This is a genomic window from Desulfitobacterium dehalogenans ATCC 51507, from assembly GCF_000243155.2.
GTDB lineage: Bacteria > Bacillota > Desulfitobacteriia > Desulfitobacteriales > Desulfitobacteriaceae > Desulfitobacterium > Desulfitobacterium dehalogenans.
The window spans coordinates 3,976,119-4,033,789 of record NC_018017.1 but is presented as its reverse complement, the minus strand read 5'-3'; the positions used below and the strand labels follow the sequence as shown (position 1 = coordinate 4,033,789).

Genomic DNA, 57,671 nt, shown 5'->3' with positions numbered 1-57,671 from the left:
TGGTACTCTACCTCAGTATGATATTAACTACTTCCCGGAAAACGCGAATATCATTCAAGTAGATATTAATCCTCGCCATATTGCTCGAACTCATCCAGTGGAAATAGGAATTATTGCTGATGCGAAAGAGGCAGCTAAAGAGATTCTTAAGCGTCTGGAAGCAAAAATTCCTACCCCTAAAGTCAACGAAAGTCGCCTAGCTACAATCAAGGCACGGCAAAAGGATTGGGAGGATGAGATTGTAAGTTTAGCAATGGTTGATGGCAATCCTATCAATCCACGTCGCGGCCTTTACGAAGTTCAAAAGGCACTTCCTGAAAATGCTATTGTTGCAACTGATATCGGTAATGTATCGTCCACTGCTAATAGCTATCTGAAATTTACAGGTAAGGGAATGCACATAGCGGCATTAACTTTTGGTAATACTGGTTTTGCTTATCCTGCAGCCCTTGGTGCACAACTAGCTGATCGCTATGCACCTGTAGTTGCCATAATAGGGGATGGAGCATGGGGAATGAGTCTCCACGAAGTCAGCACGGCTGTTGAGCAAAATCTACCGGTCGTAGCAATTGTTTTCCGCAATGGTGGTTGGTGTGCGGAGAAGAAGAATCAAGTTGACTTCTATAACAATCGTTTTGTTGGAGCAGACATTCCAAATCCGGAAAGTTTCGTACCTGTTGCCATAGCAATGGGAGCAGAAGGCATTAGAGTTGATAAAGCTGAAGAAGTTGGTCCGGCACTAGAAAGAGCCTTAGCATCACGTAAACCAACCGTCATAGAGATAGTTTGCGATGGAACCCAATTAGCGCCCCCTTTCAGAAAAGATGCACTAAAGCTTCCTGTGCGTTTATTGCCAAAATATCAAAAACTGGATTATCGGAATTGGGATAAAAACTAATAAAAAACTCTTATAATAAGAGATAGAGTGGAGCATCACGTTAGCACCGGGGCTGATACAGAATGGTTGAATGACTTAATGTATGGGCCCCGTGATGCATATGCCAATATTAAGCTTGATTGCGATAGAGGGAACCTTCACTAAGCAAATTCCCAAAATAAATGTGGAAAAAGTGCACAAGAGTACTATAATGACTAATAAGTGAAAAATTTATTTTGTAAAACTATGAAATTTCATAAAGTCTAAAAAATTCAAACGTGCACAATTTAAAGGAGGTACAGATATGAGTAATGAAATGGCCAATAATGAAATGGTTAATGAAATAAACGACGATGAACCTTTGGCTTCACTGCCAAAGAAAAAGCGAACCATATTCTTCCTTATTTTGTATGCATTATTTGTCATCGATTTTATCGCTCGTGTTGGGATTAATGCTATTTTTCCTATAATTCAGGGGGATTTGCAATTATCTGACGGTCAAATGGGGAGTTTAGCTAGTATTGTGCTACTTGCTATGGCAGTCTTTGTATTTCCGGTTGCTTTTTTAGGAGAAAAGTATTCCACTAAAAAAGTAATCAGCATATCAGCTTTTGTATGGGGTATAGGCTCATTCTTTTCCGGTATTGCTAACAGCTTTATGCTTTTATTCGTCTCCAGGTTTATGGTGGGTATTGGAAATTCAGCCTATGCACCCTTATCAACCTCTATGGTTACCAGCATGTACAAGAAAAGTGACTGGGGAAAAAAGATTGGTATTTATAACACAGCCATTGGCCTCGGAACGGCTGCTGGAGCTTTAGTTTTTGCTAATATCGCGAATACATTCGGCTGGCGGTATGCCTTTTATGGAGTGGGCGCAGTGACATTGATATTAACAGTTGCGAGCCTTTACCTCACGGATGTGACCAAAGAATTAGGTAAAGGGAAAACTACTGCTAAATCCAAAAATAATGTGACAATCAAAAAAGCCCTTGCAATAGTAGGTAAAAAAAGGTCCTTGCTGGGACTGTGTCTCGGTGCTGGTCTTGGAGCTTTAGGATTACAGGCAGTATTGGCGTTTTTATCAATATACTTGGTGCGTATTATGAATATGGAGATAACCAAGGCCGCCGGAATCATAAGTATCGTTTCACTGATAGCTGTGGTATGTTACCCATTAGGTGGCATGATAACAGACAAATGGTATAAAAAAGATAAACGTTGCAGAGCTTGGTTGCCGGCAGTTTGTTATGCAACAAGTGCAATATGTCTTATGGCAGGTTTTTACTCTCGAACTTTGTTGCTTATCGCAGTAGGTATACTCTGTTATACCTTGTGTACTACCGCGATCCATGCTGCAACACAAGAATTAGTGCCGGCATCTTTTAAGGCTATTTCCTATAGTGTATGGGTACTCTGTGTCCAATTATTAGGTTCTCTGGGACCCGTATCGGCCGGATATCTATCAGAGGCCATAGGCTTGGTGAATGCTTTGGTCAGTATCCAAATTGTATTTGTTGTGGGGACGGTAGTTTTTCTATTGTCAGGTAGGAGGTATTTAAAAGACTATGAGCGGGCTAGAGAAGAAGAAGAGCTAGAGGTGTCCAGCGCTTGTGCGGAATAGTTACAATGTTAATATACTCCAAATACAGAGAGGGAGAATAGGTCATGTTAAATAAGGAGTTACTACTGAGAAAACTGAATAAATTAAGCGCAGATCAAGTTGTTATTAATGCCAATGTGATGACTATGAATCCTAAACAACCTCAGGCTGAAGCAATAGCTATTAAAAATGGTAAAATCATCGGAGTAGGGAGTAATGCTGAAATTAACCAATTTTGCAGTTTGCAAACAGAGATACTTGACCTTAAAGGGAAAACATTGCTTCCCGGTTTTATTGAATCCCATACCCATATGTCGATGTATGCATCAACCCTTTCATTAGTCGATTTATTTTATTTAAACACTCACTCTATTGAAGACATACAAACCAGAATTAAACAATGTGCTGAAAACACTCCGGAAGGAACATGGATTGTTGGCTGGGGTTATGATTGTGCCAGGTTAGCTGAAAAAAGACATCCCAATCGTTGGGATTTAGATAAGGTTGCCCCAAACCATCCGGTATTTGTTCACTGTTTTTCCGCCGGTCACTTTGGCACTGCTAATAGTTTGGCTTTAGAGATGGCGGGTATTACCAGAGATACTCCATCACCTGTAGGGGGTGAAATAATACATGATGCCAATGGAGAACCTACGGGTAATTTAGCTAAAGTTCCGGCCACAGCCATGGTTATGAAGAAAATACCCCCCAGAACACTGGCTGACTTAGTCAATGGTTTACGAAAGTGTAACGAGATCTATCTGAAGGCAGGAGTTACCTCTATTCAGGAAGCATGTCTTGGTGGCTTAGATCCTAACGAATTAATAGCGTATAATCAAGTCATATCAGACAATGAACTGTCAGTTAGGGTAACGGCAATGACCTACTACGAACTATTTGAAATGCTATTGAGCAAAGGGGCAGACCTTTCTGAACTGGGAGTATGCAGCGGTTGTGGCGATGATCGGCTAAAAATTGGACCGGTTAAAATCATTGCAGGAGGTTCCCTGCCTACCCAAACAGCTGCGCTGTTTGAACCTTACCTAGGCGATCCTTCGAATAAAGGAAACTTACTTTTTCCCCAGGAAAAACTTAATGAAGTAATATTTAAATACCATAAAGCTGGTTTCCAAATTGCTGTTCATGCTATTGGGGATCGGGAAATTGAATCAGTGATTGAAGCGTTTGAATCAGCCTTAACTAGACTGCCTCGAGCTAATCACCGGCACCGTATTGAACATTGTAAACTGGCCACTGAAGATCAGCTAGATCGTATCGCCAAATTAGGGCTTAATGTTACGTTCTATCCGGCCCATACCTATTATTTCGGGGACCAGTACCGTGATATATATCTTGGACCAAAAAGGGCTGCCCGGCTTAATCCCATGAAATCTGCACTAAATCGTGGAATTACCTTTGGGTTACACGGTGATAGTCCTCTAACACCGGTATCTCCTTTAGGACTAGTCTGTACATCAGTAGTCCGGGAAACCATGAGTGGTGATACTCAAGGGCCGGAGCAAGCCATTAGTTTAACAGAAGCATTAAAAGCTGTAACGATAAATGGAGCTTATCTTGTTTTTGAAGAGAATATTAAGGGTTCTATAGAAATCGGTAAATTAGCCGACTTTGTGGTTCTTTCTGAAGATCCTTACAAAATTGCTCCACGAGATATTAAAGACATACAAGTTGATTTAACCATAATTGGCGGAGAGATTGTTTATCAGCGTTTTTAATGTGCAAGTAATTACGGAGGAATTAAGACAATGCAAAATTTAAAGATTATAAAAATGATGACATGGGTTGAAGAAACCTATTGGGAAGGTATTTTGTTGGAAAAGCCGGCTAGAAAAGCAGTAGCGATGGCAGTAATCAAGAATCCAGTGGCAGGTCAATATAAAGATGATCTGAGTGAATTAACCGAAATTGGTGATTGTTTGGGTGCTGTACTTGCTGCTAAAGCAAGAAATGCTTTGGGAATCAAACCGGAGGAAGTTGAAGGCATCGGTAAAGGATGCTTGGTCGGTGAAGACGGGGAAGCAGAACATGCAGCGGCAGTATTGCACGTTAGATATCCGGATAAAGGCTTTGGCAAATCGTTCCGGGACGAAACTAATGGTGGGTTGGCCATTATGATGAGCAATGCCAAAGTTGGCGTCATGAATGATACACTGGATATTCCAATCGGCTATAAAGATGCAGCTTTTGTTTGTACCCATTGGGATACGATTTCGGTTAATGTTCCTGGAGCACCGAGGCGAGATGAAATGGTGGTTATTGGTGTCGTGACGGATACTCCCAGACCCAATGCGAGAATTCCAGGTTTAAGAATTAAAGATGTTGCTTTATTTGACGGCCAGAGATGAGTAAGGTCTTGATTCAAGCCCCTTCCGGCCCAGCTTCTAACCGACGGCCGCTGCCCGCATGCCGATAAAGTCGGCATACAGCCCTCCCTCGGCCATGAGCTGTTCATGACTGCCCCACTGGACGATCTTTCCCTTATCCAATACCAAAATATGATCAGCGCCGCGTACGGTTTTCAAGCGGTGGGCGATCATGATGATGGTTTTGTTTTTAGTCATCTGTAGCGATGGCCTCATGCAACCGGCTTTCATTTTCCGGGTCCACATTGGCGGTCGCTTCATCGAGAATGACGATGGGGGCGTCCTTTAAAATAGCGCGGGCGATGGAAATCCGTTGACTCGCCCCTCCCGAAAGGGTGGCGTCACCCTCACCTACCGTGGTGTCATATCCTTCCGGAAGCATCATAATAAAGTCGTCGCAGCGGGCCTTTTTTCGCTGCCTCCCGCACTTCCTCCAGAGTGGCATCCGGTTTTCCGAAACGAATATTGTTAAGAATCGTATCGTTGAACAAATAGACATTTTGATATGCCTTATGGCAGGTTTTTACTCTCGAACTTTGTTCCTTATCGCAGCAGTATTTTAGGTTTAAGAATCAAAGATGTTGCTTTATTTGACGGCTAGATAAGTTAAGGTAAGTTTCGAAGTTTAGGGAAGAAAGCAGGCTTCTTTGAGATAGAGCGAACCTTCACTAAATGAATTCCAAAATGAATGGGGGGAAGACACTATAATGATTTAGTAAATGCAAATTTTAACAAAACCTAAAACTCCATAAAATCTGAAAGAACAAAAAAATGAAACATTTTAAGGAGGGACTATAATGCAAAAAGGTATATTTTTAAGGAAACTAGTTGTTGTCGCGTTAGTTGCTGGACTTTCATTAGTTGGTTGTGGTGCTAAAGCATCCAGTGATAATGCAGGATCCGGAAACGAGCAAAAAGCAATGAAAATGCGTTTGACACAAACCAAATCAGATAATCATCCTGTTTCCCAAGGGTATGTTAAATTTGCGGAATTGGTTAAGGAAAAAACAAATGGACAAATTGTAGTTGATGTATTTAATAATGGTGTTCTTGGCAATGACCGCGAAGGGGTCGAAGCCGCACAGCAAGGAACCATTGAATTTGGCGGTTCATCCACCCCAAACATGTCGAGCTTCACCAACATTTTTACAGCTTGGGATTTGCCCTATATTTTCCAAACTAAAGAAGATGTTTACAAAGCCGTAGACGGTGAGCCAGGTCAATTAGCATCTTTGGAACTCGAAAAATCCGGTTTTAAGGTTGTAATGTATCCGGATTATGGCTTCCGTCAATTTGTTAATAATGAAAGAGAAGTTAAATTACCTGGAGATATGAAAAGTCTTAAGGTAAGAACCACGAACTCCCCGGTTGAGCAAGCCGATTATAAGGCATGGGGTGCTAATCCTACTCCTATAGGATGGACTGAAGTTTATACTGCACTTCAGCAAAAAACCGTTGACGGTGAGGGGAACTCCTATGGTTTGCTTTGGGAAACAAAGCACCAGGAGGTTTTGAAGTTTGCGAGCGAAATAAATTATAATTACAGCTCTGACATTCTGGTCATGAACAAAAAGATTTTTGACGGGTTAAGCCCAGAATTGCAAAAGGCAATATTAGATGCAGGTAAAGAAGCGGTTCAATGGCAAAGAGAGCTGGCTAATGTTAAGGAGGAAGAAGCCAAAGAGAACTTCAAGAATTTTGGTATAAAGATTTATGAGCCTACTTCTGACGAGATGAAGCAATGGAAAGAGAGCGTTAAACCGGTCTGGGACGAATTTGTAGTTAAAGGTAAAGCGGATCCGGAATATGTCGACCTTGTTCTAAAAACAATTGGCAAAACCAAGGAAGACATTTTTCAATAAATTGTCATAATGGATTGATTCAATGGAGGATCCCTTCTACCTTTATTAATGAAGGAATCCTCCAAAATTATCTCCGAATTATACTATATTGACCTTCAAATGGAATGATAAATGGAGGACTGTATCATTATGATCAAAGAAGAAGCTCAACAAAGTAAAACCTTTTCGGGATTTTTAAAAGTACTTGATCAAAGATTTGAAGAAGTTGCCATAGTCGCCGGTTTTTTATTCTTTACAATGTTGATTACCTTACAGGTTATTAATCGTTACGTATTGACATTTGCCGATATTGCCAATATTGGTGTATGGTCGGAAGAGTTAGCAAGGTATACTTTTATTTGGGTCTCCTATATTGGAGCTGCTCTGGTTATTAAAAAAAGAGCCAATATTAACGTGGATGCTGTTATTAGGAATTTACCTGCTTCTCTGAATCAAGTTTTGAATTTAGTTAGTTCATTATTAACTTTTGTTTTATTTTATATTCTGATTAAAGGCGGAATAGCCACTATAACTATGCAAGTTACAAATCATCAGGTTACTCCGGCAATGGGAATTCCTATGTACATACCCTATTTGGCCGTTCCCTTAGGAATTAGCCTAATGTTTTTTAGAACCCTGCAAAACGTTATTGAAGATATCAAACGAATGAGTTTTAAATCGATTTTACTCAGTATAGCTATTACTATTATACTGTTTTTACCTATTTTTTTGATTGAGAATATCAATGCTACTCTTTTGTTATTCGTTTACTTTATATTACTGATAATAATGGGCGTACCTATTGCATTTAGTTTGGGAATTGCCACTTTAGTCACAACAATAAACACTCAAGCTATACCTTTAGATTATTTTTCCCAGGCAGCGTTTAACGGTATTGACAGTTTTCCTATTATGGCCATACCGTTTTTTGTAGCTGCGGGAGTTATCATGGGAAGCGGAGGCTTGTTAAGAAGGCTGCTAAATCTAGGGAATGAATTAGTAGGTTTCTTCCCGGGAGGATTAGCTTTAGTAACGGTTATTACCTGTATGTTCTTTGCCGCAATAAGTGGCTCCGGGCCGGCGACGGTTGCTGCAGTAGGAACTATGATGATACCTGAAATGAAAAGGCAGGGATATAGTGTTGCTTTTAGTGCCGCAATAGTAGCTGCAGCCGGATCGATTGGTGTTATTATTCCGCCAAGTAATCCCTTTGTTATTTACGGCGTTGTCGGCCAACAATCGGTTGGAAAACTGTTTATTGCGGGTATTATTCCTGGAATTCTCATCGGTATCGTTTTAATGATCTTGGCTTATAGGACCTCAAAGAAAAATGGTTGGAAAGGCAATAAAGATCGGATCGATATCAAGGCAGTATTTCGAGCCGCCTGGGATGCCAAATTAGCCTTAGTCGTACCTGTTATTATTTTGGGCGGCATTTATGGAGGATATATGACTCCTACGGAAGCTGCAGCTGTTTCTGTAACTTACGGTTTGATCATTGGGCTGTGTGTTTACCGTGATTTAAAATTCAAGGATATATACAATTGTCTTGTTGAATCAGGTTCTACCACCGCAGTGATCATCATTCTTATGGCTATGGCTACAATCTTTGGACGATTTATCACTATAGAGAGAGTCGCCGAGGCCGTTGCAGCTATAGTTCTGGGCATCAGTACGAATAAATTTGTCGTATTGTTATTGATTAACATATTCCTTCTCTTTGTAGGAATGGTTATGGAGGCACTTGCGGCGATCATCATTTTAACCCCGATTTTATTGCCCATGGTCCTGCAGCTCGGTGTAGATCCTATACAATTTGGAGTGATCATGGTTGTCAATTTAGCGATTGGTTTCATAACACCGCCGGTTGGAGTTAACCTGTTCGTTGCTTCCGGAATATCAAAAGTAAGGATAGAAGAAATTGTTCGCCCAGCTATTCCTCTTATCTTGGGCATGATAGTTATCCTTTTACTGGTTACCTATATACCAGAGATTTCTTTATGGCTTCCCTCATTAATGAATTAAAGAGTGCAAAAGGAGGGGATACATTTGAAGCGGGTTTTATCTCTGGACATTGTAAATACCATAACTCACCAGATAGTGCAAATAGCTCTATCAGATGGCAAACCTCCTATAAGCATAGCTGTTTACGATAACCATGGTTTTTTAATGTTTTTTTCAAAGATGGACGGTGCGCCATTGCGCAGTATAGAGTTGGCAAAGAATAAGGCCTATACTGCCGCCAGAATGGGAACGACAACTGAAGCTTTTGATAAACGTCTTTTCGAAGAACAGCTGAATATTAATTATTTTTGTGATTCATGTCTCACGGCTATGCCAGGGGGCACTCCGATTGTCTTAATCAATGAATTGATTGGAGCAGTGGGGATTAGTGGACGGCATCCGAAGGACGATCAAGAATTAGCGGATAAAGCAGTCAGCTTCATTATTCAAGAAATATTAGAATAAATGGTTTCAAGACGCCTCAAACAGCCGGTCCAAGCCCTCCTTCGGTCATAAGCTGTTCATGGTTGCCCCGCCGGATGATCATGATGATGGTTTGATTTTTGGTCATTTCGACGATGGCCTCCTGCAATCGACTTTTGTTTCTGGATCCACATTGGCGGTAGCCTCATCGGGAATGACGGTGGGGGCGTCCTTTAAAGTGGCGCGGGCGATGGAAATCCGTTGACGCTCCCCTCTCGAAAGAGGCACCACCCTCACCTACCACGATGTAAGGAGGAAAAATGGAACATTCTTTAGGAACGTTATTACCATTATATTCAGTCATTCCTTTTGTCGGTATGTTGTTGTCCATTGCCCTCGGACCTGTTCTGTTTCCGAAATTTTGGCATCATCATTTTGGGAAAGTGTCAGCTGCCTGGGCAGCATTACTTGCTGTTCCACTGATCGTAGTTAATGGGAAACAAGGTGTTGATGAGTTGCTCCATTTACTGATAGCCGATTACGTTCCCTTTATCATTCTCATCGGGTCTTTATTTACGGTCGGTGGTGGAATTTTAGTTCGCACATCCTTAAAGGGAACAACTTGGGTCAATGCCGGGTTCCTGAGTATCGGGGCTATAGTTGCCTCATGGATGGGAACCACAGGAGCGGCTATGCTATTGATCCGCCCATTCTTGCGTGTGAATAAGGATCGTAAGTATAAGGCTTTTATGGTGGTGTTCTTTATTTTTATGGTTGCCAACGTAGGAGGAGCATTGACCCCATTAGGGGATCCGCCGCTTTTCCTGGGCTTTTTACATGGAGTCCCCTTCTTTTGGACTTTACGTCTCATTGCACCCATGTTTGTCGTGCTGGCCGGGCTATTACTCATTTATATTGCTTTTGATAAATACTATCTGGCTAAAGAACAAAAAGAAGGAAGCTTAGCCTTTGCTTCATCCTCTGATGATGGGATTGTAACCCGAGACATCTCCAGTGGAGGTTCAACGTCAGGAAAAAAGTTAGAAATACTAGGTGCTCAAAACTTTATTCTATTAGCCGCAATTATTGGTGTTATTCTTTTCAGTGGTTATGTTAAGATGAGCGAAGTATCTATTTTAGGGGTTCATCTTGGCTGGCAGGATGTCATTCGTAATCTGGTTCTTGTGGCTATTATGGTTATCTCTATGAAAATCACATCTAAAGCAGTTCGTGAGGAAAACGAATACTCTTGGGGACCCATCCTGGAGATTGTTTATCTCTTCTTCGGAATCTTTGTCACCATGGCTCCTGCTTTAGCGATTCTGAAGGCTGGAGAATCCGGAGCTTTGTCGTTTATTACCGCAGCAGTAAAAGAGCCGGCACAATATTTCTGGATTACCGGAGCATTATCCAGCTTTCTTGACAATGCTCCAACGTATCTGACCTTCTTTAGTACCGCTTTAGGTCAATTCTATCCCGGTATGGCTGAAGCGCCTGCAGTGGCTCAGTTCTTAGTCGACAAGCCCTTATATCTTCTGGCGATTTCTGCCGGATCAGTGTTCTTCGGAGCGGTCACCTATATCGGCAATGCACCTAACTTCATGGTCCGTTCTATTGCTGAAGAATCCGGAGTAAAAATGCCCAGCTTTTTTGGCTATATGGTGTATAGTTTCTGCATTCTGCTTCCCCTCTTTGGGATAGTAACCTGGCTTTTCTTTCTCTAACATTCGGAGGGGGGTGAATCCCCTTCTCAATGAAGTCCCGTTCAATAAGCGAATGATACCAAATAGAAACTCCCATGGAAACGGTCTATGTGAATTACAAGACCATCTCCCCGGGAGTTTTTAATGAACTCTATCCCTCCTTTGGAGTTTTCGAGTTCACTTGAAAGAATTAAAGGTGTTACTTTATTTGACGGCCAGAGATGAGTAAGGTCTTGATTCAAGTCCCTTCCGGCCCAGCTTCTAACCGACGGCCGCTGCCCGCATGCCGATAAAGTCGGCATACAGCCCTCCCTCGGCCATGAGCTGTTCATGACTGCCCCACTGGACGATCTTTCCCTTATCCAGCACTAAAATCTGATGAGCATTGCGCACGGTTTTCAGCCGGTGGGCGATCATGATGATGGTTTTGTTTTTGGTCATTTTGGTGATGGCTTCCTGTAACCGGCTTTCGTTTTCCGTATCCACATTGGCGGTAGCTTCATCGAGAATGACGATGGGGGCGTCCTTTAAAATGGCGCGGGTGCCCATAGGAGCCTGGGTCAGTTTTTGGCGATACGTCGCCACACTTCGGAAATCACTGGAGCTTTGCTGATTACTTTTTAAGATGATAGGGTACGGTTGCAACAACAACATTCTTTCGATGGAGCAAAACAGTGCGAATCAAGAAGCTGGATTGATTATGAAGAATATGATGCCATCCTTTTTTAGGGATAAATTCCGGAATGAGTACGGTTACCTGATAATTAGATCCCGTCGTCCTACGTTCAATGGAATCAATAAACTTAGTCAGGGGTTGAATAATGCTTCTATGGAGAGAATGCAAAGAGACCAACCGAACGCCTGTCTGCCATTGTCCCCATTTTTCCTCCAATTTTTTTTGTTCTTCTTTATCAAAAGATATATGGACGGCGATAATCTGCTGCGGGGATAAAGATTTAGCATAGTTCAGGGAGTTTTCAACAACCCGGGTGATTCCTGCAATAGGTATGATGATGATATTTCCCTGAATCGGTGTCGCCTCTTCACAGGTTGAAATGCGAAGTTGTTCGGCAATTTCATCGTAATGTTTGCGAATTTTTTTAAACAGAGTAATCATGATTGGAATGAAGATTAAAACGGGCCAAACTTGGTTGAACTTCGTTAAGAAGAAGATCAAAGTCACACTAAAACTGATGAGAGCACCTGTAGAATTGATCAGCAACTTGGGCAGCCAACCTTTGGGCCTTTCTCTAAACCATTTAACCATCATTCCCGTTTGAGACAAAGTAAAAGGAATGAATACACCGACCGCGTAAAGAGGGATGAGCTGCTCAGTACGTCCTTTAAAAGCAATGATCAGAAGAATGGATAAAAACCCAAGGATAATGATTCCGTTGGAGTAGCCGAGACGGTCTCCACGAATGGTGAACATTCTCGGTATAAATTTATCTTTGGCAAGATTAACCGCCAAAAGAGGGAAGGCTGAGTAGCCGGTATTGGCGGCAAGAATCAAGATAAGGGCTGTTGTTCCTTGAATAAAATAATAGACGTAATTTCGCCCGAATACTCCTTCAGCAATCTGAGAGACGACGGTTACCTCTTCGCTTGGGGCAATTCCGTAAAAATACGCTAAGAGTATAATCCCGGAAAAGAGGATGCCAAGCAAGCTCCCCATGGCAATCAGTGTTTTGGCGGCATTATTCGGAGCGGGTTCCTTAAAATTCGGTATGGCATTGGAGATCGCCTCTACTCCGGTTAAGGCCGAACTTCCTGAGGCGAAGGCTCTCAGCAACAAAAAAAGGCTTAATCCTGTCACAGTCGTCCCCATCGGTGTATGCAGTTCAGGTGAGACCTGACCCGTCAGAATAGTGTATCCCCCTACTCCAATCAAGATAAATAAGGCAACTACAAATAAATAGACCGGATAGGCTAAAATAGTAGCTGATTCCGTTAACCCCCTTAAATTGAGGAGTGTAATGAAAAGAACAAAGAAAACGGCGATCATCACATTATGAGCATGTAAGGCAGGAAAAGCGGATGTGATAGCATCCGTTCCTGCAGATACACTTACAGCCACTGTCAAAATATAATCGACCAATAAAGAACCTCCAGATATTAACCCCGGAGTGATACCTAAGTTATTTTTAGAAACCATATAAGCTCCGCCGCCGTGAGGATAAGCAAAAATAATTTGCCTATAGGATAAAATCAAAGCGATCAAAAGAATCAAAACTCCTAGTGCGATAGGAAGAGAATACCAGAAAGCGGCTGCTCCCACTGTGGCCAGAACAATCAGTATTTGCTCCGGACCATAGGCGACAGAGGATAAAGCATCTGAAGAAAGAATCGCCAAGGCTTTCTTTTTGTTTAGTCTTTGCTCTCCCAGCTCTGTTGACTTTAAGGGACGTCCGATTAAGAACCGTTTAAGGGAAGAGATCATTGTTATTTTCAGCTCCTTTTATACACGAAGCAAACAACCCATGATTTTGCTCCTGATGCTACCTTTATAGCACCTATGATATAAAGACAGTATTAAGGTTTTTATCCATCGTATAAAGATTTCATAAAAAAACGACTGAAGCTGTCATTACCCTTTAATTAAAGGATAATGACAGCTTCAACCGCTCAATGTATTGAATGCTTATTCTTCTATCATGCGATAGCCGACGCCGACTTCTGTAACAATATACCTGGGTTCTCCCGGGTTTTTTTCGATCTTTCTTCGAATATTGGCCATATTGACCCGCAATGCCTGGATTTCATTGGTATAGGGGCCCCATACTTCTTTCATGATAAAATCATGAGTAAGGACCTTGCCCATATTTTTAGAAAGCAAAACGATAATTTTATACTCGATGGGTGTAAAATGGACTTCTTTTCCCTCAAGTGAAATGCGTCTCTTCCTGTAATCAATCTCAAGATTTCCCACCGTCATCTTTTCGTTCTCTGCAGGACTCATCATGAAGTTCTTTTGACTATGCCGGATTTCTGTTCTGATTCGGGCGAGGAGTTCCAAGGTTCCGAAAGGCTTTGTGATATAGTCATCTGCTCCTAAATCAAGGGCTTCGACTTTTTCTTGTTCATTTCCACGTGCTGAGACGACGACAATGGGTATCTCTGTCCACTGGCGAAGTAATTTTAAGACCTCCGTGCCATCCATATCCGGCAAGCCCAAATCGAGCAGAATCAAGTCCGGACAATAGGAAGAAGTCATGGAAACGGCTTCCTTGCCTTTCGTTGCTCTGACTACCTTATAATCATTGGATGTTAACGCCGCTGAAATAAAGTTGCTGATTCTTTCATCATCCTCAACAACCAATATTAAAGGTTTATTGTTCAACGTCTGTCCCCTCCAGAGGTAGTGTAAACCGAAGAATTGCACCACCAGTTTTTTTATTGGCGGCCTCCATTTTTCCATGGTGTGCTTTGACTATAGACATGCAAATAGATAAGCCGATGCCCATTCCTCTTGCCGAATCAGCACTTCGTTTTTCATTGGGAACGCCACTTTCAAAGAGATAAGGAAGATTTCGCTCCTCTATTCCTGTTCCATAATCGATGACTTCAAACATTGCCTCTCGTTCGAGTTTTTTGACTTTAATCTCAATTGCTGTGTTTTCCGGTGAATGTTTGATTGCATTTTCGATGAGATTGATCATAACTTGCTTAATTAAGGTTCCATCCATAGGAACCAGCAGCAGCTCATCCGGTACGTCAACCCGTATTTTTTGTTGAGGAAACCGCTTGCGAATGCGGCTGACGGCTTCAGCTATAATTTCTTCCGCAGCCTCGGATGTTTTTGCGACATTCAGCGTCCCTTCCTTTATTCTCGTAACGGACAGAAGGTTTTCTACCATTCTTATAAGCCATTGTGAATCTTCTTTGATATTAGAAAGCAGTTGATATTGAGTCCGTTCATCCAAGGATTCACGGTTTTCGAGAATAGCCGAGCTTGCTCCTAAAATGGCTGTAAGAGGGGTGCGGAGGTCGTGAGAAATAGCCCGCAGCAGGTTGCTTCTCATTTTCTCTTTTTCCGATTCCACAAGTATTTTTCTCTGTTCATCCGATAAATGCTGTCTTTCCAGTGCTAACGCTACCTGTGAGGTGATGACTTGCAGCAAGGAGCGGCTATTGGAACTAAGCTCCCCCTTTGCACAGGATAAGCCGATCACGCCAAGAACTTTGCCTTGTGAGATAACAGGCATATAAAAAGCTTTTGAACCCATTGAGGTATTTGTACCTACTCCTGCGTCGGCTTTATGCAGGAATACCCATTGGGCCACTGTCCGTTCATTCTCTGATAACATAAAGGAAGCATCGCAATCCACTGGTGATTGCTTCAAGGTACCTTCTGAAATTTCAGGATTTTGCGTATAAAAAATTGCTGATCGCTCAAAAAGTTTTATCATGTATTGATTAATTAAATGGATAATACTTTCCAGTTTCCTGGTTACAAGAAGCTCTTTGCTGATTTCATACAAGAGCTCTGTGCGGTGCTCTCTTTCCAGAACAAGCAGGGCTTGGGATTGAGCACGGATTGTCAACGCACTGGTGAGAGAAGCCACAATCAGCATAATCAGAAAGGTTACTGGGTAATCCGCCTGCATAACATGAAAAGTGTAGTAAGGAGAAGTAAAAAAGAAATTGAATAGGAGTACACTTAATGCTGAACCCACAATGCCATAAACATATCCCCTGGTAATTCTTGAAATAATGAATACAGATAATATATACACCATGATAATATTTTGCTCACCAATATCCAGAGTACGCAGCCCCATTGAAAATAAGGTTGCGGCGGAGAGTAGTCCGATAGTTTTAAAGGTATCGGACCAGGACAAATAGATGTTTTTAGTGATCTGAGATGGATCGAAAGGGTTGTTTCTCATAATTTCACCACCATAAATTGAATATACTATACTCTTATTTTAATGTCTAAGCAAGATGAATCAGTAAGATTTCAACTGGCTCTTCAGCCGAGCCGGGGCAGAAAAAACTGCTGCCCCAACCAACGGAAAAACAACCCGAAGGCAGGGTGTGAGGGATAAAAATCGCTTTTCTTGCGCCCTGAAACGAATTTTGTGTGCAAGAGAAGGAGTTATAGGTAGTTTGTTGAATTGTTGAAATGTAAATAATAGCGAAAAAGGTAAGTTACGCTATAGATTGGCTTGAAAAATAGCTAACTTATGCATGAATTATTTTGTATAAAAAAGGATGTGAACCAATGAAAATTACTGAAAAAGATGTAGAGCAGTTGGCGCTCACGAGTCGCCTGGAGCTGACCGCTGAGGAAATAACCGCCTACACTAAATCTCTTCATGAAAGCTTAGACTATATGGAGGTATTGAAACAATGTGATACCGGTGCTATAGATCCGGCGGCCCTGGTACTCCCGATTATAAACGTGTTTCGAGAAGACAAAGTCCAAGCTGGTATGGACAAGGAACTTGTCTTTGCTAATGCACCTGAGGAAGAGGATGGAGCTTTTAAAGTACCCCGTATACTATAGACAGGAGGTTTTTCATGCAACTCGATACATTAACGGTTCATCGGCTTAGCGAACTCCTTGAGAAAAAGGAGATCAGCAGTCTGGAATTAACACAGAATTATTTAGAGCGGATCCATCAAATCGACAATGACCTTCAAGCCTTTGTGACGGTTACAAAGGATGAAGCTTTAGCCCAGGCCAGGCTTATGGATGAGAAGCGGCTGCGGGGAGAGGAGCTCTCTCCTCTGGCGGGTATTCCTATGACCATTCAAGACACTATTTGTACAGCAGGAGTTAAGACAACCTGTGCATCGAAGATGCTTCATCATTATATTCCTCCGGCAGATGCTACGGTTGTGGACAGATTAAAGAAAGCAGGCTCTGTATTAATAGGGAAATCCAATCTGGATGAGTTTGGCATGGGTTCTTCAACCGAGAATTCAGCATTCCAGAACACGAAGAATCCCTTTGATTTTGCGCGGGTACCTGGGGGCTCCGGTGGGGGAGCGGCTGCCGCAGTAGCTGCTGGGGAAGCTGCTTTTGCCCTGGGTTCTGACACGGGAGGGGATATCCGTCAGCCGGCGGCTTTTTGTGGAGTCATAGGATTTAAGCCTACTTACGGTTATGTGCCAAGAACCGGTCTGATCTCTTATGCTTCTTCTCTTGATCAGATCGGACCGTTTGCACAGGATATGACAGATGCGGCCCTGATCTTAAATACGATCTGCGGTCATGATGCCTGGGATTCAACATCGGCTTCGGTGGATGTTCCCGATTTCAGGAAGAGCCTGATCAATGATATTAAAGGTCTGAAAATAGGGTTGCCTAAAGAATATTTTGAAGCAGGAATGGTCCCCGAGGTGGCCGCCAAGATTCAGGAAGCGGTCCGTAAACTGGAGGAGTTGGGAGCCAGCTGTGTTGAAGTTTCTCTGCCTCATACGGAATACGCCGTCATAGCCCATTACGCCATTTCCTGTGCCGAAGCCAGCTCTAATTTAGCCCGTTATGATGGGGTGCGGTATGGTTTGAGGGTGGAAGGCGAAGATGTGTTGAACATGTTTATGAAGACCCGCAGCCAGGGATTTGGCACCGAAGTGAAAAGAAGAATCATGCTGGGCACTCATGTGCTGAGTTCTGCTCATTATGATGAATATTATACCGAGGCTCTCAAGATTAGGACTTTGAACAAACAGGATTTTGCTCGGGTTTTTGAACAAGTGGATTGTCTTTTAACCCCTGCCACTCTTACAACGGCTTTTAAAAAGGGTGAACTGACAGGAGATCCCTTGGCTATGGTTCGGTCAAAGAGTTGTACCCTACCGGCTAATCTGGCCGGCCTGCCGGCGATGTCCCTGCCCTATGGAGTAATCGATGGGATGCCCGTAGGCCTGCAACTGATCGCCCGCCATTTTGATGAAAAAACGTTGCTGAGGGTAGGTTATACCTTGGAGCAAACTACGGACCAAACTCGTCCGAAACCTAATCTAACCCGTCAATAAGTATTAATAGGGGGTCAAAATGAGTACATATGAAGCAGTTATCGGTTTAGAGGTTCATGTAGAGCTAAAAACCCAGTCCAAGTTGTTTTGCGGTTGTTCTACTGAATTCGGGAAAGAGCCAAATACTCAAGTGTGTCCGGTTTGCCTGGGACTGCCCGGTAGTACAGGGGTTTTAAATAAGAAAGTTGTTGAGTTGGCTACGAAGGCGGGGCTTGCTTTAAATTGCGAAATAGGTACCACTACTTGGTTTGACAGGAAAAACTACTATTATCCTGACTTACCTAAAGGTTTTCAGATTTCCCAGGTGTTTCGGCCCATAGCCTATAAAGGATATCTGGATATCGAGGCGGATGGACAGAATAAACGAATCAACATTACCAGAGCTCATATGGAAGAAGATCCTGGTAAGCTTGTGCACTCCGGCGGATCCATAACCACCTCTCATTCTTCTTGTGTGGACTATAACCGATCGGGTATCCCCCTTATCGAGATCGTATCGGAACCGGAAATCCGCTCAGGGGCAGAGGCTAAAGCGTATCTTGAGAAGCTTAAGGCCATCCTGGAATACACCGGTGTTTCAGATGTCAAGATGGAGCAGGGCTCCTTGCGCTGTGATGCCAATGTCTCAATTCGTCCGGTGGGGACCACCGCCCTGGGCACAAAGACAGAGATTAAGAATATGAATTCCTTCCGGGCTGTGCAGCGGGCTATTGAGTATGAAGTAGAAAGGCAGGTTGCAGTTCTGGAAGACGGGGATTCCGTTATTCAGGAAACACGGGGATGGGATGAAAACAAAGGTATCACCCTATCCATGCGTAATAAGGAAAACCCGGATTACAGATGCTTCATCGATCATGAACTCACTCATATCGAGCTGACACCTGAGTGGATAGAAGAGGTCAGAGCCACACTCCCCGAATTACCCGATGCTCGTAGGAAACGGCTTGTTGAGGAGCATGGGCTGCCGGTTTATGATGCGGGAATCATGACAAGTTCGCTGGATTTGGCCGATTTCTTTGATGCTGCGCTGAGGAAATTTCCAGATGCTAAAGTAATCAGCAACTGGATTATGGGCGAGCTTTTACGACTATTGAATGCCCACACTATGGAACTGAGTGAGGCTAAGGTTACCCCTGGCGGGTTGGCAAAGCTCCTTGAGCTGATTAAGAAGGGCACCATCAGCAACAAAATCGGCAAAGAGGTTTTTGAGCTGATGTTTAGCGAAGGTAAAGATCCGGAGCAAATCGTTAAAGAGAAAGGTTTGGTTCAGATATCTGACGAAGGACAGTTAACTCAGATTCTTACGGATATTATCGCCAAGAATCCCAAGTCGGTAGAGGATTTTCAATCCGGTAAGGAACAGGCTATTGGTTTCTTAGTAGGCCAAGTCATGAAGGCCACCAAGGGTCAGGCCAATCCAGGTGTGGTCAATACCATGCTTAGGGAAATACTAACTAAGAATTAATGAAGATTTTTTATAGCATCTGCTCGAAAGGCAGATGCTTTTTTATATGGCAAAAAGGCTATTCTGAATCGGATTACAGTATTTCTTAGATTGTGGATTAAGTTGCAAAGTGTTTTCAAAATATTAGACTATTTTAGAAGTTTAAGAAGGAAATAAAAGAAAAATGTTGAATTTTGTATAGATAAATCACTGAAACCTCATTAGTTGCTAGTTCTAACACCCTAATTTGAAAGGAGCATCAAGAATAACTTAAGGCTACTTGTTAAAAATAGAAGGCAAAACCTTGCAAATATAAGTGAAACTTTACACTATTAAAAGAAAGTTCTTAATTTTATTTAATAATGATGGACTACAATTATTGAAGATGCAATTAAATCATAGTTTCAGTCAAGATTTTAGCAGTCATATGCAGACATACTAAAAAGGTGGTAATAGACATGGCAAGCAAAGTTGGAAAAGGAAAGAATTTATCCAGACGCTCTTTCCTTAAATTTGCCGGAGGGGCTAGTATAGCCGGTGTCTCCCTAAGCTTAACGGGTTGTGGCCAACCCCTGACACCTGCCAGTGCGGTTGGCGGAGGCGGTTGGATGCCAACACAATACAATGAACCGGGGGGCTGGCCGACCAACGTTCGCGGTCGCGTCCCCATTGATCCGGAAAATCCTTCTATTATTAGAGACGACCAGAAGTGTATTCTTTGTGGTCAATGTATTGAAGTATGTAAAACGATTCAATCCGTATATGGAAATTATGAACTGCCTATTAAAAACGACATTGTTTGTATACATTGTGGACAGTGCATTCATTGGTGTCCCTCCGGAGCAATCTCGGAACGGGAGGATAGTGATAAAGTACTAAAAGCCCTCTCAGATCCCAATATCACGGTGGTAGTGCAAACTGCACCGGCAACGCGTATTGGTCTGGGGGAAGAATTTGGGATGCCTGTAGGGACAAATGTCCAGGGTAAACAAGTCGCCGCCTTGAGAGAATTAGGGTTCGACGTGATTTTTGATACCAACTTCACAGCTGATCTGACCATTATGGAAGAAGGGTCAGAGCTTGTTAAGCGTATTACAGGCGAATTGCATCACCCTCTTCCACAGCTCACATCATGTTGCCCAGGTTGGGTTAAGTTTGTCGAGTATTTTTATCCTGATCTCATTCCCAATTTATCCTCAGCCAAATCTCCCCAACAGATGGAAGGAGCTTTAGTTAAGACTTATTTTGCTGAAAAGAACACTATAGACCCTAAAACCGTCTTTTCAGTAGCCATCATGCCTTGTACAGCAAAGAAATTTGAATGTCAGCGCCCCGAAATGATTTCAGCCCAAACCTATTTGAAGGATAAACATGTTTCTCCTGATGTGGATGTGGTGCTCACCACAAGAGAGCTGGCCAGAATGATCAAGAGAGCGGGTATCGATTTCCCATCTCTTCCCGATGAAGAGTATGATCAACTGATGGGGATCGGAACCGGGGCTGGGGCGATTTTTGGCACCACCGGCGGTGTTATGGAAGCAGCAGTTCGTTCTGCCTATTACCTTATTACAGGACAACAGCCACCTTCCGCACTTTGGCAGTTAGCACCTGTACGAGGAATGGAGGGGGTTAAAGAAGCTTCTGTCCCTATCCCCGGCGCCGGTGATGTAAAAATTGCAGTTATTTCCGGTTTGGATAATGCCAGAAAGATTATGGAGCAAGTGAGAGCAGGTAACTCTCCCTGGGCTTTCATCGAAGTCATGGCCTGTCCCGGAGGGTGCCAATACGGCGGCGGACAACCCCGGTCATCGGCTCCCCCCTCAGATGGCGTTCGTAACACACGTGCCGCATCCTTATATAAGATTGATGCTAATGCAAAACTGCGCAACAGTCATGATAATCCTCAAATCAAGCAAGTTTATGAAGATTTCTTAACCTCACCGTTGAGCGAGAAAGCCGAAGAACTTTTGCATACCCATTATATTTCCAGGGCTGAAGAGTTTGATGCTAAAAAACCCGCAAGCCATTTATATGAAGTTTAGGAGGTGGAAACGATGGCAAAAGGAGTCCTTGTCGATATACCGAAGTGTATCGGTTGTGAAGGGTGTTCAGTAGCTTGTAAATTGTGGAATGAACTTGAATGGGATCAACAGGAAAAAAACAAGACGGCTTCGGACCGGGCAGCGGAACCTAACAATGGTCTATGGCCTGAAGAATGGACATCCATCAATCGTTATGATTTACAGAAGAACAGCTCTTCTGTTCGTAGATATGTCAAAACTCAATGTTTTCATTGTGAGGAGCCTGCATGTGTTTCAGCATGCTTCTCCAAAGCAATACAGAAGCTTCCCGAGGGACCGGTCATTTATGATCAGAAGCTATGTGTCGGTTGCCGCTACTGTATGATGGCATGCCCTTTTGACATGTTGAGATATGAATGGAAGAAGGCTGTTCCTGGAATCAGAAAGTGCCAGATGTGCCCAACGAGAGTTGCCAATAATATGGAACCGGCCTGTTCCTCAGTGTGCCCCACAGGAGCTCTTACGTTTGGGGATAGGGACGAATTGTTGGCAGAAGCAAAAAAGCGAATTAAAGAAAAGGGTTATATAGACAGAGTATTTGGAGAGAACGAAGCAGGAGGAACCTCCTGGCTTTATATTTCCGATACGCCGCTGGAAGAGATGAGATTCAGAACGGATGTAACACCCAACCCGCTGCCTTCTTACACAGAAGGATATATGAAAGCGACACCCATGATTGGGGTCAGCTGGGCTGCTATTTTAGCCGGGTTATTTGTCATTAATAACAAAAACAAGGATCCCCTGGATTGATACAGGAAAAGAGAGTGGAGGGAAGAACAGGCTATGGAAGTGATTACGACGTTCAAAAATAAGGCAGGGGAGAAATTAAACAGTACCCGATGGAAATTTAGAATGACCCCTATGAGATGGGTGTTTATGGCTATAGCAGCTGCAGCCCTGGCAGTCATCATCGTGAGGTTTATTTTGGGTCTGGGAGCTACGACCAACCTGAATGACCAGTGGCCATGGGGACTATGGATTTCCTTTGACGTCCTGTTAGGAGTAGCCTTGGCAGGAGGCGGTTATGGAACCGCCCTCATAGTATATGTGCTGCGTCGGGATAAATTTTATCCCATCGCCAGAAGTGCCATGGTGACCTCATTATTAGGGTATATCGTTGTCGTTCTCGGTTTATTGATTGAAGTAGGCCAATGGTTCTTTTTCTGGAGGCCTTATGTATCATGGGGGCATGCCAGTGTATTATTTGAAGTCTTCTGGTGTATTTCCTGTTATACCGTAATTCAGATCTTGGAGTTCAGTGAAGTTGCAACAGAGAAAGTGTTTAAAGGGGCACACAAATACCTTAAGAAAGCCATGCCTGTCCTGCTCATCGTCGGTATTACCCTGCCCACACTGCACCAATCATCACTAGGTCAGCTGTTTTATATCATGGTGGGCAAAGTGAATGTGCTTTGGTGGTCGCCCCTTCTCCCGGTGTTCTTCCTGTTATCCTCATTTTTTGTGGGGGCAGGGATGATTATTATCGAAAGCAGTCTGGCCGGGAAGGCGCTTAATCATCAAGTGGATACCTCGGTATTAAGAGGGTTAGTCAGGATATCCGGTGGAGCCATGATTCTCTATTTGATCTTAAAGATCGCGGATATGTCGGTCAGAGGAACCTTTGCCCATGCTTTTGCCTTTGACCTGCCCAGCATGATGTTCTTAAGTGAACTGGTTTTAGGTTGTATCCTCCCCATAATCATTGCCTTTAGTTCTTTATCCAGTACCCGCAAAGGCTTGATTGGGTTTGGAATCCTTACTGTAGCCGGAGTGGTTATGAATAGGTTTGATGTATTGTTCACAGGAATGGGAAGCTATCTGAACCAATACGGCGGACATTATTTCCCTGCCTGGACAGAGATTATCGTCAGCCTCGGCTTGGTTTCAATAGCTTGTTTAGCCTACCTGTTCATAGCAGAAAACTTTAATATTTTTGGGCATCATAAGTCAGAATCAGTGGAAGGAAAAGGGACGAGCGGTGATGCTGTAAAACAAGCGGCCTTGCCAAATTGCCACGAAAGCCAGGCCGGAAAATAATCATTCCCAAAAGGAGTGTCTTCGTCATTTATACTTGTCAAATGGTCTATCATCACCATAATTGCCTCAATACCAAAAAACCATATGTTAGTCTATGCCGGTTATGTATCGACTCCTGTCCTCATCAAGCGATTTCCGTCTATCGTGAACTGAATGCCAACCATTGCACAGAATGCGGAATTTGTATGGCTGTTTGTCCCAGTGATGGATTTGTCTACTATAATACCGATAAGCTCTACGAGTTTATACGAAATTCGGAGAAGATCGTGTTGAACTGTCCTCAAGCCATTCCAACAGGCTATGAAATTCCGTGTCTGGGGGTGTTCGACCGAGATTTGTGGATGACATGTTTGATGGTTGCCCGGGAAAAGGAGTTGACGATGGTCACCGGAATGTGTGCAGAGTGCCCGGATAAAAAAGCTTGTGGAATGAGTGTGCAGATTTTTAAGGAGGTCCATAACTCGTGGCAAGATCACCCAACCCTCAGGATTAAAGTCATACCGGGTGATGGGGGCGGTGAGCCGGTCATGGAAGCAATGTCGGCTCAAACCCGGAGCGAGGAAAAGGGATGGCGGGACATCGGCCGTGAAAAACTTGAAGCAATGCTTCCGGGGATCACTTCCGACGAAGCCTATCTTATTCCGAAGACACGACAGTTCTTAGAGGAAGTTTGGCAATCGAGAAAATCTGAGATTGAAGCACTCCCTATACCGGCCTTAAAGATAAATGAGCGGTGTGTAGACTGTGGTGAGTGTTCAGAGGTTTGCCCCCAAGGAGCTTTAACACAAAAAGAAAATGGAGAACCGTTGACCTTGATATATGAACCGTTAAAATGTGTTCGCTGCCAAAGATGCGTTACTATCTGCCGTTCTAAAGCTTTAAGTATGGAATGGAAGTCCCTGTCTTATCGTTTGTTTACAGGCAAAATTCTTTTGCACCAAGGGAAAGGGCCGTTTTAATGTTCTTTGTATGCTTTTTGCATTTTGGGCGATTTTCAATTAGACTGTACCCAAAGGAGGAATAATTAAATGACTAATTTTCCAAATTGCCCAAAATGTAACTCGGCTTATACATACGCCGATGGAAGTGGTTTTGTTTGCCCGGAATGCGGCTATGAGTGGACCTTGGAATCAAGCATCGAGAATAATGAAGATACTAAGGTAGTTAAAGATGCCTATGGCAATGTCTTAAACGATGGGGATACGGTTACAATAATTAAGGATCTTAAGGTAAAAGGAAGTTCATCATCAATTAAGATTGGTACAAAAGTAAGAAACATACGCTTGATTGAAGGGGACCATGACATTGATTGCAAAATCGATGGTTTTGGAGGAATGCAATTAAAATCTGAATTTGTTAAGAAGGCATAGAGGCGTAAGATGCTATTTGTGGCTGGATAGAAAAGGCCACCTTGAATGTTATTTCAAGGTGGCCTTATAGTAGAGGTGATATAATGGATTTCCAGTTAAAACGGAGTCAACAGTTGGCTGAGCATGTTATCGTCGTCTCTTATGATTCTTTTTCCGAAGAGAATTGGGAGATGGCAAAATCTCTTCCCAACCTAGAAAAACTTCTCCAAAGCGGTACTTACAGCACAAAGTTAAGGAGTGTCTATCCAACCCTTACGTATACGGTACATACTACCATAGTGACCGGCGTCTACCCTGATAAACACGGCATTTTTCATAATAACCCTCTTCAGCCCTTTATTCCTGAAAAAGATCAGAAATGGTTTGGAATTCGGGAGGCCATCAAAGCACCTACCATTTATGATGCCGTGAAGAAGAATAAAATGACGGCTGCCGGACTCTTATGGCCTGTTTCTGGGAAATCTTCGATAAAGTTTAATATGCCTGAAGTCCATGCCACTGGTGGGGAAAATCTGGCTTTAAAGGTATTAAAGAATGGTAGTGCTTTTTTCTGTCTGGGTTTAGAGTTACGCTACGGTCGATATCGAAAAAGAGTAGAACAGCCCTACTTGGATGACTTTACAACCTTATGTGCCGTGGATACTATCAAACGGAAGATTCCCAATCTTCTGCTGTTGCATCTTATAGAGCTAGATGACGCTAAGCATAAATATGGGACAGATAGTAAAGAAGTAAAGGATGCCATAGTCCGTATGGATAAAAGGCTGGGGGACATCCAGAGAGCGGTTGAGGAAGCCGGCATTCAGGAAAATACTGTGATACTGGTTGTTGGGGATCATGGTCAACTGGATGTCCGTTATAAAGTCTGCCTGAATAATCTTTTGCAGGAACAGGGCCTGATATTTGAGGAAAAGGGTAAAATGCAATGGAGAGCTTACCTGCAGAGTGCCGGGGGAGGGGCTTACCTTCATATTAAAGAAGGTGATGAAGAAGCCGAAGCCTTAGCATTTGCCGTTTTAGAAAATGCCTTGAAAGAAGAACAATATGGCATTGAAAAGATTTTTTATAGAAATGAGTTGGACGCTCTTCACGTGGATCCGTCCATAACCGCTATGGTTGAGGCCAAGAGGGGATACTGCTTTGATGATAGACTTGAAGTGCCCACCCTCCTGGATTTAGATGCCATAAAAATGAAATATGCCACTCACGGTTACTTACCGGACAAGGAAAATTATCGATGCAATTTTATCGCTTCAGGTCCCGGAATAAAAAAGAATCATCCCTTAGGTCCTCTTGAAATGGTCGATATAGCTCCGACCCTCGGAGCAATTTTAGGAGTGGATTTTACTCATGGCGATGGAAGGGTTTTAGGGGAAATTTTTGGTTGAATATGTTATATTTAAAGCAAAAAGGAGTGATCAAATGCTTCAAAAGATATTACTGGCTTTTGATGGTTCAAAAAACTCACTGAAAGCTGCAGAATACGCATTAATCATGGCCCAAAACAATAATGCTGAAGTAGAGATTGTTCATGTACGGGAATCGGTAACTTCTTATTCAACCCGAGTCATATACGATGCCGCTGAAATGGAAAAAGAGTTAGTTTCCGAGGCTGAAGAGATCATGGCACAGGCCATCGACAAATTTAAAGACACAGGAATTACCTTTACCACGAGTATACGAACAGGGGACCCGGCGGAAGTGATTTGTGAAGAAGCAGAAAAAATTGACGCCACAGAAATTGTCATCGGAAGTCGGGGGATGAATGCCGTATCCCGATTCTTTGTGGGCAGTGTAAGCTTAAAAGTCTTATCACATGCTCATTGTACTACTATAGTTGTGCGGTAATAAGCGGAATGGACGAATTGGATAATTTAGCAAAGCGCTCTTTATGACGGAGGGAAGTGAAAATTCTAACTTTCTCTTTGAAAGATAGCTGACTACTATACGACTGTAAATTTTTTATTGTTTATATTCACCTATAAGAAGTTGTTATAGGTTCGAAAAAATACTATTTAAGTATGGAATGGTGATTGAATGCGTATTGAACAACTTGAATATGTTAAGGAAGTCGCCAACTGCAAGTCCCTAGTTGAAGCAGCAAGAAGGCTTCATGTGACTCAGCCCTGTTTGACCAATGCAATCAACAGTTTGGAGGACGAATTGGGTATCGATATATTTGTTCGATCCAAAGCGGGAGCAAAATTGACACTGGCAGGTCAGGAAGTGCTTAGAATCTCAGGGTTGATTCTTGACAAGGTTGATGAGCTTTACAAATTATCAAGTAGACATCAAGCCCGTCAAGAAATCCATTTGGCGATTGCTCCTGCGGTGTGCAACAGTGCAATTTTGGAGATCATTGATGATTACCAAAAGTCCATGCCTGATGCACCGATCTATGTACATGAGACTCGTCCGGAGAGAATTTTTACGACCTTAACACGTTCAAACAGTTCTATTGGAATTTTCAACAATTCATGGTTGAATGCCATAGACCAAATGGAGTTCAATATTGAGCTTCTCTATGGAGATAAATTCTGTGTGTTTGCCAGTTGCAAGAGCCCACTTCGCGAGAAGAAGCACTTAACTTTAAAAGAGGTTTTGGAGCATTATCCCGTAGCTACACCAATTTGCGATCAAGACATCATAGCAGAGTATCTTAATCATCCTAAGTTGTCCATTCTTACCTCAGGTTTGTATAACTTTACCGACCGAGAAAGTCTAAAAAATTTGGTGGTCAGCGATAAAGCCATTGCATGTTTACCTTCAAGCTTTGCCTACCGCGACATATATGTAGAAAATGCCTTGTGGGCTCCCCTAAAGGTGATTGACTTTGAGGCTCCGGTCAATTTCTATATGGCGTACCCTCGGCGTAAATTGACCAATGCTGAAAGTGCATTTGTCCAGTGTATACGCACGTTTTATAAAAGATGGGAGTCGATTGCATAAAGAAATGTAATGAAGTCGGGATGAATTTAGCGACAGCTCCGTAAGAATGAATATTCTTTACGGAGCTGTTTGGTATATATCATAAATTTACAGATATTTTTTGAGGATTAGTTTTATTGAGATTAAAAGACGTTGATTGAATAGGTCCAATACATGTGTCGAATAATTAGAAAGAAAAGAAAATAAATATTAAAAAATTCAAAAAATATAAAAGGATTATTCAATTGAGTATCGAATATATATAAAAGTGAAGTTGTATAGACAACCGAACTAATAGGGGGAGAGCCTTCTTACTGTTGGTCCTTAATAAAGCTGAGTGAATTACCTGAATACCTGGCAAGGGCCCATCAGATATGAAATTTCAGAATTAAAACGGAGGTTGATTCTAATGATACTCATTGGTGAAAAAATTAATGGGGCGATTCCATCTGTAGCTAAAGCCATTGCTGCTAAAGATGCAGACTTTATTCGTAATCTCGCTAAAGTACAATCTGAAGCAGGTGTTGATTTTCTTGATGTCTGTGCCTCTGTGGATAATGATATCGAACTGGAAACCCTGAAGTGGCTTATTGATTTGGTACAGGAGGTTTCAGATATTCCTATCGCCATTGACAGCCCCAACGCTAACGTCATAGCTCAAGCCATTAAGTTCTGCAACAAACCGGGACTGATTAATTCCGTATCCATGGAGGGTGACAAGGTTGAAGTGATCTTCCCGATCATCGCAGATACAAAATGGGAGTGCGTCGCTCTTTTGTGTGATGATACTGGGATTCCTCAAGATACCGTAAAGCGTCTGGAAGTTTTCGCAACTCTTATGGATAAAGCAAAACAATACAATATTGCACCTTCACGTTTACACATTGACCCCTTAGTACAAATGCTTTGCACTTCCGAAGATGGTATCCTTGCCATTATGGATGTCATTAAGGAGATCAAAACTCAATATCCGAAAATTCATGTCACCGGTGGAGCAAGCAATATCTCCTTCAATCTTCCGATTCGAAGATTAGTCAATCAGGCTTTCATCGTATTGGCTATGAGCGCAGGCATGGACAGTGCAATCGTCGATCCCACCAAGCAGGATTTGATGGGAATGATCTTTGCTACGGAAGCACTACTTGGTCAAGATGAATACTGCATGGAATACATCGGAGCCTACCGTGAAGGTAAGTTCGGCCAGAAATAAAACATGGTTGAGTCCCAGGTTATCAATCTGTTATATTAAAGTTTAAGGCAAAAAATAATAATTAAAATAAGGGGGAAATTACAATGTCAAAAATTGCAGAAGTAAAAGCTATGGTAGAAGCAGGGAAAGCTAAACTGGTTCCGGGTCTCGTTCAAGAAGCCTTAGATGCAGGGAATCCGGCAGGTGATATTCTATCCGGCATGATTGACTCTATGGGTGTAGTAGGAGATAAATTCTCAGCCGGAGAGCTCTTCGTGCCTGAAATGCTCATGGCAGCAAAAGCTATGTCCAAAGGTGTGGATGTCCTGAAGCCCCACCTCACTGGTGAAAGCGCAACTTCTTTAGGTACCTGCGTTATCGGCACTGTAGCAGGAGATTTGCACGATATTGGTAAAAACCTGGTAGCTATGATGTTGGAAAGTGTTGGATTTAATGTGGTCGACCTTGGAGTTGATGTATCTGCAGAGAAATTCGTTAATGCTGTCAAAGATAACGAGAATGTTAAAATAGTAGCTTGTTCAGGCCTGCTGACGACGACTATGCCTGCTATGAAGGAAACGGTTAGTGTTCTTAAAAGCAGCGGCTTGACCGGATTTAAGGTCATAATCGGTGGAGCTCCTGTATCCCAGGCAATGGCTGACGAGATTGGTGCCGATGGCTTTGCTTCTGATGCGGGTGGAGCTGCGGTTAAAGCCAAGGAATTAGTTAATGCGTAAGGATAAAAATATTGAAATAGAAGTGGGAGGCGGGATAATATGCTGACAATTAAACAAAACTTGTTGGAAACCATTCGCGGTGGAAATCCTGATCGGTTCGTCAATCAATATGAGTTTATGGATATCATTTTAGAAAACCCTATAGATTTCATGGCTCCTCCCGGAGGAACGGTTAAGACAGGCTGGGGTATCACCTTTAGATGGCCGGAGGGTCAAATCGGTCAATTTCCTCTCCATGATGAAGAGCATAAAGTGCTCAAAGATATCACTAAGTGGAAAGAACAAGTAAAAGCCCCCGAAATTCCTGACACTGATGAAGCTTGGGCAGCTGCCGTCGAACACGCCAATAGAATTGATCGCAATGAAAAATTTGTCACTGCTTTTATCGCCCCTGGCGTTTTTGAAATGTGCCATCATCTCATGAGCATGGAAGACGCTTTAATGGGTTTATTCGAGGAGCCTGAGTTAATGCATGAGCTCATTGACTATCTCACTGAGTATGAATTAAAGCTGGCTGAAATCATTTGCCGCCGTCTCAAACCTGATGCAATCTTCCATCATGACGATTGGGGCAGCCAAAAGAACTCCTTCATTTCACCGGCTATGTTTGAAGAATTCTATCTCCCTGCTTATAAAAAAATCTACAATTTCTATAGGCAGAATGGGGTTGAACTGATTGTTCACCATAGCGACTGCTATGCAGCAAACCTTGTACCCTTCATGATCGAAATGGGAATTGACATTTGGCAGGGGGTAATGACCACCAACAATACTCCTGAGCTCATTAAACAGTATGGTGGCAAAATTAGCTTTATGGGCGATATTGACAGCGGAGTAGTTGACTTCCCAACCTGGACCCGGGAAATCGCCACCAGAGAAGTTGAGCGGGCTTGCACTAATTGCGGAAAGCACTACTTCATACCTTGCTTAACTCAAGGCTTAGGATTTAGCTCCTTCCCCGGTGTTTATGATTGTGTCAGTGAAGAAATCGACAAAATGAGTAAGAAAATGTTCTAAATAACATGTGGTGAATTTGTCTTGGATAAAAAGCCTTCGAAGCTTGTCTTCGAAGGCTTGCTTTTACAAGATGCATGGGAGAGGTGAGTTATGAACCCGGAAATTATGAAACTACTAGATTATTTAGAAACCCTTGGTGTTGCCCATAGTGCTCATATTGATACTAAAGATATTTCCTTTAATCCCGAATTCCGAAAGCAATGTGAGCAAAATGTATGTGGCAATTACAAAAAGAACTGGATGTGTCCACCTAACGTAGGGGACTTTGCAGAGCTTAAGGAAAAAGCTTTGCAGTATAAACAGGGCATAGTATTCCAGACCGTGCATCAATTGGAGGACTCCTTTGATTTTGAAGGGATGCAGGAAGGGATGGAAGAGCAAAACAGAATACTGAGAACATTTTTAGGATGGATCGAGGAAAATAGTCTGATCACGGACTTTCTATCCTTAGGTATTGGGCCATGTACGGTCTGTAGCCGTTGTTCTATTCTCGATGGCCAAGAATGCCGACTTCCTGATGAAGCAGTGGCTTCCGTAGAGTCTTACGGAATCGATGTCACATCCTTAGTGAAGTATTACGGTATACCCTATAATAACGGAATAAACACAGTGTCCTATATTAGCCTTGTCTTATTTTAGCTCTCCGCCTAAAAATAACCCTAACTTTAGCCAGCAGGATTGAACTGCTGGCTAAAGTTGTTTTCGTTATTCATAAATATAAAGAAGATGCTATGTGGTAATTTAACTTTCTGATTTTATAGCGTATACCAATCGTTCCTCAGGGGCTTCTTCAACAGGCCCGACAACGAGATAGTCGTATAAAGTCATATCAAACTTTTCACAGTTTAAAATGATCTCGCTCTTGCCTTCGGAGCCTTCGACCATGAACATGCGCAGATCCAGATTCGCTTTCCGGCCTTTACTGGTATAAAGCTCAAAGAATAGGGCATCGTTCAAGGCCGCTTTGGTTCGGTCGAAGGAGTCGGCACTGGTCAGTACAATCGAGTGCTTAAGGGTGGTATCCGTTAAGACGATTTCTTCCTCGGTACGTATATCTGTCAGATTAACAGACATAAAGGTTCCATCCTTATGCTTGTATTGGTGATCCAGCAAATAATTCTTGTTTAGCTCTCCAACAGAAAAATTCTTTTCCTGAGCAAAGCCTTCCAAAGTAAATAATTGATTAGAGCCTCCGAAGGAACAACCTGTTAATGTTATGACCATTACCAAGATAAGAGCTGTGATGATTTTCTTAGGCAAAACAATTCACTCCTTCAATCTTACGAGCTTCTATAGAGTTTTATCTATCTAGATTTTCGATTTTTAACGCTGTTTTCCTGCATATTCGACACTATATTTTTAATAGTTTGAAAAGATCAAGCCTTTCACTTTGCCTGGTAGCAAAACTGAAAGGTGGATACTTCTTAATCTGGTATAAATCGAATGAAAGCGTTATGATAGAATAAGAATTCTTACCTGGTGTTACAGAAAGGGGATTTTAACAAATGAAATCTTTTTTATCAAGCTGTACCACAGGGGGATGCGGAGCTAAAATCGGACCTGGTGAATTATCGAAAGTTCTTTCCTACTTGCCGGCTTTTCGGGACCCTAAGCTTTTGATAGGATTTGATGCTTCTGACGATGCGGCAGTTTATCAGATGGATGAGAACACAGCTATCGTTTCTACGGTAGATTTCTTTACACCTATGGTGGAGGACCCGCGAACCTTTGGGCGCATTGCCGCAGCTAATGCCTTAAGTGATGTTTATGCCATGGGAGGGACCCCTCTTTTTGCTCTGAATCTTGTCTGTTATCCTGAGCGAGAGGAAATCCAGACCTTAGGGGAGGTATTAGCAGGAGGGGCAGAGAAGCTCCAGGAAGCTGGAGCGGTTCTCTGTGGAGGGCATTCTATCTATGATCGAGAGCCCAAATATGGTTTGGCGGTCACAGGGTGGCTTAACCCACAGAAGATCTGGAAGAACAATACCCCCAAGCCTGGGGACCGACTGATTCTCACTAAACCCTTGGGGGTTGGCATTGTGATGGCCGCTCTACGGGGGGAAATGGCAGAAGCAGAGGCTGTTGAAGCAGCTCTTGCTTCCATGCAGCGTCTCAATAAGTATGCGGCTGAAAAAGCTCATGACTTCCCCATACATGCCTGCACAGATATAACCGGATTTGGACTCCTTGCTCATGCTCGGGAGATGGCCGGGGAATCTGCGACAATTGTTCTCTATCCTTCGGAGTTACCTTTTATTACTCAAGCCTATACTTATGCTAAAGAATATCTGCTAACCGCAGCCGGTCAACGCAATCGCAATTTCATGGTAGGAGCAGTGGAATTCGGGGATACCCCTTTTCCTTTACAGGAGCTAATGCTCGATCCCCAGACCTCTGGAGGGTTGCTTTTCAGTGTGCCTGGTGATTGTGCCCAAGAGGTTTTGCATGCCATGCAGGAGGTAGAGCCTAAGGCGGCGCTCATCGGGGAGGTAGTCACTCGCCAAGGTTTTCCCATTCTTCTTCGCTAAGGAAACGTTCACGCTGAAGGTACTTTCCCAAATAAAAAAACCACCGGCGGGTTGCTGGCGGATTCAGATAAGGAGGACGAATTCAATGACAACTATTGATGCCCTGGGACAAGTTTGCCCCATCCCTGTGATTCGTGCCAAGAAAGCCCTGGAGGAATTAGGTGAGGAAGGCGGAGTCGTGATCTTACTGGTAGATAACGATATATCACGGCAAAATCTCCAAAAGATGGCTGCAGGAATGGGATATCAGAGTGAATATCAGGAAAAAGAAAATGGCGTTATTGAGGTGACCATTGTTGCCGGAGAAGGCTGTGCTGTTGAAGGTTCAGGAACAGCGGTGGATTCAGGGCTTGTGGTCGCCATCGGACGAGATACTATGGGAGAAGGCAGCGAAGAATTGGGAAGAATTCTTCTCAAGAGTTTTATTTATTCCCTGACAGAGCTGACCCCACCCCCTACCCATCTTCTTTTCTTTAATTCAGGAGCCTATCTAACCGGTAGCGACTCTAATAGTATAGAAGACTTAAAAGCCATGGCGGATAAAGGAACCATCATTCAAACCTGCGGCACCTGCACCAACTATTATGGTATTACCGAGAAATTGGCAGTAGGAGAGATCGCCAATATGTATAGTATCGTCACCACTATGGCCGAGGCCAAGCGCCTAATTAATATTTAGGGCATACAGTGTTTATATCATCACCTTTCCTATTTACTCTTGTTTGCCTGGTCGTGTAAAATGATGGTATAAATCCCGGCCGGTAGGCACAGGATGAAGATAGTAAAGCAGTGATGGCAGTAAGGCGATGGAAACTTATAGTGTAAGTGAGGTAATATAATGGAAATTCAAGAACGAGTCGCGAAACTCAGAAAGCTGATGGAAGACAATGGCATGGATGCTTATATTATTCCCAGCTCCGACTCCCATCTCAGTGAATATGTAGCTGACCATTTCAAAAGCAGGCAGTGGATTTCAGGCTTTACCGGTTCCGCTGGGACGGTAGTCATTACTTTAAAGGATGCAGGTTTATGGACAGATGGCCGTTACTACATTCAAGCGGAACAACAGCTCCAAAATTCGGGAATTCGGTTGTTCCGAGCAGCTGATCCTAAAGTGCCCAGTTATACAGAGTGGATAAGAGAGCATTTACCGGAAGGAAGCGCCCTTGGTTTTGACGGACATGTCTTTTCAGCAAAACAGCTTAAAGATATGGAGAAGGAACTTGATGGAAAGATAGCCATAAAGTTTAACCAGGATTTGGTGGGACAATTATGGAAAGATCGTCCTTCCATTCCTGCTCAGAATATCTTTGTTCATGACGTAGGATACGCGGGACGTTCTCGGATAGAGAAGCTCAATGATCTTCGTCAGCAGATGAAGGGCAAGGGAGCCAATGTTCATTTGCTGACAGCCTTGGATGATATCGCCTGGCTCTTAAATATTCGGGGAGATGATGTTCCCAATAATCCGGTGACCATCGCGTATGTCCTGGTTGCTGAGGAGACCTGTTATTTATGTATCGACGAAGGAAAGGTCCCTGCTACGGTGAAAACCGAGCTTGAGGAAGATGGGATCCAAATTAAAGGCTATGCTGCTGTCACCGAACTTCTGCAGGGGCTTCAAGGGAATGATTCCATCCTTATAGACCCTGAGAGCGTCAACGCAGTCCTTTACCACGCCATCCATCCTCAAGTGAAAAAGGTAGAGGGAGCCAATCCCTCAACTCTGCTGAAGGCTATTAAAAATGAGACAGAGTTGGACAACTTAAGAACCAGTAATACTTATGACGGAGTAGCCATGGTTCGCTTTATCAAATGGCTTAAAACCGCCATTGGGAAGGAAGAAATCACAGAACTCTCGGCTGGAGATACTTTAGAAGCCTTGCGGAGGGAAAACAAGGAATGTGTGGGTTTAAGCTTCGATACCATTGCCGGATATAAGGATCATGCTGCCATGATGCACTACAAAGCTACTTCGGAAAACGCCTACACCTTAAAAGCTGAAGGATTCCTTTTGGTGGATTCAGGCGGTCAATACTTTGGCGGCACTACGGATATCACCCGTACCATTGTTTTGGGGCCGCTGACTGAAGAGGAAAAAAGAGATTTTACCCTGGTGCTGAAGGGACATATTGCCTTAGCTACGGTTAAATTCCTTTATGGCGCTACAGGATCTAACCTAGATGTCTTAGCCAGACAGCCGATCTGGAAATACGGCATGGATTACAAATGCGGTACAGGTCATGGGGTGGGCATGTTTTTGAATGTTCACGAAGGTCCTCAACGACTGAGCCAGATGCATAATGCCACAAAACTGGAAGACGGGATGATCCTGACCAATGAGCCCGGTATCTATAAAGAAGGAAAACATGGTATTCGCACCGAGAATATGATGGTGGTGATCAAGGATGAAGAGACCGAATTCGGTCAATTCATGCGCTTTGAAGCACTGACCTATTGCCCCATCGACTTAGCAGGTGTGGATCAAAGCCTACTGACCGATGAGGAGCAAACATGGCTGGATGAGTATAATAAAATGGTCTACGACAAACTTGAATCCTATTTGAATGAGGAAGAAAAAGCTTGGTTAGCTCAAGAAATCCGGATGTAGGGGGGTACCTTCACTTTTCCGAGCTTAGATTTTCGGCCAGGGAATCTAATTCTAAAGCAATAGCATTGGCTTGTTCTGTAGCAGCTGCAATATTACCGATAGCCTCAGCGACCTGCCCGATGGAAGAGCCGATTTCTATCATCTCAGTAAAGGTTTGAGAGCTGGCCGTTTGGATGGCATTCAGTATAGCTTCGATCTGCTTGATGGAAGCAGTGGTTTCGTTGGCTAGCTTGCGAATTTCTTCGGCAACGACACCAAACCCTCTGCCTTGTTCTCCCACACGCGCGGCCTCAATAGCAGCGTTGAGACCCAATAAATTAGTTTGATTGGCAATGCGTTTGATGAGGGAAAGAACATCGTCTGTTTTTTTAACCTGAGACTGCGATTCATTGACCAGATTAGTTAATGAATCGCAGACGGCAGAGATTTCTTCGGTCTGTGCGGAAATCTCTTGGATTGTGCTGGCTAGAACTCCCATACTTTGTGCTAATGATGTGGACATGTCCTTGAGATGATCTTGGCGGTCCACATTTTCCATTACGGCAATTGCCCCGATGATTTCCTTTTGCTTATTGCAAATCGGAAATGCTGTAGCAATAAAGGGAACACCCCACAAGGATTTATCGGATTTCACAACCACCCTGCGCTTTTCGTTAATTGCCCGATACAACCCGCTGCCTGCCTTTAAGGGAGCACCTATCGGGATTTTAAGATCCAATGTTCTTCCGGGTATGTAGACCAATTGCCTTTCGCGATCAGACATTCCAACACTGACATCACTGGTAAGCATGTCATTGATAAATGGTAAAACATAAGCGAAGTGGTTAAAGATTTCTTGATTTTCATCATGAGGTTGATTTTTCATAAGCATTGTGATTCTCTCCTTTATTTGTAGACTGAATATAAAAATACTTTCGACAGTCGACAGATTTAGTCCTGCAAAAGAAAGTAGGACCAAAGTCCTAAAGAAGTAAAGTCCCGCTTGGGTGACCCATCAAAGTTCTTATTAGTGCTTTACCTTTTAGAAGAGGTAAGGGAACTAAGCAATTGTATGTTGTAAAAAACCAATATAGGGATTAAAGTGGAAGATAAGAATTGATAAGGATTCAAATGTGTAGAAGAATTATGTGGTTTTTATAGGGGAGGAGAGAATAAAATGAAATTAATATCATGGAATGTTAATGGCCTGCGGGCTTGTCTAAATAAGGGCTTTATGGACTTTTTTGAACAGGAACAAGCGGATATCTTTTGCCTGCAGGAAACCAAACTTCAGGAAGAACAGATTCCTTTCCAATTGGAGGGGTATTACGCCTATTGGAATTTTGCTCAGAAGAAAGGATATTCCGGTACCGCAGTCTTTACAAAAAATGAACCGCTGAGTGTGTCCTATGGAATCGGTAAAGAAGAACATGATCAAGAAGGGCGAGTCATTACCCTTGAATTTGAAACCTTCTACCTGGTTACCGTCTACGCCCCGAACTCTCAAAGAGGTCTGGCTCGTTTAGATTATCGCATGACCTGGGAAGAAGAGTTTCTCAGTTATCTTAAAAGCCTGGAAAAGTCTAAACCGGTGATCTTTTGCGGAGATCTTAATGTTGCCCATACGGAGATCGATCTCAAAAACCCCAAATCCAACCGTAAAAACGCCGGTTTCTCTGATGAAGAACGGGCAAAGTTCAGTGGACTTCTTAAGAATGGCTTTATCGATACCTTCCGCCATTTCTACCCGGATAAAACAGATTCCTACACTTGGTGGTCCTATATGTTCAATGCTCGAACCAATAATGCAGGGTGGCGTATTGATTATTTTTGCGTCTCTGAAAGCTTGAAGAATGAACTTAAGGATGCCCTAATCTACGACAAAATAATGGGTTCAGATCATTGCCCGGTGGGCTTGGAAATTTTCTAATATAAATTATTAAAATTTTCTCAGCCTCTAAGCACTTTGAGGCTAAATTAAACAAGAAAATAAGGAGCTGACATCTCGTGAACTTATCCAGGTTCAAAGATGTTAGCTCCTTTTGCTTATTTAAAGAAATTAGTTATTGACATAGCGGTAACTAAAATATATAATTCCGATATGTCATAGTAAATATATATGAATTATATGAATAGACTTAGGGTATAGAAGTCCAGCAGATTTGACTGAAAGAGAGAACGGCCATGAACTTAAATTGGGAATTTATTCTTCAAAATATCCCTTTATATGAGAAAGCGGCATGGCTTACCTTAAAGCTTGCTTTCTGGGGGACATTGTTTTCTTTGCTCCTTGGCCTTATCTGCAGTGTAATAATCTATTACCGTGTACCTTTTTTAAAAACTATTGTGGGAGTCTATATAGAGCTCTCCCGGAATACCCCTTTGCTAATCCAGCTCTACTTTCTCTATTTTGGGCTAACGAAGCTGGGGGTGACCTTAAGTGAGACTACTTGTGCAATTCTTGGTCTTTCCTTTTTAGGAGGCAGCTATATGGCTGAGGCTTTCCGCGGCGGTATGGAGGCGGTGAGCAAATCCCAGATTGAATCTGGCTTAAGCTTAGGGTTTTCACGGTGGCAATTGATTCGTTATGTAGTATTCCCTCAGGCTTTGTCTTTTAGTGTCCCGGCCCTTGGCGCTAATTGTATCTTCTTGCTGAAAGAAACTTCCGTCGTCGGGGCTATCGCCATCCTGGACCTTATGAATGTAACCAAGGACCTCATCGGGATGTATTACCAGACCATTGAATCTCTCTTTATGCTGGTTGTTTCTTACTTGATCATTCTTTTGCCCCTATCGTTTTTCCTGACTTGGCTGGAGAGGAAGGTGCGTTATGCAGAGTTCGGCCATTGAGATGATCTTTACCTCACAAAATATAATGCGCCTGCTGGAGGGATTGCTGGTGACGGCACGAATAGCCTTCATCGCCATCTTAATTTCCACCTTTACGGGAATCCTCTTTGGTCTTCTCATGACTATAAAATCGAGGATGATCAAAGGGCTCTGCCGCCTTTATCTAGAAACCTTCAGAATTATTCCCGTCCTTGTCTGGTTATTCATCGGTTATTTCGGAATTACCGCGGCCTTTAATATCCATCTGGAGGGTGAGGTCATAGCTATTATTGTCTTTATTCTCTGGGGAACGGCAGAAATGGGTGACATCGTTAGAGGGGCCTTAGAATCCTTGCCACGACATCAGAGTGACTCCGGTAAAGCCTTGGGTTTAAGCTTTTGGAAGCTTTACCGATATATTTTAATTCCCCAGGCTGTAAGACGAATGCTTCCCGCCACGATTAATTTGGCTACACGGATGGTCAAAACCACCTCGCTTGTGGTTCTCATCGGCGTAGTGGAAGTTCTCAAGGTCGGTCAACAAATCATAGAGAACGCTCGTTTCACGGTACCCACTGCCTCCTTCTGGATTTATGGATTTATTTTTATGTTGTACTTCACCATGTGTTATCCGTTATCTCGTTTTGCAAAGAAGCTGGAAGCGAAGTGGAGCAGTTAGGGGTGATTAAATGAGTGTAGAGAAAAAGGAAGTAGTGTTGGAAATCAAAGCGTTGCACAAGGAGTATGTTGGCAAACCTGTTCTCAATGAGATTAATCTCCAAGTCCAGAGGGGTGAGGTTATTGTGGTTTTAGGGCCTTCCGGATGCGGGAAAAGCACCTTGCTCCGATGTCTTAATGGTCTTGAACCCATTCAAGGGGGAGATATTCTGCTTTCAGGTCAAAGCCTCATAGGAAAAAATGTTGACTGGAAAAAAATCCGTCAGCAGATCGGTATGGTCTTCCAGAACTATGATCTTTTTCCCCATATGACGGTGCTTGAGAATATTCTTCTTGGCCCCACGAAAGTTCAGAACAGGGGTAGAAGCCAAGTGCTGGAGCAAGCCAAGGTCCTCTTGGAAAGAGTCGGGTTATATGATAGAATAAACGTTTTTCCAAGGGAGTTGTCCGGAGGTCAGAAGCAGAGAATCGCTATCGTCAGGGCCTTATGTATGAATCCCGAGATTATGCTTTTTGACGAAGTGACAGCATCCCTTGATCCGGAAATGGTTCGAGAAGTTCTTGATGTTATGCTGGGTTTGGCCAAACAAGGAATGACCATGATTATCGTCACTCATGAAATGGGTTTCGCCCAGGCTGTGGCTGATCGAATCGTTTTCATGGATTCAGGTGATATTTGTGAGATTGCTGGACCTCAGGAGTTCTTTAATAATCCTCGCACGGATCGGGCTAGGCGATTTCTTAATATATTCCAATACTAGAGTACAAAAAAGCAAAGAAAGGTTGAGAGAAACGATGAAAAAGATGAAGAGATTATTGTCCCTCGCACTAGCAGGCGCTTTACTCCTTGGAGGGCTTGTGGGGTGCAGCCAAGCAGGAGCCAACCCAGCAAATAACTCAAATGGTACGTCCTCTGCAGGATCTTTAGAAGAGATTAAACAGCGTGGTACCTTAAGGATTGGAGTATTCAGCGACAAACCGCCTTTTGGGTATGTGGATTCCAATGGACAGAATCAAGGCTTTGACGTGGAAATTGCCAAGCGTTTTGCTAAAGACCTTTTGGGGGACGAATCCAAAGTGGAATTCGTATTGGTTGAGGCTGCCAACAGAGTCCCTTATCTCGAATCCAACAAGGTAGATATCATCATGGCTAATTTCACAGTCACGGAGGAAAGAAAGCAAAAGGTTGATTTTGCCAATCCTTACATGAAGGTTTCTCTAGGGCTCGTATCACCTGACGGGGCTCTGATTACCTCCATCGACCAGCTTAAAGGGAAGAAAGTTATTGTCAATAAAGGAACCACAGCTCAAGATTATTTAACCAAGAATCACCCTGACCTCGAACTTCTCAAGTATGATCAAAACACGGAAGCTTTTGAAGCTTTAAAAGATGGTCGAGGAGCCGCGTTAGCTCATGACAATACGGAAGTGCTTGCTTGGGCAAAATCTAATCCCGGCTTCACTGTAGGTGTACCTACTTTAGGCGGAACGGACACAATTGCTCCGGCAGTAAAGAAGGGCAACACCGAACTCTTAAACTGGATCAATCAAGAGTTGGAAGCGATTGGTAAAGAGGATTTTGTGGGGCAAGCTTATAAAAAGACTCTTCTCCCCGTGTACGGAGATGATGTAAAACCTGAAGAGTTAATTGTCGAAGGCGGAAAACTTTAGTAATAGAATAGGTCTAAGGATAATGAAGAGAAAGACGGTTCTCATCCTGCTTTTAGTTGGAGAGAGCCGTCTTCTAGTATGAAAAAGGCCCGGAAAGCTAGTTCTCCAGGATTTTGCTTTCGGCGTTCACTCCATAAGCTGCGCGGAGCAATCTAATCGCTCAAGACTTCCGCTGCGTCGGGTGCACCTGCGCCGCTAAGTATTCTCTGTGGTGAGGCGGCTTGGGCGAAACCCTCGCCCGGGTTTCGTGGCCAATTCGCTCCTCGAAAGCACTGCTTTCGCACTTGTTCTCAATGGCCGGTTGGAAACGTCCTGTTTCCAACCCGACTCCGCTGTAGTCTTTTCGCGAAGATTGCTACCCTGCTCGCTTAGAATCCGTTCTCTGCCTTAAAGCAAAATCCTTAGGCTGCTTTTCGGGTTTGAGGGGCGTGATGTGGGATAAGCTGCCTGATGACCTGAACAGCTTTTCATCATCTGCTGGTGCTGCCTCGCGGCATCGCCAGCCACCCTTAAAAAAACCCGGAAAAGAGTTGAAAAGACCCGCAAGTGTAGCTTTACGCACAAAAGGGAACGGCTTTAGCGGAAGAGCGACCGGGTCAACGAGGCTTTCTTAACGTAGCGAAGCCACCGGTTCACATGCAGAAAGCAGCGGGGTTTGGCGTAGCTGTTAAGAAAGCGAGTTGACCAGCTCTGGAGCTATAGAGTGAGCGTTGTGCGTAAAGCTACGCGACCCGAGCAAAAGCTTTTCCGCCTCTGCCCGTATGCCTACGACATGAAGGAATCTATTGTATTATATAGTGTGCTTCAATAATTTTGTTATAGAGCAGATTGACTTTAAAGAAAAGATATAATAATATAGTGCCAATGACGATTTTCATCGTCAGCAATTAAATACATCCCATTTCTTATCAAGAGTGGTGGAGGGACTGGCCCGATGAAACCCAGCAACCGGTATTCTGATGAATACAACGGTGCTAATTCCTGCGATGGAAGCATTGATAGATGAGAGAGGAACTTTTGGCGATGCCCTCTTTCTCGGAAAGAGGTTTTCTTTATTTTCCAAGTGTAATTGAAGGGAGAATACTATGCCGATTAATGTACCCGATGGCCTGCCTGCAGCAGAAATACTCACCAAAGAAGATGTCTTTATTATGGAAGAGAGGCGTGCCGAGCATCAGGACATTCGCCCTCTTAGCATTGTCATTCTAAATCTCATGCCCAATAAGATCGTGACGGAAACACAGATTCTTAGGCTCTTAGGGAATTCTCCTTTGCAAGTGGACATTACCCTTCTTTATCCGGAAACCCATCTCTCCAAGAATACCCCGGAAGAATACCTCATTAAGTATTATCAGACCTTTGACAGTATTAAAGATCAAAAATTTGACGGAATGATTATTACGGGTGCCCCCATTGAGCAGATGCCCTTTGAAGAGGTTGATTTTTGGCCGGAACTGCAGAAGATTATGGATTGGAGTAAGAGCAACGTCTTTTCCACGCTTTTCATTTGCTGGGGAGCCCAGGCGGGGCTTTATCACTTCTTTGGTGTTCCCAAGTATCCTTTACAAGCAAAAATGTTCGGCGTATTCCCTCATACCTTAAACTGCAAGGATATCCGTTTGCTCAGAGGCTTTGATGATGTCTTTTATGTTCCCCACTCCAGGCATACAGAGGTAAGAAAAGAAGATATTGTCAAGGTGCCGGAGTTGGAGATTCTTTCGGAATCTGAGGAGTCCGGAGTCTATCTCATCGGGACCAAGGGCGGTCGGCAGATTTTTGTTACAGGTCATTCCGAATACGATCCTCACACCCTAAAATCGGAGTATGATCGGGATATATCCCAAGGGCTACCCATCACTATTCCTCAGAACTACTATCCTGGGGATGATCCCATGAAGACCCCCATCGTCAAGTGGAGAGGTCATTCTAATTTGCTTTTTGCCAATTGGCTGAACTACTACGTCTATCAGGAAACACCCTATAACCTTGAAGAATTAGGCAATATCTAAGTTCTAGGTCTAATCATTCTATTGAGACTGTTAAGACCAACCATAAACTATGAGAAAGAAGGATGTCGGATGCTGGATTATACACGGGATAGAGAGGCTGCTTGGCAACTTCTCAATGACTATGTAAAAAGTGAGACCTTATTGCGTCACTCCATAACGGTGGAAGCTGTGATGCGCCATTTTGCCTCCCTTTATCAAGAAGATCCTGACCTTTGGGGAAATATCGGGTTATTGCATGATATCGACTTTGAGATGTACCCTGATCAACACTGTCGCAAAACCCGGGAGATCCTTACTCCCAAAGGATTGCCGGAGGAGTTCATCCGGGCTATTGAAAGCCATGGTTATGGTCTGGTCCATGATGTAGAACCCCGGGAGAACGTGGAAAAAGTTTTGTTTACCATCGATGAATTAACAGGCTTGGTCTCAGCCACAGCCTTGCTTCGTCCCAGCAAGAGCCTTCATGACCTGACCACCAAATCGGTCAAAAAGAAATGGAAGCAAAAAAGCTTCGCTGAGAATGTCAACAGGGAAGTCATTGAAGCCGGTGCCAACCGCCTGGGTAAGGACTTAAATGAAATCATCGAAGAGACCATTAATGGAATGCGCGCCATCGCGTCTGAGATCGGCTTAGAAGGCAATGTCGAAGCAGGGAAATAATTATTTTAGCCATAACACTTGACAAAAAGGCCTGTAATAGATTAGAATCATAACAGCGTAGATCTATAGTCCAACACGATGAAGGGACATCCGGTGCCGAATATGTGTAGAGAGCTGACGGTTGGTGCAAGTCAGTCATAGAAGCGAAGCGGATTCCATCCTGGAGTGGCCAATGATGAATTGTGACGGGTTCCGCCCGATATCGCGGACATAAGTTGGCCGATTACGGCAACATGGGTGGCAACGCGGGAATAACCTCTCGTCCCTGATTTGGGATGAGAGGTTTTATTTATTATCCGCGCCGCACTACCATAGTTTCTCCTTAACGACACGAAGGAGGAAGGTGGTAGGGCTTACTGCCCGTAAACCGTAAAGGCTGGAACTTGGGTGGCACCGCGGAATACCCGCCCCAAAGACTGGGGTGGGTTTTTATCTACCCTGGACAACCCAATATATGTTAACATTCATAAATATTTATAAATAAGGGGGATATTTCAAATGAAAAGAGTGTACAATTTTTCAGCAGGGCCGGCAGTATTGCCTGAAGAAGTTCTAAGAGAAGCCGCAGAGGAAATGCTGGATTACCAGGGAACGGGCATGTCCGTTATGGAGATGAGCCACCGTTCCAAGACGATTGAGGGGATGATGAATGAGGCCGCCCAGGACCTAAGAGAGTTGCTTAATATTCCTGAACATTATAAAATTCTCTTTCTTCAGGGAGGGGCGTCCCAACAGTTTGCCATGATTCCCATGAACCTTATGAAGAATCGGGTGGCGGATCATCTGAATACAGGACAGTGGGCCAAGAAAGCCATTTCCGAAGGAAAGCTGTACGGAAAGATTAATGTCATCGCTTCATCAGAGGACCAGAACTATTCCTATATTCCAGACCTTAAAGATTTAAAATTCTCCGAGGATGCGGACTATGTCTACATCTGCCACAACAATACCATCTTTGGAACCAAGTTTAATAAACTTCCTGATGTGGGGGATAAACCCTTGATTGCCGATATGTCCTCGAATTTTCTATCTGAACCCATTGATGTTACAAAATATGGACTTATTTTTGCCGGAGCCCAAAAGAATGTGGGTCCTGCCGGGGTCGTGATTGTCATTATTCGTGAGGACCTCATCACGGAGGATGTTTTGCCGGGGACCCCCACGATGCTCAAATATAAAGTCCATTTCGATAACAACTCCGCCTATAATACACCGCCGGTCTATGGAATATATATCTGCGGTAAAGTGTTCAAATGGCTCAAAAAACTGGGCGGACTGGAGGCTATGAAAAAGATTAACGAGGAAAAGGCTGCCATCCTTTATGATTACTTGGATGCCAGTGACATGTTTAAAGGAACTGTGGTGAAAAAGGATCGCTCCTTAATGAATGTTCCCTTCGTGACAGGCTCTGAGGAGTTGGATGCCAAGTTTATCAAAGAAGCCAAGGCCGCAGGTTTTGAGAACCTTAAAGGCTATCGTACAGTGGGAGGGATGAGGGCCAGCATTTACAATGCCATGCCGATCCAAGGGGTCAAGGATTTAGTGGAGTTTATGAAAAAGTTTGAAGCAGAAAATAAGTAAGAATTATAAAAAGAGGAGTGTTTTTAATGTTTAAAATCAATTGCCTGAATAATATTTCCGAAGCGGGATTAAAGCTTTTTACCGATCACTATATTAATGTAGACCGTTACGAAGATGCTAACGGTATCCTTGTCCGCAGTACCTCTATGCACGATCTGGAATTACCTCCTGATATTGAGGCCATTGCTCGAGCTGGAGCTGGAGTCAATAACATCCCCTTGGATAAATGCGCTGAAAAAGGAATCGTCGTCTTTAACACCCCTGGTGCCAATGCCAATGGGGTAAAGGAGATGGTGATTGCCACCATGATTATGGCTGCCCGGAATCTTGTGGGAGGAGTTAACTGGGTTAGCTCCTGTCAGACGGATCCCGAAGTTGCCAAACTGGTTGAAAAGAATAAAGCTAAATTTGCCGGAACAGAAATCAAAGGCAAGAAGCTGGGAGTCATAGGCTTAGGTGCCATCGGCGTCTTGGTAGCCAATGCCGCCAATAAAATGGAAATGGATGTTTGCGGTTATGACCCCTATATTTCTGTTGAACATGCCTGGAAGCTGTCTAAATATATTAAACCCATCAAAAGTGTAGAAGACATTTATCGGGAATGTGATTTCATTACCATCCATGTCCCCTTAACCGATTCCAACCGTGGAATGCTCAATAAACAAGCTTTTGAGCAAATGAAAGACGGCGTGATTATCCTGAATTTCTCCAGGGATACCCTGGTGGATGAAGATGCTTTGCTTGAAGCTCTCGGCACAGGAAAGGTTGCCAAATATGTGACAGACTTCCCTAACCCAAAAGTCTGCGGAGTGGAAGGGGTTATTGCCATTCCTCATCTAGGAGCATCCACAGCGGAATCCGAAGAAAACTGTGCGGTCATGGCTGTAGAGCAGATGATGAATTACCTTGAGCATGGCAATATCAAGAATTCTGTCAATTTCCCCAATTGTGATATGGGAGTATGCACCCAAGCCGGGCGGATTGCCATCAATCATAAAAACGTCCCCAATATGCTAGGTCAATTCACCTCTACCTTAGCCAAAGAAAATGTCAATATCTCGGACTTAATGAACAAAAGCAAAGGGTCCTATGCCTATACCCTTATCGATATCGAAACTCCGGCCGGTCCAGAGATGATTGCCAAACTCAGAGAAATTGACGGCGTACTGAGAGTCCGCGTCATAAAATAAGCTGAATTCAATTCAAGAGGAGGGAATACTTTGGCAAGGATTAGACCCTTTCAAGCCATAAGACCCAGGGAAGATGTAGCAAGGAAAGTAGCTGCCCTCCCTTATGATGTATACAACCGCGAAGAGGCCCTTGAAGAAATAAAAAAAGAACCCCTGTCTTTTTTAAAGGTGGATCGTCCGGAGACTCACTTTCCTGAGGATTTCAATCCTTACGATCCTGAGGTCTATAAAAAGGCCAGAGAAATTTTGCAGGAAATGATTCAAGAGGGGATTTTTATCCGGGAAACCAAACCCTGTTACTATATCTATGAGCTTACTATGGACGGAAGAGCTCAAACCGGCTTGGTGGGTTGCGCCGCAATTGATGATTATCTTCAAGATGTGATTAAAAAGCATGAATTGACCAGGGAAGATAAAGAGCTTGACCGTATTAATCATGTGGATGTGTGCAATGCCCAGACGGGCCCGATCTTTTTAACCTACCGCTCGCAAGCAAGTATTAATGAAGTGATTGAAAAAGTGAAACAGAAAACTCCTCTCTATGATTTTATGGCATCAGATGGAGTAAGGCATGTCGTTTGGGTTATCTCGGAGGACCGGGATTTGGAGAAGATTACTTCAGGATTTGCCGGAATTCAAAGCATCTATATTGCCGATGGACATCATCGTACCGCTTCTGCCGTTAAGGTGGGGCTGAAACGAAGAGAAGAGCATCCCAACTATACGGGTCAAGAGGAGTTTAATTTCTTCCTTTCTGTGCTCTTTCCAGACGATCAGTTGTTGATCTTGGACTATAATCGAGTGGTGAAAGATCTTAATGGTTTGAGCAAGGCCGAATTTTTGGAAGAAATTAAAAGGGGCTTTGAATTGGAGGAAAAAGGAAATACCCCTTATAAACCTGAGGAGAAGGCTACCTTTGGCATGGCGCTGGAAGGGACTTGGTATAAGCTGAGGGCTCGGGAAGAGATTCGTTCAACGGATCCTGTAGAAGGGCTGGATGTATCCTTGCTGCAGAATCACCTCTTAACGCCGATTCTGCAGATTATGGATATCCGTACAGATAAACGCATTGACTTTGTGGGCGGAATCCGTGGTTTACAGGAACTTGAAAAAAGAACCAACAGCGATATGAAATGTGCCTTTTCTCTATACCCTACCTCTATTCAAGAGCTTTTTGCAGTATCTGATGCGGGGCGACTGATGCCGCCCAAATCCACTTGGTTTGAACCTAAGCTGCGTAGCGGATTGTTTATTCACGAACTGTGAAGCAAGGAGAAGACTCGTTTGTTCCTTCACTATCCGAGGAATGAGAAAGCAGGGAGAAAAGCTCCCTGCTTTTCTACGTCTGAATCTCCTTGAGTTTTAAGATTTAAGATCTTACAATTGTAATGAGTGGTTATATCCCTATGTTCAAGGGCATATAAGCAAATTATAAGCAAATAGAGAAGGAGAATGGTAATGAATCAAGAGGATAAGAAGTTAAGCTGCACGGATTGTGCGCTCTTAAATTGCCATAAAAGAGACAAGACCTTTCCTCAATTCTGCTTAACAACCCATACTTCTGAAGAAACCGTAGAAGAGATTAATGAGTTATACCGTAAGGATGACCTTGTTTCCAAACTTTCCAATGCGGCAGCTGAAATCGAAGGGACCTATTATGGTAAACTCACTCGAGTAGAGGAAATAATAGCCTTTGCTAAACGAATCGGGGCTAAAAAGGTTGGTATTGCTACCTGTGTGGGATTAATGAGCGAGGCAAAAACCTTTGCCAAAATTCTTAGTGCCAAGGGGCTTGAAAGCTATGGTATCATTTGTAAAGTAGGTGCAGTCGACAAGACTCAAGTAGGAGTGCCAGAAGAGCTCAAGGTCAACAAGGGATGCCATGAATCCTTATGCAACCCTGTCCTTCAAGCCACTCTCCTCAATGAGGAAAAGACCCATCTCAATGTGATAGTAGGGCTATGCGTGGGGCATGATTCCTTATTTATTAAATACTCCGAGGCTCCTGTTACCACGCTTATCACGAAAGATAGAGTGTTGGGCCATAATCCGGCTGCGGCTTTATATACCAGCAGTTTTTACTATAGAAGATTACTTCAAGAAGGGGATATCTAAGTCAATACTGGCTCCATATAAAACTGGAAACCGATTCATAGAGCAAATTTACACCGATGAGTGATTTAAACCACATATTAAGTAAGAAAAATTGTGTATCCTAAAGGAGAGGCGCTAACTATCCCAAAGATAGTGATCGTCCCTCCTTTTTTGTATTTAGTATCAAGAAGGATTACAATGAGTAGATAGGTGAAGGCTTTGGAATATTGCCAGGATAACGTATAATGCTCATAACGTATGGATAAATAATCTTACAAAATGGACATATAAAGTTCTAGGGAGGAGGAAGATTATGAATGTCGAGGAATCCTTGCAGCTTCAGAACGAGCTATTGAATAAGCTGGTTCATGGTGGTGGTCTTAAAGAACTTGTAGACAGCACTTCCCACTTTGTCCGTAGAGAAGTTATGATCGCAAGCACTTCACATAGGGTTTTGGAGTCCTCCTTAACCGATGAGGAATTTGGTCAAGGGAAGTTCTTCGAGGTTTTACCTCTTAATCCTCCTAGTCCCGGACGAGTCCAGATCCAGGCAGGGGAGACGAGAATGGACGCTCTTGCCATTGAACTTAGCCATGCCTCCAAGCGTTTAGGCTTTCTCTATCTATGTGATCCGGGACCTGACGAGGACAACCGGCTTAAAGTACTGATTCACCAAGCTCGCAATATCTTTGTCCTGGAACTGCAAAAGGAAGCGGAACTTTTGGACAACAGCCGAAATTATCAGGATGCCTTTCTTTTTGATCTGCTCTATGGAAACATAGAAGATAATAATGATATTATTGCCAGAGCAAAGCTATGGGGCTGGGATCTGAGCCTGCCTCATGTGGTCACAGTCTTTGAACTGGAGGACTATGAGTCCTATTCTCAGGATCACTATCTTGTCACCACCCTGCATGATAGTATTCAATCCGTAGTTCAGCCTCTGGATAACGCCGTGATTCTCATGGAAAAAAACGAAGAAGTCATTTTAGCTTTGCCTATTGAAAGTGGGAAGCGCCGTGATTTTAAAGCGTATCTGAATATGATCATCAATCAAGTACTGGCTCAAACGGAGGAACGCCTGGCACCTCGAGTGATTCGGGTGGGTGTCGGTAGAAGATATGAGCAGCCATCAGAATTATTCCGAAGCTATCAGGAGGCCAAGGTGGCCGTTAAGCTTAGTGTTCTCCTCAAAGGGAAAGGCCCCACCGTTTATTTCCGGGAACTGGGAGTAGAAAGAATACTTTATAGCCATGATAAACAGGAATTATTAGAGTTTTATCGCGAGATGTTAGCTGAGTTAGAATCTCAGGACAAACAAAAAAATGAATTGACAGAAACTCTTGAGAACTATCTTACCTATCATTGCGATTTGAAAGCTACGGCCAATGCCCTTTTCCTTCATCCCAACTCCCTTCGCTATCGGCTCAAACGAATCGAGGAAATTTTAGACATGGATCTTGAGGATTTTGATACCAGAGTGTCCTTGGTTATTGCCTTTAAAATTAAGTACCTGGTCGATTTTAAGGAGAAATTATGAACACTGATCGGCAAATTTTCCATAATGTCTGCCCGCGCAATTGCTATGAGACTTGCGGGATTCTCTCCACTGTGGAAAACGGAAAACTTATTAAAGTTGAGGGAAATCCCAAGCATGGTTATACCCATGGTCGACTATGTGCTAAGGGCTATGCCTACACGGAATATGTATACAGCCCTCAGCGCCTAAAGTATCCCCTCCGCCAGTTCCCCAGAGGTTCAGGGAATTGGCAGCGCATAAGCTGGAGCGAAGCCTTGGAGACCATCGCCTTAAAAATCATTGAACTTCACGACCGCTATGGTTCTAACCTCGCCAGTGGCTATGACAAATACTCCGGCAACCTGGGAATTCTTCATTATGCCACAGAGGGAATGTTCAGAGGATTAGGATCTCACACCAAGATCCATGGTGATTTATGCTTGTCGGCTGGAGGAGATGCTTTAAACTATAACCGAGGTCAAGGGGCGCTTTGCGATCCGGAAGATATGGCAAAGGCCAAGGGAATCGTCCTCTGGGGAGTTAACCCTGCCCGCACCGCTGTTCATCAGTGGAGCTTTATCAATCGTGCCAGGGATAAAGGGGCTAAGCTTTTAGTCATCGACACCTTATTCACCCCAACGGCGGCGCAAGGGGATATTTACCTTCAGATCCAGCCGGGTACTGATGGGCTGTTGGCCATGGCCGTTCTCAAATATATATGGCAAGAGAGCCGTTTGGACCTGGACTTTATTCAAAGGCATGTTCATGGCTGGGAAGCTTTTGAAAGCTATCTTCGGGACGAGGTCTCCCTTGAAGAAGCCAGTGCCATAACGGGAGTACCTCTTGAGGGAATAAAAGATTTGGCTGAAATGTATCTGGAATCACCCTGTGCTACCTGGGTAGGTTTTGGTGTTCAGCGTTATTCCAATGGCGGACAGAGTGTACGAGGAATCGATGCCTTAGTCACTCTTACTAAGAATCAGCACCAACAAGGCGGCGGATTATACTACTACAATTGGCTCGATATTTTTCCTTTCAATATTAAAAACTTTCCCCTCCCCCCAGAGCAGGAAAAGGCACCGGTACGAAGTCTCAATATTATTCATTTTGCTCAAGAGGCTTTAGCTTTGAAGGATCCTCCGCTAAAGCTCCTCTGGTTGGCAAGCCATAATCCTTTCAGCCAAGGGCAAAATCTTCAACATTGGCGAAAACTTGTAAGTCAATTGGAACTCATCGTTGTGGTAGATTTGTTCATGAATGAAACCACGGCCCAAGCAGATATCGTTTTGCCTGCTGCCAGTCCTTTTGAAGAGTATGATTTGCATAGCAGCTACTGGCATCAGTGGATTGCCATCAATCAAAAGGCTATCCCGCCATTTTACGAAGCACGCAGTGACCTGGAGATCGCTCGTAATTTGACTCAAGTCTTGAATGGGCTCCGGCCAGACTTCTCCAGCTTTCCTTGGCAATTAAGTGCCTTGGACTGGATTAAGGCAGAGCTGACACCAGAGATCCTTAAACAGCTGGAGATTGACAATTGGGAAGAGCTTCTTCAAGGTCCCCGCAAATATAAACTAAAGGGAGTCTCCCGGGAAGTCCAAGGCTATCCTACGGAGACCGGGAAATTCCAGCTGATGTCGAGAGGTGCTAAAGAAAACCAATTGCCCGCATTGGTGCGTTTTAAAGAACAGAGAATTGAATCTCCCTATCCTTTGCGTTTACTCACTCCCCAAAGCCTGTTAAGGCTTCATTCTCAATATCGTGAGCTCAGCTGGCTGAACCTTGAACAAGAGATGGATGCAGTGGAGCTTAACCCTCAAGATGCAGAGCAACGGAATCTTAAAGAAAAAGATCATGTCATAGTGCTTAACGATCGTGGATCCTGTTTTCGAAGAGTGGAGATTAACCCCTACATCCCTCAAGGAGTCGTGGTTATGGCTCAAGGTGATACCACCAACCAACTACTGGCCGGTCAAAATACGGATATGGGGATTCATACAACCGGAGCCCGAGGGGCAGCTTTTTATGATTCTTGGGTAGAGGTGAAAAAGAAATGACGAAGATCAACGCCAAAGGGTTTCTGTTTAATGTGGATCGCTGCATAGGCTGCCATTCTTGTGTTCTCGCCTGCAAAAATGAAAACAAAACAGCGGCGGCGGTATCCTGGCGCAGAGTCACTGACAATGGAGGAGAAGGGCGCTATCTCTCTATTTCCTGTAATCATTGCTCAAGTCCGGAGTGCTTTCGTGTCTGTCCAGAGCATGCTTATATAAAAAGAAGGGATGGGATCGTTCTCATCGATTCTAATCGCTGTGCAGGCTGTCAGACCTGTGTGGGAGCCTGTCCTTATAAGGCGCCACAGTTTGACCACGCAGCCAACAGAACTGGTAAATGCAATTACTGCATTGACCGACAAAAGGCAGGCCTGCTTCCAGCTTGTGTAACCGCATGCCCTACAGGAGCTCTTCAAGTTCATGATTTCAATAAGTATGGTGAGAAGGGTACAGTCCCGACAGTAGAAGGATTTCCGGATATCCGGCTCACTAAGCCATCCATTCGCTTTTATCCTCCCAAAGAAAAAAAGAGATATTGGATTAACAATTAAGCTGGAAACAATCGAGTTAGGGGCTGTAGTCAATGAAATGATTAATTTCTTGACTACAGCTTTTTACATTGCTAGGTTTTCATGCGGCCTTGTGCATTAGTAACAGCTAGAAAAGTTCTTGTATTTGTATTGATTCTAAAAGTTCAAAGAAAATACAAAAAATATGTCGTGATTTTTGTAACTTTGTACAAATCGATTTCTGGGATAATGAGAGTGTAAAGGGGGGTGAAAAAATGAACAATAACAAAAGTATTTTACAAATTGAACCCTTACTTGAAACCCGAGTTATCATTTATGATCTGTTAAGAAGAGCTTTTCTGCAAGAACCCACTCCTGAATTTCTCGCATTCATAAATGACAGGAGTTTATTTGAGAACTTTCCTTTTCAGGAGGAACAGAAAGACATCGCGGAAGGTGCAGCGCAAATTCTTGCGTTGATTTATGAGAAGGATTTAACAAGCCTGGAGGTTTTTGATTCCTTGCATTGGGATTATACACGAATGTTCATCGGCCCCGACCGGCTCCCTGCCCCACTGTGGGAATCAGCTTACTTGAGCAAAGAACGGCTCCTTTTTCAAGAGCGAACTCTCCAAGTTCGGCAGGCTTATCTCAAATACCATTTTCTTCCCAGGAATTTTATGCAAGAGGCTGATGACCACCTTGGTTTGGAGCTGGACTTTATGTATCAGCTTACTTTGCAAGCTCAGGAAGCTATGAATGAAGAAAATATGGAGAAGCTGCAACAGATCTTTACCGATCAAAAAGATTTCTTAGAAAACCACTTGCTGCAGTGGGTTCCCGAATTGACCCTTAAGATAAGGGAAAATGCCCAATCCAGTTTTTATCCTGGAATCGCTAAGGTTCTCAAAGGATTTCTGACTCTTGATCTGGAGGCTCTTGAAGAGCTTATAGATAGTACCCAGTGTTCTGTTAAATAATTTGGAGGTGAAAAAGGTGGCTAATCTCATTGAAAAAGCAAAAAATTATACAATGAACAGAAGACGTTTTCTGGGATGGACAGCAACTGTTACAGCCGGAGCGGCAGCAGCAGTGACCCTTCCAGGGTGCGGATTGACTACCGTAGATTCCACCACAGCTTCAGCTAATCTGGCTGGAAAAGAAGGAGAATGGATGCCTGTAGCCTGTTGGCATAACTGTGGAGGGCGTTGCTCCAACAAAGCTTATGTGGTAGATGGTGTTGTGGTTCGTCAAAAAACCGATGATACCCATCACGATACTCCTGACTACCCACAACAAAGAGGATGTAACCGTGGACGCTCCCAAAGAATGCAGGTATTCGGAGTGGATCGCCTTAAGTACCCCATGAAGCGGAAGAATTGGGAGCCTGGCGGCGGCAAAAAAGAGCTCCGTGGCCGGGACGAATGGGTCCGCATTTCCTGGGATGAAGCTTATGAAATCGTCGCCAGTGAAATCAACCGTATTAAAGATCAGTACGGCAATCGTGGCATATTTGCTTCCAATGCCGGTGATTTCGGCCGACTCCTTTCCTTAGCCGGAGGGTATATTGGTTCCTGGGGAACCAGCTCCTGGGGATCCTGGCGTTGGGGCCCTGAAAAATTCGGTATGGCTGAAGGGTTTTTTGAGCAAAGCATCAACGACCGGATGGATCTGCGCAACTCTGAGCTGATCGTCATCGTAGGCGGAAACTCCTCCTGGAGTGCCGCTGGAAATCCCACCTATCATTATCTTCAGGCCAAAAAGGCAGGAGCAGAGTTTGTTTTCATCGATCCTATCTACTCCGATACCGTGGAATTGCTGGATGCTGAGTGGCTTCCTATTATGCCCAGCACAGACCATGCGATGTTCCTGGGAATGGCCTATACCCTGCTGAAAGAGGATAATCCCACCACCAATCCATTGGTTGACTGGGAGTTCTTAAATAAGTATACCGTAGGTTTTGACAGTGATCATATGCCGGAGGGTGCGGATCCCAAAGAGAACTTTAAGGATTATGTCCTCGGCACCTATGACAACACACCGAAAACCCCGGAATGGGCAGCAGAACTTTGCGGAGTACCTGCTGAGAAAATCCGCGACTTAGCATTAAAGATTGCCAAAAAAGATCGTGTGGCCCTCTTCACAGCTTGGGGCCCGGCTCGTACCCATAATTCTGACTCCTGGCCGCAAATGTTCATGACCTTCGGTGCCATGACCGGCAACATGGGCAGATCCGGCGCTATGACCGGAGTAAGCTGCCACTATGCTACAGCCAATGGCGGCCCCAGTCTTGTTCCTCCCGGAGCTAACGGACTTCCCCCCGTGGCCAACCCCATTAAGGAAACCATTAACGACAATGAAATGTGGCTGGCCATCCTTGATGGACATTATGTGGCAGGAAAAGGTGATGTCCGGGATGTTAATATTCAAATGATCTACCATGGCCCGGAAGCCCATCTCCAAACCCGTTCTGGACAAACCAAGGGAATTGAAGCTCACCGTCATGTAGAGTTTGTTCTTTCCACCAGCCATTTCTTAACCACCAACAGTAAGTTTGCCGATATAGTGCTCCCAGTGACAACGGAATGGGAAAAGGTCGGCGGTTTTGGCAGCTTCATCAACCGGGAGGCTCTCGTTTTCTGGCGTCAAGTTACCGAGCCCCTCTATGAAGCTAAAAGCGATATTCGTATTGCTTACGAATTAGCTGAGAAAATGGGCTTGGATGCCAAAAAGGTTCTGCCCATCGACGAAAAACAAATGTTCTACAACCAAATCGCCGGAGCTAAGGTGATTGGTGCCGATGGCAAGACCATGGAGACTTTGGTGACCTTGACCGAAGCCGATATCAAAGAAATTGGTGCCACAGGAACTCCCCAACAGGGCCGCATCTCCTATCAGGAGCTGAAGACTAAAGGGGTTTACCAGGTGGAGCGCAAGCCCGGAGATAATTTTGGTTTCATCGCTTATGAAGACTTTGTCAAAGACCCTGTGGCCAATCCTCTTAAAACGGCCAGCGGTAAACTGGAAATTCACTGTCAGGATTTGGTTGACTTCGTCAACGGCAAAGGTTTCACTGAAATCCGCCCCATTCCCACCTACAATCCGGCAGTGGAAGGCTATGAAGCAACCTACAAAGACTTCAAGAATAAAGTCAAAGGGGATTATCCTCTGCAAGTGATTAATCCTCACTACCTGAGACGTTCCCACAGTATCTTCGATAATGTATCCTGGCTGAGAGAAGCATGGCCCAACCCTGTATTCCTTGCGGCTAAAGATGCGGAAGAACGGGGCATTAAAGAAGGGGACACCGTCCTCATCTTCAGCAGTCATGGTAAAACCTTACGTCCTGCCCATATCGTCGAATGGATTGCCCCGGGAGTAGTCGGTCTGCCCCATGGAACATGGGTAGAAATCGATGAAAAGACTCAAGTGGATAAAGCGGGATCGGATAATATCCTCACCGGACCTATTCCCACCGGACAAGGAATCGGTGCTTGGAACTCCACCATTTGCCAAGTAGAAAAATGGAACGGAGAACCTTTGGAAGAAGACGTAAAATGGCCCCATCGGATCGTTTTATAGAAAGGAGTGAGTGATCTTGGCACAAAAAGGATTTTACTACGACCAAACTACCTGTATCGGCTGCAAAGGCTGTCAAGTAGCCTGTAAAGATAAAAACGACTCAGCCATAGGCGTGATTTATCGTCGGGTCTATGATGTCGAGACCGGAAAATTCCCCAATCCTCGTCGCCTCCATTTCTCCATCAGCTGCAACCATTGTGAGGAGCCCAAGTGTGTAGCTAACTGCCCCACAGGTGCCTTGGAAAAGCGCAAAGCGGATGGTATCGTCATTCATCACTATGATAAATGCATCGGCTGCCGCCTTTGTACCTGGTCCTGTCCTTACGGCGCTCCCCAATATAGGGAAGAAGAAGGAAAGGTCGGTAAATGCGATATGTGTGCTGACCTGTTGGCTAAAGGAGAAAACCCCGCTTGTGTGGATGCTTGCGTCATGAGATGCCTTGACTATGGAGATATTGATGAACTCCGCCAAAAGCACGGCCAAAATGCCGATGCTCCCGCACTGCCAAGCTCCAAGACGACCAAGCCCAATATCGTGATTAACGTTAAGTCTTAGGAATTGAATGGAGGTAATGCTATGACATTCGCAGAAGAATGGCCATTGATGACCTTTACCTTATTGAGTCAGCTGGCTATTGGACTATTCATCGTGCTTATGTTGGTCAAGACCAGCATAGGCAATCAAGATTCCCAGGCCTCCAAAGCAATTCGCGGCGGATTTACCGCTGTAGGTCCACTTACAGCGTTGGCTTTAGTTTTTTCACTGTTCCATCTCGGCGATCCCTTGGGAGCACCCCGCTCGATTTTGAATCTGGGGTCCTCCTGGTTAAGCCGGGAAATCATGACCGCCGGCGGATTCTTCGCTCTTTGGTTTGTTTTCTGGTGGTTATCCCGCAAAGGCAAAGAAAGCAACGCCTTAGGGTGGGTTACTGTTCTGATGGGATGTGCTGCAGTGTTCAGCATGGCCAGTATTTACAGCTCTTCCATTCGCCCTGCTTGGGATAATGTGAACACCTATATCGCTTTCTTTGGTGCAACCTTAGCCATGGGTGTCTTAGGTGCAGCCGGTGTCATTGCCTTTGGACTCAAAGGACAAACCTCTGCAGGATTAGCAAAAGCCTTAAAGAATATGTCATACCTCGGAGTTGCTGCCGTACTCGTACCACTGGCCTACCTTCCTGTCTTCATCTCAGGTTTAAATGGTGGAGGAAGTACAGCAGAAGCTTCTGCCCAAATCTTGAGTGAAAGCATGGGTGTGTTAGCAGGTAGAGGGGTACTTTCAATTGCCGGTGCAATCTTGCTGGTAGCCGCTCTGAACAAAGGAGCAAAGGGAAAAGCTCTTTCTACAAGCACCGTTTACCTTGCTTTGGCCTTAGTTATCGCAGGTGAATTCATTGGACGATATCTCTTTTACGCCATGGGAGTGTCTCCGATGATCGGAACCTAAGCTTCACTGAACTTCTTGATTAAGATGGATTTTTGAGCCGAAAAGCTCAGAGATCCATCTTTTTGCAGGTTCCTCCGCGCTAGCCTTACATAAACCAAAACTTTT

The 57,671-nt window shown here is 43.9% G+C and carries 49 protein-coding genes, 3 pseudogenes and 1 riboswitch (1 of these 53 only partly in view); of the genes and pseudogenes, 44 read left to right on the top strand and 8 right to left on the bottom strand.

All coding sequences use genetic code 11. The annotated features are described in order from the left end of the window. The 4 genes from xsc to DESDE_RS19305 form a co-directional block, all read left to right on the top strand. Positions 1–898: the 3' portion of a sulfoacetaldehyde acetyltransferase gene (xsc, locus tag DESDE_RS19320; protein ID WP_014795710.1), read on the top strand. Its footprint begins 848 nt before the window's first position; 898 of the gene's 1,746 nt are visible here — the last part of the coding sequence; its start codon lies beyond the left edge, outside the window; its stop codon occupies positions 896–898. Between the two features lie 283 nt (positions 899–1,181). Beyond that, positions 1,182–2,501 carry an MFS transporter gene (locus DESDE_RS19315; RefSeq protein ID WP_014795709.1) on the top strand — a complete coding sequence of 440 codons (1,320 nt, stop codon included), beginning with the start codon at positions 1,182–1,184 and terminating at the stop codon, positions 2,499–2,501. Positions 2,502–2,545: 44 nt separating this feature from the next. Continuing rightward, positions 2,546–4,216, top strand: coding sequence for an amidohydrolase (locus DESDE_RS19310; protein ID WP_014795708.1), 1,671 nt, complete (start codon positions 2,546–2,548; stop codon positions 4,214–4,216). A 30-nt stretch (positions 4,217–4,246) separates the two neighbouring features. Beyond that, the gene (locus DESDE_RS19305; RefSeq protein ID WP_014795707.1) at positions 4,247–4,846 is read left to right on the top strand and encodes an amino acid synthesis family protein; all 600 of its coding nucleotides are present in this window, start codon (positions 4,247–4,249) and stop codon (positions 4,844–4,846) included. 36 nt (positions 4,847–4,882) lie between these two features. Here DESDE_RS19305 and DESDE_RS21385 read toward each other — a convergent pair. Next, positions 4,883–5,370, bottom strand: a pseudogene (locus DESDE_RS21385) (ATP-binding cassette domain-containing protein); the annotation flags it as partial. A gap of 291 nt (positions 5,371–5,661) precedes the next feature. Here DESDE_RS21385 and DESDE_RS19290 point away from each other — a divergent pair. The 3 genes from DESDE_RS19290 (at position 5,662) to DESDE_RS19280 (ending at position 9,174) form a co-directional block, all read left to right on the top strand. Further along, positions 5,662–6,726, top strand: a complete 1,065-nt coding sequence (locus DESDE_RS19290; protein WP_014795706.1) for a TRAP transporter substrate-binding protein — start codon at positions 5,662–5,664, stop codon at positions 6,724–6,726. Positions 6,727–6,855: 129 nt separating this feature from the next. Then, positions 6,856–8,730, top strand: coding sequence for a TRAP transporter large permease (locus tag DESDE_RS19285; protein ID WP_014795705.1), 1,875 nt, complete (start codon positions 6,856–6,858; stop codon positions 8,728–8,730). Between the two features lie 24 nt (positions 8,731–8,754). Next, on the top strand, positions 8,755–9,174 hold the full coding sequence (locus tag DESDE_RS19280) for a GlcG/HbpS family heme-binding protein (RefSeq protein WP_014795704.1): 420 nt from the start codon (positions 8,755–8,757) through the stop codon (positions 9,172–9,174). Between the two features lie 16 nt (positions 9,175–9,190). Here the strand turns inward: DESDE_RS19280 and DESDE_RS22845 are convergent. Beyond that, positions 9,191–9,436 (bottom strand): annotated as a pseudogene (locus DESDE_RS22845) (ATP-binding cassette domain-containing protein); the annotation flags it as partial. Positions 9,437–9,452: 16 nt separating this feature from the next. Here DESDE_RS22845 and DESDE_RS19275 point away from each other — a divergent pair. Further along, a complete protein-coding gene (locus DESDE_RS19275; protein ID WP_014795703.1) occupies positions 9,453–10,856 on the top strand; it encodes a sodium:proton antiporter in 1,404 nt (467 codons plus the stop codon). A gap of 240 nt (positions 10,857–11,096) precedes the next feature. On the opposite strand, the pseudogene DESDE_RS19270 reads toward DESDE_RS19275, so the two are convergent. The 4 genes and pseudogenes from DESDE_RS19270 to DESDE_RS19255 form a co-directional block, all read right to left on the bottom strand. Beyond that, positions 11,097–11,375, bottom strand: a pseudogene (locus tag DESDE_RS19270) (ABC transporter ATP-binding protein); the annotation flags it as partial. 73 nt (positions 11,376–11,448) lie between these two features. Beyond that, a complete protein-coding gene (locus tag DESDE_RS19265; protein WP_014795701.1) occupies positions 11,449–13,275 on the bottom strand; it encodes an APC family permease in 1,827 nt (608 codons plus the stop codon). A 201-nt stretch (positions 13,276–13,476) separates the two neighbouring features. Next, positions 13,477–14,175, bottom strand: coding sequence for a response regulator (locus DESDE_RS19260; RefSeq protein ID WP_014795700.1), 699 nt, complete (start codon positions 14,173–14,175; stop codon positions 13,477–13,479). Next, on the bottom strand, positions 14,165–15,724 hold the full coding sequence (locus DESDE_RS19255) for a DUF4118 domain-containing protein (RefSeq protein WP_014795699.1): 1,560 nt from the start codon (positions 15,722–15,724) through the stop codon (positions 14,165–14,167). The genes DESDE_RS19260 and DESDE_RS19255 overlap by 11 nt, the downstream gene beginning before the upstream one ends. Positions 15,725–16,059: 335 nt before the next feature. Between DESDE_RS19255 and gatC the strand changes: the two genes are divergently transcribed. From gatC to DESDE_RS19180, 15 genes are all read left to right on the top strand, one after another. After that, positions 16,060–16,344 carry an Asp-tRNA(Asn)/Glu-tRNA(Gln) amidotransferase subunit GatC gene (gene gatC / locus DESDE_RS19250; protein ID WP_014795698.1) on the top strand — a complete coding sequence of 95 codons (285 nt, stop codon included), beginning with the start codon at positions 16,060–16,062 and terminating at the stop codon, positions 16,342–16,344. Between the two features lie 14 nt (positions 16,345–16,358). Then, a complete protein-coding gene (gene gatA, locus DESDE_RS19245; protein ID WP_014795697.1) occupies positions 16,359–17,822 on the top strand; it encodes an Asp-tRNA(Asn)/Glu-tRNA(Gln) amidotransferase subunit GatA in 1,464 nt (487 codons plus the stop codon). Positions 17,823–17,841: 19 nt separating this feature from the next. Further along, complete coding sequence (gene gatB, locus DESDE_RS19240) at positions 17,842–19,287, top strand: Asp-tRNA(Asn)/Glu-tRNA(Gln) amidotransferase subunit GatB (protein WP_014795696.1); 1,446 nt, start codon at positions 17,842–17,844, stop codon at positions 19,285–19,287. 437 nt (positions 19,288–19,724) lie between these two features. After that, positions 19,725–21,308, top strand: a complete 1,584-nt coding sequence (locus DESDE_RS19235; RefSeq protein WP_014795695.1) for a [FeFe] hydrogenase, group A — start codon at positions 19,725–19,727, stop codon at positions 21,306–21,308. A 12-nt stretch (positions 21,309–21,320) separates the two neighbouring features. Further along, positions 21,321–22,097 (top strand): 4Fe-4S dicluster domain-containing protein, encoded by a 777-nt coding sequence (locus tag DESDE_RS19230; protein ID WP_014795694.1) that lies wholly within the window; start codon positions 21,321–21,323, stop codon positions 22,095–22,097. 33 nt (positions 22,098–22,130) lie between these two features. Then, positions 22,131–23,384 carry an NrfD/PsrC family molybdoenzyme membrane anchor subunit gene (gene nrfD, locus DESDE_RS19225; RefSeq protein WP_014795693.1) on the top strand — a complete coding sequence of 418 codons (1,254 nt, stop codon included), beginning with the start codon at positions 22,131–22,133 and terminating at the stop codon, positions 23,382–23,384. A gap of 41 nt (positions 23,385–23,425) precedes the next feature. Then, positions 23,426–24,343, top strand: a complete 918-nt coding sequence (locus tag DESDE_RS19220) for a DUF362 domain-containing protein (protein WP_014795692.1) — start codon at positions 23,426–23,428, stop codon at positions 24,341–24,343. Between the two features lie 69 nt (positions 24,344–24,412). Beyond that, positions 24,413–24,754, top strand: a complete 342-nt coding sequence (locus DESDE_RS19215) for a zinc ribbon domain-containing protein YjdM (RefSeq protein ID WP_014795691.1) — start codon at positions 24,413–24,415, stop codon at positions 24,752–24,754. A gap of 83 nt (positions 24,755–24,837) precedes the next feature. Continuing rightward, positions 24,838–26,142 (top strand): alkaline phosphatase family protein, encoded by a 1,305-nt coding sequence (locus DESDE_RS19210; RefSeq protein WP_014795690.1) that lies wholly within the window; start codon positions 24,838–24,840, stop codon positions 26,140–26,142. Between the two features lie 34 nt (positions 26,143–26,176). After that, positions 26,177–26,602, top strand: a complete 426-nt coding sequence (locus tag DESDE_RS19205; protein ID WP_014795689.1) for a universal stress protein — start codon at positions 26,177–26,179, stop codon at positions 26,600–26,602. A 189-nt stretch (positions 26,603–26,791) separates the two neighbouring features. Continuing rightward, complete coding sequence (locus DESDE_RS19200; protein ID WP_014795688.1) at positions 26,792–27,703, top strand: LysR family transcriptional regulator; 912 nt, start codon at positions 26,792–26,794, stop codon at positions 27,701–27,703. A gap of 388 nt (positions 27,704–28,091) precedes the next feature. Further along, a complete protein-coding gene (locus DESDE_RS19195) occupies positions 28,092–28,892 on the top strand; it encodes a methyltetrahydrofolate cobalamin methyltransferase (RefSeq protein WP_014795687.1) in 801 nt (266 codons plus the stop codon). 83 nt (positions 28,893–28,975) lie between these two features. Then, on the top strand, positions 28,976–29,608 hold the full coding sequence (locus tag DESDE_RS19190; protein ID WP_014795686.1) for a corrinoid protein: 633 nt from the start codon (positions 28,976–28,978) through the stop codon (positions 29,606–29,608). A 39-nt stretch (positions 29,609–29,647) separates the two neighbouring features. Beyond that, on the top strand, positions 29,648–30,625 hold the full coding sequence (locus tag DESDE_RS19185; RefSeq protein WP_014795685.1) for a uroporphyrinogen decarboxylase family protein: 978 nt from the start codon (positions 29,648–29,650) through the stop codon (positions 30,623–30,625). Between the two features lie 90 nt (positions 30,626–30,715). Then, entirely contained in the window at positions 30,716–31,264 is a 549-nt protein-coding gene (locus tag DESDE_RS19180; RefSeq protein WP_014795684.1) for a DUF2284 domain-containing protein, read from the top strand. Positions 31,265–31,366: 102 nt separating this feature from the next. Here the strand turns inward: DESDE_RS19180 and DESDE_RS19175 are convergent, their stop codons facing one another. Beyond that, a complete protein-coding gene (locus DESDE_RS19175) occupies positions 31,367–31,885 on the bottom strand; it encodes a hypothetical protein (protein ID WP_014795683.1) in 519 nt (172 codons plus the stop codon). A 245-nt stretch (positions 31,886–32,130) separates the two neighbouring features. Between DESDE_RS19175 and selD the strand changes: the two genes are divergently transcribed. The 3 genes from selD to DESDE_RS19160 all read left to right on the top strand — a co-directional run bounded on the left by selD (position 32,131) and on the right by DESDE_RS19160 (position 35,764). After that, a complete protein-coding gene (selD, locus tag DESDE_RS19170) occupies positions 32,131–33,153 on the top strand; it encodes a selenide, water dikinase SelD (RefSeq protein WP_014795682.1) in 1,023 nt (340 codons plus the stop codon). Positions 33,154–33,238: 85 nt separating this feature from the next. After that, complete coding sequence (gene yedF, locus DESDE_RS19165; protein WP_014795681.1) at positions 33,239–33,832, top strand: sulfurtransferase-like selenium metabolism protein YedF; 594 nt, start codon at positions 33,239–33,241, stop codon at positions 33,830–33,832. Between the two features lie 159 nt (positions 33,833–33,991). Beyond that, positions 33,992–35,764 carry an aminopeptidase P family protein gene (locus DESDE_RS19160; protein WP_014795680.1) on the top strand — a complete coding sequence of 591 codons (1,773 nt, stop codon included), beginning with the start codon at positions 33,992–33,994 and terminating at the stop codon, positions 35,762–35,764. Between the two features lie 10 nt (positions 35,765–35,774). Here DESDE_RS19160 and DESDE_RS22840 read toward each other — a convergent pair whose 3' ends face one another. Further along, the gene (locus DESDE_RS22840; RefSeq protein WP_014795679.1) at positions 35,775–36,635 is read right to left on the bottom strand and encodes a methyl-accepting chemotaxis protein; all 861 of its coding nucleotides are present in this window, start codon (positions 36,633–36,635) and stop codon (positions 35,775–35,777) included. Between the two features lie 285 nt (positions 36,636–36,920). Between DESDE_RS22840 and DESDE_RS19150 the strand changes: the two genes are divergently transcribed. From DESDE_RS19150 to DESDE_RS19065, 18 genes are all read left to right on the top strand, one after another. Continuing rightward, entirely contained in the window at positions 36,921–37,673 is a 753-nt protein-coding gene (locus DESDE_RS19150; protein ID WP_014795678.1) for an exodeoxyribonuclease III, read from the top strand. A gap of 254 nt (positions 37,674–37,927) precedes the next feature. Continuing rightward, complete coding sequence (locus tag DESDE_RS19145; protein WP_014795677.1) at positions 37,928–38,593, top strand: amino acid ABC transporter permease; 666 nt, start codon at positions 37,928–37,930, stop codon at positions 38,591–38,593. Beyond that, positions 38,574–39,251 (top strand): amino acid ABC transporter permease, encoded by a 678-nt coding sequence (locus tag DESDE_RS19140; RefSeq protein WP_014795676.1) that lies wholly within the window; start codon positions 38,574–38,576, stop codon positions 39,249–39,251. The genes DESDE_RS19145 and DESDE_RS19140 overlap by 20 nt, the downstream gene beginning before the upstream one ends. Before the next feature lie 10 nt (positions 39,252–39,261). Then, positions 39,262–40,011, top strand: a complete 750-nt coding sequence (locus DESDE_RS19135; RefSeq protein ID WP_014795675.1) for an amino acid ABC transporter ATP-binding protein — start codon at positions 39,262–39,264, stop codon at positions 40,009–40,011. Between the two features lie 34 nt (positions 40,012–40,045). After that, positions 40,046–40,921, top strand: coding sequence for a cysteine ABC transporter substrate-binding protein (locus tag DESDE_RS19130; RefSeq protein WP_014795674.1), 876 nt, complete (start codon positions 40,046–40,048; stop codon positions 40,919–40,921). A gap of 902 nt (positions 40,922–41,823) precedes the next feature. Continuing rightward, positions 41,824–41,930, top strand: a riboswitch (SAM riboswitch). 76 nt (positions 41,931–42,006) lie between these two features. After that, a complete protein-coding gene (metA, locus tag DESDE_RS19125; protein WP_014795673.1) occupies positions 42,007–42,930 on the top strand; it encodes a homoserine O-acetyltransferase MetA in 924 nt (307 codons plus the stop codon). 69 nt (positions 42,931–42,999) lie between these two features. After that, positions 43,000–43,590, top strand: a complete 591-nt coding sequence (locus tag DESDE_RS19120) for an HDIG domain-containing metalloprotein (protein ID WP_014795672.1) — start codon at positions 43,000–43,002, stop codon at positions 43,588–43,590. Between the two features lie 498 nt (positions 43,591–44,088). Continuing rightward, the gene (gene serC, locus DESDE_RS19115; protein WP_014795671.1) at positions 44,089–45,171 is read left to right on the top strand and encodes a 3-phosphoserine/phosphohydroxythreonine transaminase; all 1,083 of its coding nucleotides are present in this window, start codon (positions 44,089–44,091) and stop codon (positions 45,169–45,171) included. A 26-nt stretch (positions 45,172–45,197) separates the two neighbouring features. Then, complete coding sequence (locus tag DESDE_RS19110; RefSeq protein WP_014795670.1) at positions 45,198–46,361, top strand: phosphoglycerate dehydrogenase; 1,164 nt, start codon at positions 45,198–45,200, stop codon at positions 46,359–46,361. 30 nt (positions 46,362–46,391) lie between these two features. Continuing rightward, complete coding sequence (locus tag DESDE_RS19105) at positions 46,392–47,627, top strand: DUF1015 domain-containing protein (RefSeq protein ID WP_014795669.1); 1,236 nt, start codon at positions 46,392–46,394, stop codon at positions 47,625–47,627. 192 nt (positions 47,628–47,819) lie between these two features. Beyond that, complete coding sequence (locus DESDE_RS19100; protein WP_014795668.1) at positions 47,820–48,476, top strand: DUF1847 domain-containing protein; 657 nt, start codon at positions 47,820–47,822, stop codon at positions 48,474–48,476. Positions 48,477–48,768: 292 nt separating this feature from the next. Continuing rightward, positions 48,769–49,995 (top strand): PucR family transcriptional regulator, encoded by a 1,227-nt coding sequence (locus tag DESDE_RS19095; RefSeq protein ID WP_014795667.1) that lies wholly within the window; start codon positions 48,769–48,771, stop codon positions 49,993–49,995. After that, positions 49,992–52,031 carry a molybdopterin-containing oxidoreductase family protein gene (locus DESDE_RS19090; protein WP_014795666.1) on the top strand — a complete coding sequence of 680 codons (2,040 nt, stop codon included), beginning with the start codon at positions 49,992–49,994 and terminating at the stop codon, positions 52,029–52,031. Before DESDE_RS19095 ends, DESDE_RS19090 begins: the two co-directional genes overlap by 4 nt. Continuing rightward, a complete protein-coding gene (locus DESDE_RS19085) occupies positions 52,028–52,579 on the top strand; it encodes a 4Fe-4S dicluster domain-containing protein (protein ID WP_014795665.1) in 552 nt (183 codons plus the stop codon). The genes DESDE_RS19090 and DESDE_RS19085 overlap by 4 nt, the downstream gene beginning before the upstream one ends. A 233-nt stretch (positions 52,580–52,812) precedes the next feature. Continuing rightward, the gene (locus DESDE_RS19080) at positions 52,813–53,517 is read left to right on the top strand and encodes a TorD/DmsD family molecular chaperone (protein WP_014795664.1); all 705 of its coding nucleotides are present in this window, start codon (positions 52,813–52,815) and stop codon (positions 53,515–53,517) included. 16 nt (positions 53,518–53,533) lie between these two features. Then, on the top strand, positions 53,534–56,119 hold the full coding sequence (locus DESDE_RS19075; RefSeq protein ID WP_014795663.1) for a molybdopterin-dependent oxidoreductase: 2,586 nt from the start codon (positions 53,534–53,536) through the stop codon (positions 56,117–56,119). 16 nt (positions 56,120–56,135) lie between these two features. Further along, positions 56,136–56,675, top strand: coding sequence for a DMSO/selenate family reductase complex B subunit (locus DESDE_RS19070; RefSeq protein ID WP_014795662.1), 540 nt, complete (start codon positions 56,136–56,138; stop codon positions 56,673–56,675). Positions 56,676–56,696: 21 nt separating this feature from the next. Beyond that, positions 56,697–57,566, top strand: coding sequence for a dimethyl sulfoxide reductase anchor subunit family protein (locus DESDE_RS19065; RefSeq protein WP_014795661.1), 870 nt, complete (start codon positions 56,697–56,699; stop codon positions 57,564–57,566). Positions 57,567–57,671: the final 105 nt, after the last annotated feature.

What these genes read in the sequence shown, in the direction of transcription:
- DESDE_RS19315 (WP_014795709.1), top strand. Translation starts at nt 1,182, where the DNA reads ATGAGTAATGAAATGGCCAATAATGAAATGGTTAATGAAATAAACGAC.
- DESDE_RS19310 (WP_014795708.1), top strand. Translation starts at nt 2,546, where the DNA reads ATGTTAAATAAGGAGTTACTACTGAGAAAACTGAATAAATTAAGCGCA.
- DESDE_RS19305 (WP_014795707.1), top strand. Translation starts at nt 4,247, where the DNA reads ATGCAAAATTTAAAGATTATAAAAATGATGACATGGGTTGAAGAAACC.
- DESDE_RS19290 (WP_014795706.1), top strand. Translation starts at nt 5,662, where the DNA reads ATGCAAAAAGGTATATTTTTAAGGAAACTAGTTGTTGTCGCGTTAGTT.
- DESDE_RS19285 (WP_014795705.1), top strand. Translation starts at nt 6,856, where the DNA reads ATGATCAAAGAAGAAGCTCAACAAAGTAAAACCTTTTCGGGATTTTTA.
- DESDE_RS19275 (WP_014795703.1), top strand. Translation starts at nt 9,453, where the DNA reads ATGGAACATTCTTTAGGAACGTTATTACCATTATATTCAGTCATTCCT.
- DESDE_RS19265 (WP_014795701.1), bottom strand. Translation starts at nt 13,275, where the DNA reads ATGATCTCTTCCCTTAAACGGTTCTTAATCGGACGTCCCTTAAAGTCA.
- DESDE_RS19255 (WP_014795699.1), bottom strand. Translation starts at nt 15,724, where the DNA reads ATGAGAAACAACCCTTTCGATCCATCTCAGATCACTAAAAACATCTAT.
- gatC (WP_014795698.1), top strand. Translation starts at nt 16,060, where the DNA reads ATGAAAATTACTGAAAAAGATGTAGAGCAGTTGGCGCTCACGAGTCGC.
- gatA (WP_014795697.1), top strand. Translation starts at nt 16,359, where the DNA reads ATGCAACTCGATACATTAACGGTTCATCGGCTTAGCGAACTCCTTGAG.
- gatB (WP_014795696.1), top strand. Translation starts at nt 17,842, where the DNA reads ATGAGTACATATGAAGCAGTTATCGGTTTAGAGGTTCATGTAGAGCTA.
- DESDE_RS19235 (WP_014795695.1), top strand. Translation starts at nt 19,725, where the DNA reads ATGGCAAGCAAAGTTGGAAAAGGAAAGAATTTATCCAGACGCTCTTTC.
- DESDE_RS19230 (WP_014795694.1), top strand. Translation starts at nt 21,321, where the DNA reads ATGGCAAAAGGAGTCCTTGTCGATATACCGAAGTGTATCGGTTGTGAA.
- nrfD (WP_014795693.1), top strand. Translation starts at nt 22,131, where the DNA reads ATGGAAGTGATTACGACGTTCAAAAATAAGGCAGGGGAGAAATTAAAC.
- DESDE_RS19220 (WP_014795692.1), top strand. Translation starts at nt 23,426, where the DNA reads ATGGTCTATCATCACCATAATTGCCTCAATACCAAAAAACCATATGTT.
- DESDE_RS19215 (WP_014795691.1), top strand. Translation starts at nt 24,413, where the DNA reads ATGACTAATTTTCCAAATTGCCCAAAATGTAACTCGGCTTATACATAC.
- DESDE_RS19210 (WP_014795690.1), top strand. Translation starts at nt 24,838, where the DNA reads ATGGATTTCCAGTTAAAACGGAGTCAACAGTTGGCTGAGCATGTTATC.
- DESDE_RS19205 (WP_014795689.1), top strand. Translation starts at nt 26,177, where the DNA reads ATGCTTCAAAAGATATTACTGGCTTTTGATGGTTCAAAAAACTCACTG.
- DESDE_RS19200 (WP_014795688.1), top strand. Translation starts at nt 26,792, where the DNA reads ATGCGTATTGAACAACTTGAATATGTTAAGGAAGTCGCCAACTGCAAG.
- DESDE_RS19195 (WP_014795687.1), top strand. Translation starts at nt 28,092, where the DNA reads ATGATACTCATTGGTGAAAAAATTAATGGGGCGATTCCATCTGTAGCT.
- DESDE_RS19190 (WP_014795686.1), top strand. Translation starts at nt 28,976, where the DNA reads ATGTCAAAAATTGCAGAAGTAAAAGCTATGGTAGAAGCAGGGAAAGCT.
- DESDE_RS19185 (WP_014795685.1), top strand. Translation starts at nt 29,648, where the DNA reads ATGCTGACAATTAAACAAAACTTGTTGGAAACCATTCGCGGTGGAAAT.
- DESDE_RS19180 (WP_014795684.1), top strand. Translation starts at nt 30,716, where the DNA reads ATGAACCCGGAAATTATGAAACTACTAGATTATTTAGAAACCCTTGGT.
- selD (WP_014795682.1), top strand. Translation starts at nt 32,131, where the DNA reads ATGAAATCTTTTTTATCAAGCTGTACCACAGGGGGATGCGGAGCTAAA.
- yedF (WP_014795681.1), top strand. Translation starts at nt 33,239, where the DNA reads ATGACAACTATTGATGCCCTGGGACAAGTTTGCCCCATCCCTGTGATT.
- DESDE_RS19160 (WP_014795680.1), top strand. Translation starts at nt 33,992, where the DNA reads ATGGAAATTCAAGAACGAGTCGCGAAACTCAGAAAGCTGATGGAAGAC.
- DESDE_RS22840 (WP_014795679.1), bottom strand. Translation starts at nt 36,635, where the DNA reads ATGCTTATGAAAAATCAACCTCATGATGAAAATCAAGAAATCTTTAAC.
- DESDE_RS19150 (WP_014795678.1), top strand. Translation starts at nt 36,921, where the DNA reads ATGAAATTAATATCATGGAATGTTAATGGCCTGCGGGCTTGTCTAAAT.
- DESDE_RS19145 (WP_014795677.1), top strand. Translation starts at nt 37,928, where the DNA reads ATGAACTTAAATTGGGAATTTATTCTTCAAAATATCCCTTTATATGAG.
- DESDE_RS19140 (WP_014795676.1), top strand. Translation starts at nt 38,574, where the DNA reads ATGCAGAGTTCGGCCATTGAGATGATCTTTACCTCACAAAATATAATG.
- DESDE_RS19135 (WP_014795675.1), top strand. Translation starts at nt 39,262, where the DNA reads ATGAGTGTAGAGAAAAAGGAAGTAGTGTTGGAAATCAAAGCGTTGCAC.
- DESDE_RS19130 (WP_014795674.1), top strand. Translation starts at nt 40,046, where the DNA reads ATGAAAAAGATGAAGAGATTATTGTCCCTCGCACTAGCAGGCGCTTTA.
- metA (WP_014795673.1), top strand. Translation starts at nt 42,007, where the DNA reads ATGCCGATTAATGTACCCGATGGCCTGCCTGCAGCAGAAATACTCACC.
- DESDE_RS19120 (WP_014795672.1), top strand. Translation starts at nt 43,000, where the DNA reads ATGCTGGATTATACACGGGATAGAGAGGCTGCTTGGCAACTTCTCAAT.
- serC (WP_014795671.1), top strand. Translation starts at nt 44,089, where the DNA reads ATGAAAAGAGTGTACAATTTTTCAGCAGGGCCGGCAGTATTGCCTGAA.
- DESDE_RS19110 (WP_014795670.1), top strand. Translation starts at nt 45,198, where the DNA reads ATGTTTAAAATCAATTGCCTGAATAATATTTCCGAAGCGGGATTAAAG.
- DESDE_RS19100 (WP_014795668.1), top strand. Translation starts at nt 47,820, where the DNA reads ATGAATCAAGAGGATAAGAAGTTAAGCTGCACGGATTGTGCGCTCTTA.
- DESDE_RS19095 (WP_014795667.1), top strand. Translation starts at nt 48,769, where the DNA reads ATGAATGTCGAGGAATCCTTGCAGCTTCAGAACGAGCTATTGAATAAG.
- DESDE_RS19090 (WP_014795666.1), top strand. Translation starts at nt 49,992, where the DNA reads ATGAACACTGATCGGCAAATTTTCCATAATGTCTGCCCGCGCAATTGC.
- DESDE_RS19085 (WP_014795665.1), top strand. Translation starts at nt 52,028, where the DNA reads ATGACGAAGATCAACGCCAAAGGGTTTCTGTTTAATGTGGATCGCTGC.
- DESDE_RS19080 (WP_014795664.1), top strand. Translation starts at nt 52,813, where the DNA reads ATGAACAATAACAAAAGTATTTTACAAATTGAACCCTTACTTGAAACC.
- DESDE_RS19065 (WP_014795661.1), top strand. Translation starts at nt 56,697, where the DNA reads ATGACATTCGCAGAAGAATGGCCATTGATGACCTTTACCTTATTGAGT.